Below are 57,671 nucleotides of genomic sequence, written 5' to 3'. Positions count from 1 at the left end.
TTGCCAAAACAACTTTATTCTTTTACAATTATTTTTTGTGGAGGTTTCGTAGGGCGTTTAATTCCTTTTTTGGTCATTTTTTCGATAACTGAAGACTCCATTTTAAGCTGCATTAATTCTGTTCTCCCGTCTACAAATTGTGTTCTTAACTCTCTTACTTCATTATTCAACCTTGCTATTTCATGCACTTTACTTTCTGCATTATGAGAACTGGCAATCATAATAATTGCCAAAAAGGAAAGGAAGAGCAGCATTCTCCAATTCTTCATTGCATCATCTGCAATAAGAAACTTACCTTTTAATATATCATATATTGTCTGTTTCAAACTCTTTCTGCTATTCTCAGTTTTGCACTTCTTGCTCTGTTATTAATCTTAATCTCCTGATCAGAAGGAACTATCAAGCCTCCTACTTTTTTAAATGGTACATATACATTACCGTATATATCTTTTTCGGGCTCACCTTCAAACATTCCATTTCTGATAAACCTTTTTACCAATCTATCTTCTAATGAATGGTATGATATTAAACTAATCCTTCCGTTATTATCCAACAATTCCTGAGTCTGCAATAAAAATTCTTTAAGAACTTCTATTTCCTGATTTACCTCAATCCTAATTGCCTGATATATCTGTGCTAATATTTTATGCTCCTTGTGTTTTGGTAAAAAAGGTTTTAAAACTTCTTTTAATTCAACACTGGTTTTTATTGGTTCACTTCTTCTAGCTCCTACAATGGATCTGGCAAGTTTGGGTGCATTCCTTAACTCTCCAAATTCCAGAAACACCTTTCTTAAACTTAATTCTTCATATTCATTAATAACATTGTAAGCAGATAATCCTTTTGTTTGGTTCATCCTCATATCCAGATCTGATTCAAATCTTGTAGAGAACCCTCTTTCTGCTACATCAAATTGATGAGATGACACACCAAAATCCCCAAGAATGCCATCTACTTTTCTTACCTGATGAAAACGAAGAAAACGTTTAATAAACCTAAAGTTTTCAGGTATCAATGTAAATCTACTGTCATCAATAACATTGAGCAATGCATCTCGATCCTGATCAAAAGCAAACAACCTTCCATCCGGACCTAAACGTTTCATTATTTCTCTAGAATGTCCTCCACCTCCAAAAGTGACATCAACATACACACCATTAGGTTTTATAGAGAGTCCATCTACGGTTTCTTTAAGCAAAACCGGATTATGATATTCCATCTGTTTCATCATCAAATCCCATTACTTCTTCTGCAAGATCAGCAAAATCATCTGCTGCATCATCAATTGCTTTTTCATACTTCTCCTTGTCCCATACCTCAATAATATTTACAGCAGAAGACAATACTAATTCCTTGGTAATACCAGCAAAACTTACTAGATCTTTAGGAATCAAAAGACGACCTGTTGCGTCTATCTCAACTATTTTTACACCAGCAGTAAACCTTCTGATAAAATCATTGTTTTTCTTTTTAAAGCGGTTTAGCTTATTCATTTTCTGCATTAAAAGGTTCCATTCTTCCATTGGATACAACTCTAAACAAGGTTGAAACACAGCTCTTTTTAACACAAATCCATTTTGTAACACAGGCAAAAGTTGCTTCTTAAAAGCAGCAGGTATCATCAAACGCCCTTTAGCATCCGCCTTACACTCATATGTGCCGATAAGATTTACCACTTTTAACTCCCTTCTGGTTTAATTAGTCAAATATATTGAAAAATATACCACTTTTTACCACAATCTACCACATTGTTAATAAGTTGTCAGGAAAAAATAAAATTACAAACATCTTATTTTTAATATTTTGTTCATCAAGATGCCATCTATTCTCTCTTAAAATATTGGTTTTGACCTATTCAGGATTGAAATAAGTCTGCCAAAGAAAAAATCAAGAAAAATCATTCCGTACTATTGATAAAAAATCTTCAAACTAATTATGAAAATGCTATATTTGCTTTTAATTCTTGTAAGAAGTATTAATGAAGCACGAATTAAAAAAAGACGGAAAATTTAGCTATCTTGAATTAGGGGAAGGCACGCCAATTGTTATTTTACACGGACTGATGGGTGGCTTGAGCAACTTTGATGGTGTAAGTACTTATTTTCCTGAAAATGGATACAAAGTACTGATCCCTGAATTACCTTTGTACGCGATGCCTTTAGTAAAAACAAGTGTGGGTACCTTTGCTAAATACCTCAAAGATTTTATAGATCAGTTAGGGTATGAAAAAGTAATTCTACTTGGCAATTCGCTTGGGGGGCATATTGGGTTATTATGCACAAAAATGTTTCCTGAAAAAGTAAAAGCATTAGTCATTACCGGGAGTTCTGGGTTATACGAAAGTGCCATGGGCGAAAGTTATCCTAAACGAGGTGATTATGAATACATTAAAGCTAAAGCAGAAAATGTATTTTATAATCCTGCAATTGCGACTAAAGAGATTGTTGATGAAGTATATGCAACAGTCAATGATCGTAACAAATTGATTAGAACATTAGCAATTGCAAAAAGTGCTATCCGCCATAATATGGCAAAAGATCTACCCAACATGAAAAATCCAACCTGTATCATTTGGGGAAAAGACGACAATGTAACCCCTCCGGAAGTTGCTGATGACTTTAATAGATTATTACCGGATTCTAACCTATATTGGATTGACAAATGTGGTCATGCCGCTATGATGGAACACCCGGAAGAATTTAATAAATTATTACATTCTTGGTTGAAAGAACGCAATTTTTAATACCTACTTCATGAAAATTAGCAGTGCTGAATTCGTAATAAGTAATAGTGATGTAGCAAAATGCCCTAAAGACAGATTACCGGAGTATGCATTTATAGGAAGATCTAATGTAGGCAAATCTTCTTTAATTAATATGCTAACTGAACGCAAGAGCCTTGCTAAAATTTCTGGAAGACCTGGAAAAACTCAACTTATCAATCATTTTATTATTAATAAAAATTGGTTTCTTGTTGATTTACCAGGATATGGATATGCCAGAGTTTCTAAATCTGCAAAAAAAGTTTTTCAAAAATTTATTACGGAGTATTTTTCAAAGCGCGCACAATTAGTTTCTGCATTTGTATTGGTCGATAGCAGACACGAACCGCAAAAAATTGATTTAGAGTTCATGCAATGGCTAGGAGAAAATCAAATTCCTTTTTCAATCATATTCACCAAAGCAGATAAACTCACAAAAACCAAATTACCTCTTAATATAGAACAATATACCAATGAGATGCTCAAATACTGGGAGGAGATGCCTAATTACTTTATCACCTCATCCTCTTCTGGATTAGGCAAAGATCAAGTACTAGATTACATCCGAGAAGTAAACCAACAGCTGGCAAAATCTTAATTCAGTTTCTTCTCCAAGCGTTCTATCAGGTTTTCTGCAGACGTTAACAATCCAAGCTCTTCTTCACTCATTAAAACATTAAATCCATTTTTTCTTTGTTCTAGAATTATTGGGAACTTAAATTTCTTTTCGTTATTTTTTTTGCCATATTGCTGTAGAAATTCATTTTTATATTGGAAAATAAATTCATGATTTGTTTTTTCCTTAAAATCTTTCCAAATTTTCTTTTCTGAAAAATTTCCATGTGTCAAACTACAGAGATCACAAGAATATGTCGAAGGACTTATAATCTTATGAGCCACATCCAAATATTTATTCAAAAAATCAGACTTCGCATTATAAACAAATAATATTCTTCTATTCATAATAAAATCAAATAACAATAATAATAGGATAAGGTATAATACCTGTTCTGATTTAAAATTATTCTTCAAAATTTACTCTTTTTCTTTTATACTTCAAAAATAAAAAAGCCGTTTTGTAATCTCTACAAAACGGCTTCCAAATATATTATAACATTTCTTATGTAAAATTACCTACTAAAATCATTCTTTTTTGTTTCTCCTATGATTTTAAAAAAAATTGATCCAGTTTACGGTAATTTCATTTGAGAACTGACAGTATACTGTTTTTGTTTTTAACATAAACTTTGAGAATCTATTCGATAACAATCTGTTGCACAGAAGCACTGCGTCCAGCTTCATTAACGACATACAAAACATATAACCCAGATTGTAAATCACTTACATTCATCAAAATAGCATCGGATGACTTCACCCCATTATTTGCCTTTACCTGCTGACCTAACATATTAAACAATTGAATATCAACATCCCCCAATACCACATCATTTATCTGTACAGAAAGCACATCTTTTGCCGGGATAGGAAATATTGAAACTCCAAGATTATCAAAATCTGATACTGATAACGTACAGTCACCATCAGTAAATCGGTTCACTAATACGGGATTTGACAAATCAAAACATCCTGATAAACCAGCTACATCTGCTCCAACTGTCAATCCAGTCAATCCATCCTCATAACGAATATACCAAACTGCACAAACTCCGGCTCCAGCTCCTTCCAGGTTAAATGGAGGTGCTGCAGGTAATCCTAAGATCTCTCCTGTTGCATTATCTGTGATCACCCAGCCATTATTGGTACCAACACCAGTTCCTACTACTTCTACATCTATAAAATCATCTGTACCATCTCCTGCACATGTACTTATTTCTGTACCACCACCTACTAATTGAATCGCTGCTCCATCGACTCCTGATCTATCTACCAATACTGGGTTTGATAAATCAAAACATCCTGATAAATCAGCCACATCTGCTCCAACTGTCAATCCAGTCAATCCATCCTCATAACGAATATACCAAACTGCACAAACTCCGGCTCCAGCTCCTTCCAGGTTAAATGGAGGTGCTGCTGGCAATCCTAAGATTTCTCCCGTAGCATTATCGGTGATCACCCAGCCGTTATTAGTACCAACACCTGTTCCTACTACTTCTACATTTATTAGATCATCCGCACCATCACCAGCACATGTACTTATTTCTGTACCACCACCTACTAATTGAATTGCTGCTCCATCAACTCCTGATCTGTCTACTAATACAGGGTTTGACAAATCAAAACATCCTGATAAACCAGCTACATCTGCTCCAACTGTCAATCCAGTCAATCCATCCTCATAACGAATATACCAAACTGCACAAACTCCGGCTCCAGCTCCTTCCAGATTAAATGGAGGTGCTGCAGGCAATCCTAAAATCTCTCCCGTAGCATTATCGGTGATCACCCAGCCGTTATTAGTACCAACACCTGTTCCTACTAATTCTACATTTATTAGATCATCCGCACCATCACCAGCACATGTACTTATTTCTGTACCACCACCTACTAATTGAATTGCTGCTCCATCAACTCCTGATCTGTCTACTAATACAGGGTTTGACAAATCAAAACATCCTGATAAACCAGCTACATCTGCTCCAACTGTCAATCCAGTCAATCCATCCTCATAACGAATATACCAAACTGCACAAACTCCGGCTCCAGCTCCTTCCAGATTAAATGGAGGTGCTGCAGGCAATCCTAAAATCTCTCCCGTAGCATTATCGGTGATCACCCAGCCGTTATTAGTACCAACACCTGTTCCTACTACTTCTACATTTATTAGATCATCCGCACCATCACCAGCACATGTACTTATTTCTGTACCGCCACCAACTAATTGAATTGCTGCTCCATCAACTCCTGATCTGTCTACTAATACAGGGTTTGACAAATCAAAACATCCTGATAAACCAGCTACATCTGCTCCAACTGTTAATCCAGTCAATCCATCTTCATAACGGATATACCAAACTCCACAAATTCCGGCTCCGGCTCCTTCCAGATTAAATGGAGGTGCTGCAGGTAATCCTAAAATCTCTCCTGTTGCATTATCGGTGATCACCCAACCATTATTGGTACCGACACCTGTTCCTACTACTTCTACATCTATTAGATCATCCGCACCATCACCGGCACATGTACTTATTTCTGTACCTCCACCAACTAATTGAATTGCTACAGCATCAACTGTACAAGCATTCCAAAAGTTAACACCATTCTCAGTTCCGTTTCCAGAATAAGTATAAGGACCAGACCCAACGATAAAATCTCCTGTTCCCCACACTCCTTGCTGAACAGCAAGGGATTCTCTGATATTACCTGATCCGCCCCATTGAACAAAATCAATCAAATTAGAGGCAGTTCCAAAACCTCCATTAGTAGGAGTATCAGGAACATATAATGACAATCCATCATCTGCAACACCTACATCTACGTTATAAGAAACCGTAACAGTTTCAGAAGGCATTACAGTAACATTCCCCACAGGGTTTAATGTACTAATCTGTCTATAAGTACCTGGCCTAAGACACAACCAGTAGTCAGACATATCTATAGCCATATCTCCAAAATTGGTAATAGTAACAGTGGCTAGATCATCTTCGGGTGCAACTGATGTTAAACGAGGATTCGCCTGAGCTAAAACAGAATAACCAGTAAATACAAACAACGCGAATAAGCAAACATATTTAACAAATACATCTGCTTGAAGTAATTTTTTTTTCATTTTCTTAGACTATTTTTTGATTATTTAAGCATTATCAAAAATAAACCAATCCAACAAGCTAAAATGTTAGATATCTAACACTTATGAAAAACCAATGAAAGAAAAAATGAAAAAATAAATTTCTACAATCCAACTTAAGCAGTAACATAATCGATTACAAACAAACAACTTAACTGCTTTTCACAGTAAACTACCTCGGGGCAAGCCCACGATTCATTTATTGAAAAAAACATTTTGATTTCGAACTTTTAAATTTTAAAACCATCTTTTTTGAATCAAACTGTTCTCAAATAATCAACAAATAATCAAAATGTGTTGTTTTTGTAGATAACACTTCCATTTCAAGATTAAAAGTTAAGAATTTCAAAAAAAGTACTACTCCTTGATAAGATCAAGTTTTTCCGCAAAATAACCACAAAAATCTTTCATGGTTGCGGCCATTTTTTCATCTTGAGTTGCTCTTTGAAATGTATCACTCATTGACACCAGCGTTTGATGAAAAAACATTTTCATTTCATCTACGGGCATATCTTTAGTCCATAAATCAATTCTAAGACTTTCTTTATTTTTGTAATCCCAAACTGACAACAACATAGCTTTTGTTTCTTCATTTTCTATCCCTCCGTCTTTTGCTGTCCATCTCAATTTTTCAGGAACCTTATTTTCGTCTAATTCAATATCAATTCTAATTTCAGACGTATTTGTATTTGCCATTATCTTACGGGTTTGTATCTTGATGTATTAAAAATTGTCTCGGCATCTGCCAATAATAGTTGTCGCAAAGATACATTGTTATTTTTCATATAAGAAGCTACAATCTTCCAGCCTATATATTGACCAATTCTATCCGGGGATTCTTTATCTATTTCTTCTAGATAAAATTTAGAAAAAGGTCCTGGATATAGAAAACGAGGAGATAAATCTGCATCAGTACTATATAGCAACTGTCGATCTATAAAATATCTCCATATTTCTTCCTCATTAGATTCTGCCCAGTTATATTGATCCTCTGTATAACTCATTTTTATGGAATTCAGTACATTAGGCAAGAATAGATCCTTTAGATACAGTTCTTTCCCATAATAAATCATATTTGCTAAAAAAGTTCTGTTTCTAGGTAGTTCTACTAATTGCTTGGCATACATCGTAGCAACATCTGGTATAATTTGACTTCGTACAAAATTCTTTTTAAGATATGATTGCATACCTTGATAAAAATGATGCTGTTCTCCCAGATACGTGTCTAAGGATATAATGAGCAAATCATCTGACAAAATTACTTTACGCTGGTAATCTACATTAGATGTGACTGTTATCACTCTGGGCACTGTTACTTCTGGAAAATAATATTTGACATGCTGTAGCAGTGATTCCAGTGATTCCTTTTCTTTAGAGAAATTTTCATATTTTTTTTCTACCTCTTCATTAATCTCTATTTGTATGGTATCTTTTATTTTTTGAATCCAAACACTATCTGCTTCTTTTTCAGGAAACAAAAAAGGGTATCTGTTTTTTATGTCTGTTAAGTTTTCTGGAGTGGCATCTGCAAAAATCCGATCAAAACGCTCGATTCCTATTTCCACAGGTATCCCTGCTATTTGCTTCTCAACTTCATTTTCTTCTTTACAAGACCATATAATGCAAAAAACAATGACAATTTTTAAAAACTTCATATTCTTCATCCCAATATTACAATATCTATATAAATAAATTCTCTTACCCTTTAACGACATCTTTTTTTATTAATTTTATAATCGCAAAGTTATCACTCTCTGAATACAAATTGTAAGATTAATGTAGAGAAAACAAATTTATCCCGAATTACAAAACAATAATAAAAAATAAATTATGCAAACGGAAAAAGTAGTGGATCATATTACCACCTGGTTAAAAAACTATGCACAAAAATCCAACATACAAGGTTTTGTTGTTGGAGTTAGTGGAGGAATTGACAGTGCTGTAACCTCTTCTCTATGTGCCAGAACCGGTCTAAATACTTTATGTGTAGAAATGCCTATTCATCAAGCCGAAAGCCAAGTTAACCGAGCGCAAGAACATATTAGTCAACTAAAAAACAACTATACGAATGTATCTGATACTAAAATTAATCTAACTCCAGTTTTTGAAGAATTTAAAAATTCTGTCCCAATAACTGAGTCTGAAACTACTACAAATCTTGCATTGGCAAACACTCGAGCTCGTTTAAGAATGGCATCTTTATACTATTTGGCTGGCATATATGGGTATATTGTTGTGGGAACTGGAAATAAAGTTGAAGATTTTGGTGTAGGCTTTTATACTAAATATGGTGATGGTGGCGTTGATATAAGTCCAATCGCAGATTTATTAAAAAGCGAGGTATATAAATTAGGTGTATATTTAGAAGTACCTAACTCAATACAAATTGCTGCTCCGACGGATGGGTTATTCGGTGACAGCAGAAGTGATGAAGATCAGATTGGGGCTAGTTATGACGAACTAGAATGGGCCATGAAAATGACAGATGAAGGAAAAAACAGTATTGATTTTACTGATCGTGAACAAGAGGTTTTTAAGACATACTCTCGTTTAAACGCCGTAAATCAGCACAAAATGATCCCAATTCCTGTATGCAACATACCCGTTGATCTATTATAACTTACTTTTTATCGATAATTTGATAAAAAGCGTTTTACCATTACTTAGTTCTTAGTAGTTTTGCAATTAAACCGATTATCAGAATTACCCCTAGAAATGTTAACCCTAAATTTAAATTAACATTATCAACCGTAAACAAGAATGACAAACGTACTAATCGCAGATCATCATCCTATTACAAGAAAAGGGATCGCTTCTTTGCTTAGAAACTCCGAAGATTTTGAAATCATTGGAAAAGTAAGTAATGGGAACGAAATGTATGATATTTTGAAATCCAATACTCCTGATATACTTATCATGGAGTTGGACCTGCCTCAGATCAATGGAATTATGGCGTTGCGAACCATTAAAAAAGAATTTGCAGGTATTAAAGTAATTATTTTTAGCTCACACCCCGAAGAGATGTATGCACTTAGCGCCATAAAAGCCGGAGCTTCTGCATATTTATCAAAGACTGTTGCCACAAAAACGCTTAAAAAGGCTATAGAACGTGTTGCCCGCGGTGGTATTTATCTTAATGATAACTTAACTCAACAGTTAGCTAATGGTAATACTAATGAAAATAACATGGTGGTAAAGTATAAAAAACTTTCGTCCAGAGAAATCGAAGTTTTAAATCTTTTATCTTCTGGAAAACGAAACAAAGACATTGCCAGTACATTGTCTATTAATGAAAAAACAGTAAGTACTTATAAAACAAGATTACTTAAAAAACTTAAAGTGGATAATCTTGCAGATTTAATCCATCAATCAAGGTTATTACATATTAATTAAATTACGCGATTTAATTTACGATATAACAATTTTTTTAGAGCCTGATAATCTCTGATATCTTCTAAAATACTTATTTTATTTTCTATATGTTGAGCTTTCACTTCTTGTGAAAGTTCTTCTATTTTTTCATTAATCAAAAACCTACGTAAATTAAGAATGGTATCTGAGACATATTGGGAGATCGAATGCTCTTTTTTCTTCACATGGATTTCCATATCTACCCACCTGTGTAAAGTGTGCTGTTCTTCATTCATCATTATTTCTGTAATTTCATACGCTACCTCTGGAGGAACCTGATTAATAAATTGCTCTATCTTAAAATCATCCTGTTGATTTAATTGATCCATTAAAATTGTATAAACGCTCTTAAAAGTAGCATGTGTAAATTCAATTTCATCTTCCTGAAGATCCAGATAAATTTTCTCAAATACTTTACTTGTATATTGTTCTTGTTCTAAAAAGAGTTCCCCTTCTTCATTTTCCTTAAGGATAAGATCTTCAAACTCTTCTTCCTGATTTCCATACAGTAATAATATTTCTATAATTTTTTTTTCCAAACCATCCTGCTCATTAATTTTTGGTCTTTTTGGAGTTTCTTGCTTTACAACTTCCAGGGTTTTCCTGGTTTGCTTATCCTGTTTCCTTTGTTCTTTTGTATCAACATTACGAATCTGTGCTAATGTATCAAAGAGCACTTCTTCAGAAATATCCATAATACGAGCACATTCTTGTACATAAATCTCTCGTTTTATAACATCAGGAATCTTAGCAATACTAGCAACCATATCTCTTACTAATTCTGCCTTTTTGATCGGATCGCTTTTAGACTCTTCTTGCAATAGTGAAGCTTTAAACCGTATAAAGTCTTGCGCATTTTCTTGTAGGTAAACACTTAATTCTTCCAGGGTATTTTGTTTAGCAAAGCTATCAGGGTCTTCGCCATCAGGAAAGTTACATACTTTTACATTCATTCCTTGCTCCAAAATCAGATCAATCCCCCGGATTGAAGCCCTCATTCCTGCAGCATCTCCATCAAATAAAACCGTAATATTTTTAGTCAATCTATGTATCAATCGGATCTGATCCGAAGTTAGTGCTGTACCAGAAGAGGAAACGACATTGGTGATACCTGTTTGATGAAATTGAATTACATCTGTATATCCTTCTACAAGAAAACAATTGTCTTCTTTTGCAATTGATTGTTTTGCGTGATAGATTCCATATAGCACTTTACTCTTATGATAAATATCACTCTCAGGAGAATTTAGATATTTTGCAGCCTTTTTATTGTTAGAAAGTATCCTGCCACCAAAACCTAAAACGCGACCAGAAAGAGACTGAATAGGAAACATAACCCGCCCCTTGAAACGATCAAACTGTTTTTCTTCTTTTACTATAGTTAACCCTGTCTTTTCAAGGTATTCTAATGAATAAGCTTTCTTAATTGCCTCAGAAGTAAATGCATCCCAAGTGTCTGGAGAATATCCAAGTTCAAATTTTTTAATAGTTTCTATTGTAAAACCCCGTTCTTTAAAATAAGTTAACCCAATGGCTTTTCCTTCTTCGGTTTTATGCAATGTGTTTTGAAAAAAAGTATTTGCAAATTCACTAACCAAATACATACTTTCTCGCTCATCGGCTTGCAGTTTTTGTTCATCAGTTTGCTCTGTTTCTTCAATTTCGATATTATATTTCTTGGCTAGATACTTTATAGCTTCAGGATAAGTAAAATGCTCATGCTCCATTAAAAATGCTATAACATTTCCTCCTTTACCACTCGAAAAATCTTTCCAAATCTGTTTAACGGGCGAAACCATAAAAGAAGGTGTGCGCTCTTCACTAAAAGGGCTTAATCCTTTGAAATTACTTCCAGATTTTTTTAATTGGACAAAATCACCTATTACCTCTTCTAATCTGGCAATTTCGAATACGGCATCTATAGTGGTCTTATGGATCATTTAGCTACAAATCTAATAATTACAACAGCTAACAAAGGTACTATATTTACTCGATAATCGATATTTAAATACTCCGGCGCTTAACTAGAAATCGAAATGTTTTTTTTCCAAATAAACACCTCGCGAGCATGCCCTGAGGTAGTCTAGTATAGTATCTAAAAAAACATAGAGGCTACCTTACAAAGGCAGCCTCTACATAACTGAATTACAAACTAGATAACTGAGTCATTTATTTGGCTATTACAAATTTTCGTGTTATCTCTAATTCTTCTTTATCAGAAGTAAATCTGATAAAATAGGTTCCTGATGACAAATCACTAATATCAATTTGCTTTTTAGTTCCTTGATCAGAAATTTCTTTCACTAATTGACCATACATAGAGAAGATTTTTACGTTATCCAAAGATTTATTCTCTATAGCAACGTTTAAGACACCAATTGCTGGGTTAGGGTATATTTTAAAAGCATCTATATCATTCTCTGCCCGAATACCACTAAGTGCGCGTGTTTCTAATTTAGCGACTCCTTCTACACAGAAATTTGTAGCTTCTGAATCGTCAAAATCTCCTCCAGAAGCGATCTCACCAACAGCACTTGATAAGGTATACGATCCATTACCAAAACTACAACAGATACCATCTCCAATTGAATCTGAAATCGTAAATGTATAGTTTCCTGCAGAAAGTCCACTTATGGTTTCTGTAACGGTAGACCCATCAGGATTAGCAGTAGAATAACTCTCTGATGCCACTACAGTTCCTCCCGAATTTGTCAACTCCCAAGAAGTCTCTTGAGGAAAATTATCAAACGTTATACTTAGTATTATATCTCCGCTAGCGCAACTACCACCTGCATCACCAGCAGTCAGTTTTACATCATCAATAGCCGCATCAGCTCTCCAGGTACCTCCTGTTACTCTATTAAATCTTAATTGTAGTCCTGAACCTATATACGCAGCAAGATCAATAGTAGCAGACTGCCATGAATTACCTTGATTCCCTGTTCTGCTCCAAATGCTTATCCAGGTTACCCCTTCATCATTACTTGCCTCTACATCCAAAGAACCGAAATCACTAGAACCAAACATATGGTATTGGAATGAGAACTGAGCAGAGGTTATATCATTAAGATCAAAGCAGGGAGAGTTAAGAATTGCTTGTTTATCAGGAAACCCGATGCCATCACCTGAAGCTTCTACATAAATATAAGAAGAACCTTGAGCAGCTCTGGACGGTCCCGTATTGTTAGATGGTGTTCCACTGGTATCTACTGTCCAATCTAAATCATTTCCAGATGCTGGTGTCCATGCACCAAGACCACTTTCAAAACCTTCATCATAAGGTGCAATCAATCCATCCAAACACCCTGGACCGGTAGTACTAATTAATGTAGTTACAGTCACCGTATTACTCTCGCCAGATTGATTTCCTGAAGCGTCTTTGGCTATTACAAAAAAGGAATATGTAGTTTCTGCTGTTAATCCAGTGATCGTCGTCGTCGTCGCAGCTACTGTAGAAACAATTGCTCCATCCTGGTATACATCATAGCCCGTAACCGCAATATTATCTGTTGACGCATCCCATGTAAGCGTTGTTTGTCTCGCAGTAGTATTTGATGCTTCTAAGTTTGCAGGAACTGACGGTGCTTCATTATCAATAATTGCTGGCTCTATTTTAAAAGCAACTACATGACTTCTTCTTACGTTTGGTGCTGGTCCTTTCATATACTCACTAATATGCCAAAAGGTTGTATCATCTAATGGATCAATCGTTATCTGACCATAATCTCCATATCGACCATCAGTTCTATTATTTTGTGCATCACCATCTGCCGAAACCTCTTCTGCAGCAGTCATTGTACCAAGCGGATCATTTGCTAATCTACCCGTATACCGCAATGAGGTGAATACAGTATTACTTACTACAGTATATGCCAGCCCAATATTTCCTTGACCATCCATAGCAATACTACCACAAAATGCACTTAGACCATCTGGTTGTGTATACGTTCCTTCTTGATAAATTGTCCAAGGCTGACCATCTGCCGTCTGCCTCAACTCATACCATCTGATTCCTGCAAGACTGTCTGTACCATCTAAATCAACCACAAAATTCAAAACCATAGAGTTATGAGTTGGAAAACGTCTGTAATTTGTCATATACATCATTGTTGCTTGAATCGCATCGATATCTGGTCCATCGCCTGGTTCATCTAAATTCTGAAAAGAACCATTGTCAAAAACACTATCAAACGGTGTAGTTATAATTTCCTGAGGCTGAGAAATTGACGAATTACTTGGAGTGGCCCAATCAACATCTGTAGTCCATACCTTTAGATGATCTGTTGTAATACCATTCCAACTATCATCTTGTAAATAGATAATAGAATGTCCTACACCGACTGGTGGCAAAGTAGTCCCGGTAGCATTAGATCCTCCCGGGCTGTAGAAACCATTAGTTTCTGCTCCAGGTAATGGAAATCCAATCATTTGAGCAGAAGCCTCTCCAGCTAACATCTGATCTCTATTTACGGCAAATACTACATCATTAGAATCCGGAGCATTTTGATCTTTATTAGCTGTAATATAATATCCATCACTCCAAATTGATAATTTTTCATAGTCTGGAAATGTTCCTGTATTAAATCGATAAGTAAACCATCCTGAATTCACGGGATCAGGTCCCTGACTAACTGCAATTAAGAATCCATTAGGGCTATTGCTAAATTCCATAATAATAAACCGGTCTGCAAAATTATCATATACTACTATAGGATCTCCTAAGGTTTCTCCGGGAAACAATGTACCTAATGAAGCTTCTGGTAATAATACATTTCCCGCTCTATCCAGAATCCCAAAACCTGAATTAAAAGCATAAACATAATGATTAGGACCTATGGCACCGGTAGCATCGTTTAGCACAGTACCCACATGTGCATCAAAAGATGCGATAGGTGCTTTTAATTGCATACCTGCTGTACTTTTCTGAATTCCAGAATAAAAAGGATCTTCACCTTTTGGAAAACCTTTACCGGGAACAAAGGTATTAGAACCTCTCTTTTTAGGAGGGGCTTTGTGTTCAAAACTTTTTGCAGAGATAATATTATCCATCGAAGATAATGCTTGAATTTCTCTCATGTACTCAGAGGTAGTAATAGTTGTAGGGCCTTTGGAACCAACTTGCGCAACAAGACCAAGATTGCACAACATAAGGAATACTAAATAATAAGATTGTGTTTTCATATATATAAAATTTGGTTAAATATTTATAATTAAGGCCAATTTTTAACATAAGTAGTTCTATGAGCCTGTATCAAAAATGGGGTAAATACAAACACAAAAAATAATAAAAGCTTATAAGTCTTTTCGTAGAATTCTAGAATTTTAAATGTATGTTATTTGAGAAAAAATAAAAAATAAAAAAATGTCATAAAATACTTACAATCAATAACTTGAGCAAAAACCGCAATCAAATTAAGGAAATACAATAGCGCATTTTCCCTAACAACAATCTGTTTTTTTGTACATTATTTAACAAAATATAATCATGCTATTTATCATTGTACTTTGATAGGATATATTGAATATACTAGTATAATAAACATACAATAGTATATATCACAACAAAGAACCGCATATTCGATACGGTTCTTTGCTTGCAGTCAAACAGCTAACACATAATCATAAAAAAATACAAAAATCGTCAACTAATTCACCCTATTTTCATGCCTTGATGGAGGACTTATCCATTCATAGATTATTACTATAGGTCAAAACGCAACCCTAAAGACACATTATTCTGATCTACTAGTGAATCTTTAAAAATTGTTGATAAATCATACTTTGCATATACTGACATATCACTAAAACCAATATACGCACTCAACCCATAAATTAAATCACTTGTATTGTAATCTCTTTTGATTTTTTCTTTAACTCGTTCCCCATTTTCTTTGTATTTAAGCTTTTGACGTGTACTGATATTCGCACCAACATAACCGCCTAATCCAATTCTAAACTTGTGCCTTGTAGTATATCTAATACTTTCGGATGATTTAATAGCTTTTGAAGCACCTAGTTCCATATGCACTGGAATCACAATATTTTCCATTCTAAATTTTGACTTATCCAATTCTATCCTAAATTCTTCTAAATTTGTTTGATCTTCATTTTCGACAAAATATCTATTATCTGTTGGTTTTAATCCATTAGATTGGTATGAAATTCCATACTTTATTCTTAGGATATTCGAGTTTTTAAAAACTCTGGTTTTCCATGCCCAACCTATTTCAAAAAACCGGCTTCCGATAATTTTATAGTCAGAATCATCAAGTGATTGCCCATCAACAATAACATTATTTAAACCAAAAGCAACCACTGCATTGGAATAGGTTCTTTTATCATATTTGATTTTTTTATTCTTATCATTCTTTATTTTAATATCCAAAAGGATATCATCATTTCCCCCTCCATTCCCTATTCTTAAAGATATTTCATCTTTTTCTCCTGTTAAGTATTCACTTCCATTTCTCTTTAATAATTCTATCTTATTATTGAGAATAGCAATTCTATTTTCTATATTTAAGGCTCGATTTTTTGCTGCCTCTTCTTTTAACCCGTTAGCCTTTTCTATTGTTAATTCCTCTTTTGCTAATTTTTCATTAATGGCTTCTACTTCTTTTTTTAATGCTTCCTTTTCTGATCGAATTATTTCTTTTTTCTCTTGTTCTAATTCTTCTACTTTTTCTACTATATTTTTTTCTTGCGCCATTAAAAATTGGGTACAAAGTCCCATCATCGCTAGTGCGATATATACTATAATTGTTTTCATGTATACTTTAGAATTTAACTGGTATCCCTCTCCATAAAGGAGAGAGAATTTACCAGATTGATTGATGAATATTAATTATCTCGTTCTACTACGGAAGTTTTTAGTTTCTGAAAACCTGTCTTAAGCGCTTCAAAGACACGTTGTTTAAACGTTTCATCAAGCTCTGATTCCACATCCAGAAGCAGTGACAAAGCATCTACCGTATTAGATTTTAAAATTTCTTGCTGTGTAATTTCTTGCTGTGCATTGCGTAACAATTTATCGATCTCCTCATCTGTAACCAGCACATCGCTTTCTTTTAATTCTTTGATTTTATCTATAACACCAGCAAGCTTATTATCTATTATCATTTTATTGACTAAAACAGATGTATCGATAGCTTTTTCATTCATCCCGTTATCGTCTACAGAAGTAGTTTTTGATACAATGGACTCCATTGGTTTAAAATCGTTTATCGAATCAATTATTTCTGGAATCTTCAAATGTGCATCAACTACAATCGCATGTTGTCCTTTTATAACATTTTCTATAACAGGTTCCTCTTTTTTCTTATTTTGAACCAATGGGGTTTGAGTAAGCTCTATTTTTTCTAAAGAATCCAGAGGTTCTTTTTCAACATTAATTTTCTTGGTTGTATCGACAAGATCTACTTGTTCACTTTTGATCACTTCATCTGTACTTGTCATAAAAGTTGTAATCATTAAAAAACCAATTAAACTGGCCGCCACTCCTACAAACCAATATTTTTTATACTTTTTCTTCTTTTCCTTATGATCTAATTCTTGTTCTAGTTTTTCCCAAGATCCCTCTGATGGCTGTATTGCGCGTTGCTCCAACTTCTCTTTTATACTTTCTTCAAATTTTAATGGCGCCATTGCTAATATTATTTTGTTGATTTAACTTTTCCTGCAACATTTTTCTAGCTTTAAAAAGTTGGGATTTTGATGTACTCGTACTCACCCCCAACATAGCTGCTATCTCACTGTGTTTGTATCCTTCTATCGCATATAATACAAATACCATTCTATACCCTTCTGGTAAACTATCAATTAATTCCTGAATTTGTTCTACTTCTAATTCTTCATTTATATTATTCCAGGATTCTTCTTTGTATTTGGAAATATCTTCTGTAAACAATATTAATTTTTGTTTTCTTAGAAAAGATATAGATTCATTAACCATTATTTTACGAATCCACCCTTCAAAGCTTCCTTGAAATTTAAACATATTTAAATTTGTAAAAACTTTTAAAAAGCCACTTAGCATAACTTCTTCTGCATACTGGATATCAGTTATATATCGTCTACAAACACCTAGCATTTTGGGAGCATATTTCTCATACAATTGATGCTGAGCATCTCTGCGCCCTTTTCTTGCTTTATGGATAAGCTGTGTTTCGTTTTTATAAAACTGAATAACTTTCAAAGTAAAATCGTTTATTTTATAAGGTTCTCTATTTACATAGACGCTATAAAAATAAAAAAGGTTGCCTGAGGAATAAAATAATCAATATTCTAATTAGAAATATTACTTGGCGCTAGTACACCATTTACTTCTTACGGTCTATAACATAATTAACCATAAGCTCTAAAGATGATTTATAATCTGAATCCGGATATTCTGAAAGAAGTGACAGTGCATCTTTTTTAAACTGAAGCATTACATTAATAGAATACTCTAACCCCCCACTCACTTTCACAAAACCAATAACCTCTTTAACCCTTTTTTTATCCTTATTATGATTTTTAACGGAATTAATAAGCCATTTTCTTTTTTCTTTAGAACAATGATTTAAGGTGTAAATTAATGGAAGTGTCATTTTTTGTTCCTTGATATCAATTCCTATAGGCTTACCAATTACATCATCTCCATAATCAAAAAGATCATCTTTTATCTGAAATGCCATACCAATAAGTTCGCCAAATTTTCTCATCTTCTCAACTGATTCAGAATCTGGATCTACAGAACAAGCTCCTAAACTACAACAAGCAGCAATCAACGTTGCTGTTTTCTGACGAATAATTTCATAATATACACCTTCAGTTATATCAAGGTTTCTGGCTTTTTCTATCTGCAACAATTCTCCTTCACTCATTTCGCGAACTGCTACAGATATAATTTTCAGGAGGTCAAAATCTCCATAATCAATAGACAATAATAAGCCTTTGGACAGCAAATAATCTCCTACTAATACTGCAATCTTATTTTTCCATAGCGCATTGATTGAGAAAAACCCTCTACGCCTGTTAGAATCATCAACTACATCATCGTGTACTAATGTTGCTGTATGTATGAGTTCTATAACGGAAGCACCTCTATAAGTTCGCTCATTTGTATTACCACCAGAAATCATTTTGGCCACAAGAAAAACAAACATTGGGCGCATTTGCTTGCCTTTTCTATTGACTATATAATGTGTAATTCTATTTAGCAAAGCTACTTTTGAAGACATTGATTGTGAAAACTTCTGTTCAAAAAGTTCCATTTCATCAATTATAGGTAGTTTTATTTGCTCAACTATTTTCAATATGAAGCAGCTAATTTTGTTTTCTTATTGTATGCGAAGATACTACAATCCCGATGGAGCGTCAAACCACGAACTAAATAATTTATATTGACAGCTTTTCAGGACTTATTCGCCAATTGCCCGCAGGCAGCATCAATATCTTTTCCTCTACTTCTACGCACGTTCACCACAAAAGCTTTTGACTCTAACGCTCTGATATAATTATCTATAGACTGATTGGATGCTTGCTGAAACTCTCCATCATCAATCGGATTATATTCTATTAAGTTTATTTTACAAGGAACATAACTACAAAACCTAATCAATGCGTTAATATCTTCTTCTCTGTCATTGATTCCTTTCCATACAATATATTCATAGGTAATCCTGCTTTTTGTCTTGGTATACCAATATTCTAATGCTTCTTTTAGTTCTGAAAGTGGAAAGTTTTTATTAAATGGCATTATAGCTGTGCGCACTTCATCAATAGCCGAATGTAAAGAAACAGCTAGTTTAAACTTCACTTTATCATCTGCCATTTTCTTAATCATCTTCGGGACTCCTGAAGTTGATACTGTAATCCTTTTAGGAGACATACCTAAGCCCTCTTCTGACGTAATTTTATCAATTGCTTTGAGGACATTATTATAATTCATAAGCGGCTCACCCATGCCCATAAAAACAATATTGGACAAGGGTCTATTATGATACAATCTACTTTCGTTATCTATAGCAACGACCTGATCATAAATTTCATCCGGGTTTAGGTTTCGCATTCTTTTTAAACGGGATGTGGCACAAAACCTACAATCCAAACTGCATCCCACCTGAGAAGAAACACAAGCAGTCGTTCTTGTGGGGGTAGGAATCAATACTGATTCTACGACTAATCCATCATGAAGTCTAACGGCATTTTTGATAGTACCATCTGCACTTCGTTGCATTTGATCAACTTTGATATGATTAATTACAAAGTTTTGTTCTAGAACTTCTCTGGTAGTTTTAGAAATATTCGTCATATTTTCAAAGCTATGTGCTCCCTTGCCCCATAACCATTCATATACTTGATTACCTCTAAAAGCTTTATCGCCATTATCTTCGAAAAACTGACGTAATTGTTCTTTTGTTAATGCTCTGATATCTTTTTTTACTGACTTCATTTCTTTGCAAAAGTATACAAAAGATACATCGATATCTAATTGAAAAGCTTAAACCATTATTTATATATACAAAAGAAGACAGTATGCTAAAACCCTTTTACTGTTCGAAAATCTTCTCTATTATTTTTAACAGATGCTTTAATCCGTTTCCACTGATGAGTCCCACCGCTACCTTTATATTTTACCTTAAGTATATCAGGATCATTTTTATCTATCCAGATTTGACAATCCGAGACTTCTCCTGTTCTTATATTTGTATACTTCCCTCCTGTATACTTATTTCCACCTTTGTCGCTCAATCTTTTAAGAATGACCAACCCTTCTACCGGTTGATTTTTATCATCTCCCTCACATTCATAGCATACAGCATCTCTTTCTGATTGGCGTAACATTCTTTCTATAGATCCAAAAACTCTATTCTCTATCATATATAACTGAACAATATTGATAGCTACACCTGTCTTTTTATCATATGCTTTCCATTTTCCCAATATAGGATTTTCCTCAAAGGCTCCTAACAAATCTTCTTTTAATCCAGCATCTTCCGGGTTATCTCCGAGCCATACTTTAAAAAGAGCTTTTTTGAACTCAAAACTATCGTTTACTGAACCTAATCGTTCTTTATTCTTATAAAGAGTAATTTTTTTATCTTTAGAATAGACAATTCTAAAAATTTCATATTTATTAATCTTTTGAGGGAATAGTTTTAAAAAATCCCTGATTTGATTTTCCAGCAAATAACTATTACCGTCAGTGGCACGTTCTAAACCATTTCTGATAACCCCTTTTAATCTATCTCCAGAGATATTAGAAATCGGCTTTATCGTAAATGCCATATCAGTATCCTTATCGGCTACCATTATGCCATCCTCAACACCATCTACCTCAAAATCCAGATACAAAGCAATCGCATAATATCTATCTTTTTCTCCTGCCCCATTAAGCATCAGTTCTGTTTTGTCAAAAACATCGATATCATTAAAGTGTACATCCCCCACCTTTGTTTGTGAGAAACATAAAAAAGTAAGAAAAAAGAAAATAATAAGTATTTTTCCCTTCATAAGTTGGTTTTTAAATTAAAAATAATTCTACTTATACAGTTACACAAAAAAACGAAATAATTTATCAAAAAGTATATTGTAACAACTGGGAAACATCATGTTTTTGATAAAAAATTGTGTCACTAAATCTATATATTTTACGAATTACGGTTAAACCGTAATTTGCAAAAATCCGCAAAGTACTAATTTTTCACTAAATAACTAATCAACTAGTTAATTTTAAGATTATTACAACATATCCTTCAAGAATTTAGTTCAAAAATTATAAATGAAGAATATATTTTTACAAAAAAAAAGAGAACTTCACTTTTACACTTAAAAGTGAAGTTCTACTATAAATATTTAGAAAAGATTATCTCTATTCTACATTCTGTTTTTTTTTATTTTAAACTTAAAAAAACTCATTTTTGTAGATGAAAGAGAAAATCATTTTTTTTATATCAAATAATCAACATAGCATCTCCGTAAGAATAAAATTTATATTTTTCTTTTACTGCCTGATCATATGCTTCTTTAATAAAATCATGGCCTGCAAAAGCAGAAACCATCATCAACAATGTAGATTTAGGTGTATGAAAATTAGTAATCATACTATTAGCTATACTAAAATCATAGGGAGGGAAAATAAATTTATTGGTCCATCCTCTAAACTCATTTAACGTATTATCAGAAGAAACCGAACTTTCTAATGCTCTCATTACTGTAGTTCCTACAGCACAAATTCTCTGCTTATTTTTGATTCCTTGATTGATAACCTTTGTAGCTTGCGCAGTCACATATGCTTCTTCACTATCCATTTTATGTTTGGATAGATCTTCTACTTCTACAGGATTGAATGTTCCTAAACCAACGTGCAGTGTAATTTCGGCAAAATCAACACCTTTTATCTCCAGGCGTTTCATCAAATGTTTAGAAAAGTGTAATCCTGCTGTTGGTGCAGCTACAGCGCCTTCATTTTTGGCATATATTGTCTGATATCTTTCTTCATCTTCTGGTTCAGCTTCTCTTTTAATATACTTAGGCAAAGGTGTCTCTCCCAAATCAGTAAGTTTCTGTCTGAACTCATCATAAGAACCATCATAAAGAAAACGTAACGTACGACCTCTGGAGGTAGTATTATCAATTACTTCTGCCACCAAGCTTTCATCATCACCAAAATATAGTTTGTTCCCAATACGTATTTTACGCGCAGGATCTACAAGAACATCCCATAAACGGGTTTCTGAATTCAATTCTCTTAGTAAAAACACTTCAATTCTAGCTCCTGTTTTTTCTTTATTACCGTATAATCTTGCAGGGAAAACTTTAGTATTATTAAGAACCATTACATCATTAGGTTCAAAATAATCAATAAGATCTTTAAACTGTTTGTGTTCTATTGTTTGATCTTTTCTATTAAGAACCATTAAACGCGCTTCATCTCTATTTTCTGAAGGATATTCGGCTAATAAATCTTGTGGAAGGTCAAAACTAAAATGTGATAACTTCATTAGTATTTGTTTTTTTCAAGATGCAAATATACAATCTGGAAATAGGGGTTGTCAAGTAAATGACCATATATTTTACATTTACGAGATTTTAAAATTTAATTTCTTTAAGTCTGACCAAAAATCAGGATACGATTTTGAAACCACTCCAGCATCTTCTATTTCAATGGATGTTCTTAGTGCAATTGGGGCAAACGCCATAGCCATACGATGATCATTATAAGTGGCTATTGTAACATTTTTCTTAATTTCTTTGACAGCTTCTAAGCTAAGTGTATCGTTAGTTATGTTCACTTTTCCTCCTAATTTTTCAATCTCCACTTTTAAAGCCACTAATCTATCAGTTTCTTTAATTTTTAAGGTATGTAAACCTGTAAGATAACACGCAATTCCCAGTCCAAAACAAGTTACTGCAATAGTTTGTGCAATATCAGGAGCATTAGATAAATCTAGTTCTAATATTTCAAAATGTCTGGGTAATGCAACCTTTTTTAGGGTAATTGTATGATCTCCAAAGGTAGTTTCTACACCTAGTTTTTTATAAATCCCAGCTAATGAAGAGTCTCCCTGATAGCTGTATTTTTTATAACTCCCTAATGTAATTATTCTACCTTCAGACAATGCGACAATACTATAAAAATATGATGCAGAACTCCAATCAGATTCTACAACAACAGATTTTGGAGAGACTACTTTTACCGGCTTGATTTTAATTAAATTATTTTCGAAATTCCCATCTATCCCAACATCCTCAAGCAAACTTAATGTCATATTAATATAAGGAACAGAGGTAATTTTACCTTCTAACAAAATCTCTAATCCATCTGGCAGAGAAGATGCTATCAACATTAATGCAGAGATATATTGACTACTCACATTTGCAGCCAGTGACACTTTATTAGCTGTAGGGTTCTTTCCTGAAATTCTTATTGGGGGATATCCTTCTTCTTTTTCATAACTAATAGTACATCCCAGTTGTTTTAATGCATCTACCAGAATTTTAATCGGGCGTTCCTGCATTCTCTTGCTACCAGTCAAAACGGTAGTTCTGCCATCTTGAACAGCAAAATACGCCGTAAGAAATCGCATCGCAGTTCCGGCATGATGAATATCAACAAGCTCTTCTCGACTCGCCAACGCTTTCTTCATTAATTGAGAGTCATCGCTATTTGACAGGTTCTCTATTGTAATTTCTGGATATAGGGATTGTAATATTAACAGCCTGTTTGTTTCACTTTTAGAACCCGTTATCTGTATCGTAGCATCTATAGTATTAGAGATATGGTCAAGTTTCATTAGCCTTTATTTGTTGTTTTTACTATTAAAATGAATCTATTAACACGTATTCTAGGGAAGGTAAAATTAACAGATATATCTTAATTCTATTTTATTTTCTTTTTCTTAATTCAAAATAATACGCCATTATTGCTCCATAAACAAACCCTCCGACAAGACGCGATAAAAGATATCTAATCCAATGCCCATTCGCTAGCTTTTCTTCTTTGAAGGCAGTAAATATCAAACCTCCGTACTCCATAAAATGTTCTATTAAGCTAAAAAGCAGTATAAAAACTATTCCTAATAACAATACAGAAATCCAATATTTTTTGGACGTAATTATCGATTTAAACATTATTTCAATTTCTCATTATTATGATGACGATCGTGATCTCTTTTTGTTTTCAAATCTAGTTTCTTATCAAAAGCTTCCTGTAAATCAATACCCGTTTGATTTGCGAGGCACAAAACTACGAATAACACATCTGCTAACTCCTCTCCAAGGTCTTTATTTTTATCACTTTCTTTTTCACTTTGTTCACCATAACGGCGGGCAATAATTCTAGCCACCTCTCCTACTTCTTCTGTAAGTTGCGCCATGTTAGTCAACTCATTAAAGTATCTGACTCCGTGTTCTTGTATCCACTTATCTACAGCTCTTTGCGCATTTTTAATATTCATCACTATATTTTTTTAAGAACTACTTGTTCGTTTTCTTTCTGAATTATCTGATTATAGAATTCTTTTATAACAGGGTACTTATCTGCTAAAATAATGGATTCATTTAAAGTTTCTGCAACCGAAACCTGTATTGAATCCCCATTTATTTTTAATCTATACACAAAGCTTCCCATATTGTCAGGTAATTGAACAACTGCTTCTTTTGGAGTCTCTACTATTTGATACCCTTCGGGAATCTTAATATTGACACTTATAGTATTAATATACCCATAACCAAAATCAATAGGATACACACGTTTTTTTAACTTAAAAATATTTTCTTTATACTTTAAAAACAATAATGGAGAGAAAAACATTTCGTTATCAATTACCTCTACCTGGTCTTCTAAAGAAAATTCGAAACGCTCATTAACTGGTTTTCCTATATCTTTAATTCCTTTAACATCATACTGTTCTAGATCGCTTATCTCATATTTTTGTTTTACTCTTTTTTCTTGAGTTTCTAGACTTTCTTCTCCTTGTCTCACTCTAAAACGATGCGCTAAATACCCCATATTATATAAATTAGCTTTTCCTTTTATTAATCCATGGGTATCTATTTGGTATTGTACTCTAGAAATGCTTTCTGAAGGTTTTTTGGGTCTTAGGTTTAGGCTTTGGGATGTCTTATTATCAGAGATTATTCTTGCAGCCCCATGTAGTACCCTATCAGGGAGAATATTTGGCTCACCATATTTATCTGTAGCATCTAGATACATCATATTGCCGTCAGAGAATCTAACTCTGGTAATTACATAATTAAAACCATCTAATGTAGGATATAGTGACGCCACCCTGTCCTTAGTACTTATCAATACGGGATTAGCATCAATCCCAACAGAAGACAACATTGAGGTAAGCATTATATTTATTTCTGCAACATTGCCAACCCCTTCTTTATATGCCTTTTTTACTCCATTTCTTGTATAAACAGAATGTCTACTGTTCCATGTCATTTTCTTCTTTAAGAATTCATAGATTAAAACAGTTTTCTTTACCGGATCACTTATTCCCATAAGTAATTGATTAAGGTCTTCTTTATAATAATTACTTTTCTTTAATTCTTCCCCAAAACCAGCTCTGCTATATATCGTTTTTATAATATCCTCCCAGGTGGTAGCATAGTTCTTAATATTATCTCCAAACTTTGTATATTGTAATTCATAAACAATAGAGGATATATAGTTCTTGGCATTACCAGAATAAGCTTCTATATTAAATGCCGGAACATCAGATGACAGAATTGTATTTACATTTATTTTATAATCAATTATACTTTGTTTTCGCTTAGTTCTTTTGCCTGTCACACCTAGTCCTTGTTTCAACATGTCTGGAGTTTTAGGATCAGGCATATAAACAAAATCACCATTAGAAAATGTTTCTTTAAGATTAATTGGTAAATACCCAGTAGTAAACTTTTTGAAATTAAAATATTCTGGAAATTCAATTTTGACTGCTAACTTTTTGATTGGAATTCTTTCTTGCAAATAGATTCTATCGATATTATACACAAATGGAGAAACAATCTTATATGAATATTCTATAACTGATCCCTCTTTTAGTACTGGCATTGTAAATTGATGTTGATTATAATCCTCTGAAAATTCATTTTTAAAAACACCATCTTTTTTAAGTTTTGTTTTTACAATCTTATTATTTTCTAAATTATAAGTCACACCTTTTAAGCCACTAACAACTTCTTCTGAAACATTATTTTTATATAAATACGTCCTATCAGTACCATGTATAAAACCTTGCTTGTTATACAGTTTTATTCTTCTAAAAACCTCCGTTTCTAACTGAAACCATTTTTCTGATTGATTATATACATAATGAACTCCTTTACTTTCATATAAAACTGCTGCATTAGCAGAACTATCTAAAGGATATGACTTCTCTAGCAATTCTTTTTTAGAAACTTTCCCAAATTTAAACTCTTGCGCATTTATAGTAAGTGACAAAACAAGTAACACACACACTTGTAGTATTTTTAAATTATTACATGTTGACATATTGAATATTTTATACATTACTATACCTTATAACTATGACTATATTTTTTTAAGAACTACTTGTTCATTTTCTTTCTGAATAACTTGATTATAGAATTCTTTTATTGATTGATAATACTGCGCAGGAATTAATGCAGTATTCATCGTTTCATCTATCATAAGTTGTATAATGCCATTTGCTACCTGAGATCTAAAAGAAAATACACCCATATTTTCTGGTAGTTTAAACGCTATTGATTCTGGGCATTCAACCACATGATACCCTTCTGGAATTTTAATATTCACCACATACGTATTAGAAAAACCAAAACCAAAATCAATTGGAAATTCTCTTTTTTCTGTTTTAAAAATATTCTCTTTATCTCTTAAGAACAATAAAGGTGAAAAGAAAATTTCATCTTCGATTACCTCTACTTCATCCTCGGATATAAAAGTGAATCTTTCGTTCACCCCTTTTCCATATTTTTCTATTCCTGTTATGGTATACGCTTCTAATTCACTAAAATTATACTTCTCTTCTAAACGCTTTATTTTACTTTCCTCATCTTTCTCCGCAAATGCAACTCTAAAATTATGAGCTAAATAATCAAGATGATGCATACTAAGCTTTCCTCTCACCACACCCTGATCATCGATATTGCATTGTATACTATATCTGTTTTTAGAAGGTTTTTGCGGTCTAAAATTAACAACCTGAGATGCTCCATTGTTAGCAATTACTCTACCTGTACCACGAATAACCCTATCTGGAAGCGTATTAGGCATCCCATATTTATCCGTAGCATCCAGATACATCATCCTGTTATCAGGTAGTTTCACTCTGGTTACTACATAATTAAATCCATTTAATGTAGCAAATAAGGACGCTAACCTATCACTAGTACTTACTACCACAGGATTCGCATCTATATGTGCATATGTAAGCATAGAAGTAAGCATTAAATTAATCTCTGCAGCATTTCCAGCACCTTCTTTATATGCTTTTCTAACTCCATTTCTAGTATACACAGAACGCTTTCTGTTCCAGTTCATTTTGTTCTTTACAAAATTGTAAATTACTGCTGTTCTTTTTACAGGATCACTCACACCACTTATAAGATTATCTATATCTTCTTTATAGTAATTGATTTTCTTTAATTCATCTCCAAATTTTGGGCTCTTATAAATTGTCTTTGTCACATCTTCCCAGGTAGTCGATCGGTATTTTATCGATTCATTTGGAAATTTAACATATGATAATTCATAACTTATAGATGAAATATAATTTTCTACATTCCCAGAAAATGGTTCTTTCTTGAATGCAGGTACATTTGTAGAAATTATATTGTTTACTTCTATTTTATGATCGATTTCATCCCTGTGAAATGTTGTTTTCGAGACTGATCTAGTGTTTCCTCCAGATCTGGTCTTAGAGGTCAAAAAAATCTTGCCAGAATGAGTGGATTCTTTTAAATCAACAGGCAGATATCCCGAGGTGAATTTTTTAAAACTATAATACTCAGGAGATGCTACTTTTACCTCAATTTTTTTTATGGGAATCTGGTATTGCAAATAAATTCTATCAATATTGCTAATAAATGGCGAAATGATCTTATATTTATACTCGATAACAGATCCTTCTTGTAAAGCTGGCATGGTGAATTTTTTCTGATCATAATTTTCTGAAAGCTCTTCCTCAAAAATACCATCTTTTTTAAGCTTTGTTTCTACAATTTTATTATTAACTATAGTATAAGTAATTCCTTTGAGACCACTTACATTTTCTTCATCACTGTTATTTTTATACAAAAACACCTCATCTGTAGCATAGGCAAAGCCTTCTTTATTGTACAATTTTACTCTTTTATATACTTCTGTGATGAGTTGAAATCCATCTGATTGATTATATTCAATATGTATATTTTTACTTTCATACAAAACAGCTGCATTTGCAGTGCTATCCAGTGGATAGAATTTTTCTTGCAATTCTTCTTTTGATACTTTCCCAAATTTATATTCCTGCGAGTGTATACACTGAAAAACAATGAAGAATATACAAGTTCCTACTATTTTTAGTTTTCCCATGACTAATTAATTTTATTGTTGTTTTAGTACTATTTTGGACTTATCCATCGTTCTAACTCTAGACATAAACTCCCGATACTCCTCATATTGTTCTTTAGGATATGTCCCATCGTTCATCTTCAAGAATCTTTTAAATTTCAATTGAGATTCGCTTAGTTTTTCTAATTCATACGTATAGTTGCCAAAAATCGTTTCTAATTCTTTCTTTTCGGGAACTGAATTCAATGTGTACCCCTCAGGAATATTAATAATATATTCATCTGTATGCACATATCCCCTGGGGACTACCAAGGCTGTTTTTCTATCCTCATATTTTGGCATTCTCCTTTTAACTCTATTAAACATATTAGGAATCACTAACAGTCTGCTCCCGGCTTTTGTCATGTAACTTGTAGCGCTCACTTTAATCTTTTCTGTATAACTTATTTCATTTTTATCATCATTTAATTTTATGGATACTACATCCAGATTATTTACATAATCCCAATACTCTTTATAATATAGTTTTTGATCTTTTACAGGTTTTTGTTTGATAAAATATCTCTTATTATATTGTAACCCTTTTGATACGGACGTAACCTCGGCTTCTATGGACTTATCAGCTTTTAGAGTTATGGTTGCTGTAGTAGTCATTATATTTTCTTCTGGAGCATACTTTTTTGTTCTTTTGATTTCTCCTCCTTCTGGTTTGATCACCAAAACATTCCTGTCATCTGTAAAATTGCCAATAAAATTAAAAGGTGCGGTCTGACTTGTACACTCTAACCAGATATCTTCTTCTCCATTCGGAACGTTTAATATCGCGTGATTGCCTTGCATTGAAGCAAATTCTGAGTCTATATCTATTTTACCTTTACCAGCATAAACAACAGTATAATAAGATTCAATATCCTGACTATCTAGCAATGCTTTGGTATAATTAGTCAATGCTTTACAGTCTCCATATCCCAATCTATCTACATCCTGAGCCTGCATAGGCATCCATCCACCTATCCCTAATTGTACGCTTATATATCTTGTTTTATCCTGTACATACTCATAAATACGTTTTGCCTTTTCTTTATTCGAAGTAGCATCAGCCACTAGAGTTGTTATTTTTTGAACAGTTTCTGCAGATAATTGATCTCTACCAGAAACTAAATTATCATATTGCCACTTACCCATAGATTTCCAATCTACAGCAGAACCTTTTATATCTACCAGAGAGAAATCCTTTAATGCGACCCAGGCATTTGGTACTAGCTTTTTAAGCGCAGGGCTTTTTTGCTCAGGTTCCAGCGCCGGCACTTTAGAAATCACATATGAAACTTCTTGATCACCTCTATCTATTTGTACCGGGTATCCATCAAATTTCTTTTCATTATACCGTAACGGAATCTTATTGGGGTTCACTATTTTATATGAAGAATTTTCTACACTTATATGATAATCAACAACTGGGAACCAAGGTTTCATAAATGCAGAGCTCTTATGTTCAACTTCACTTTCATAAACCAACGTGTAGGGGTATCCAATAGGAGTATGTTCAAAATACAACATGCGATTATCACCAATAAGGGAATAGCCATCATATGTACTTCTATCCATAAAGTCCTTCTTTTTATATTTTTTTATTTCCTTACCAAAGGAATTATATACGATCGCTTCTAATTTTTTAATTTTAGTAGAAGGATCATAATACTCACGAGAATCGGCATATCCATTCCCATACTTATTCAAAACGGTAACGACCCTCTTGTTTTTTACGGTAACAGAATTTACTGAGTTGATCTGTATTTCTACAGCTTCAGATCTTACAATTGCATTTGCATTTTCAGTCAAAACCGAATCAAGTATTACGGCTTGCAGGCTCAAGTCATCTTGTGCAGAAATTCGTATGAACGTACATAGAAAAACTGCAACCAGGAGTAGTTGTATTTTTTTTTGCATATAAGTTTTATTCTGGGGTAGTTATTATTCTTTGTTTTTGGTATCTATAAGTATTGTTACAGGTCCGTCATTAAGCAGTGTTACTTTCATATCGGCTCCAAATACACCCGTTCCTACCTTTTTTCCTAAATCGATTTCTAATTGTTTTATAAAATCTTCATAAACAGGAATGGCTATATCAGGTTTTGCCGCCTTTATATAACTTGGCCTGTTTCCTTTTTTGGTACTCGCCTGTAGCGTGAATTGACTTACAACAATGACATCACCACCTATATCCACAACATTCTTATTCATAACATTGTTTTCATCTCCAAATATTCTAAGACGACTTATTTTGCCCGATAACCATAGGATATCCTCGTTAGAATCTTCATTTTCTATACCAATTAAAATTAATAATCCGTGATCAATTTCAGAAATTTTCTTTTCATTTACAGAAACTGATGCCTCAGAAACTCTTTGAATAACTGCTTTCATTATGTATGAGTGTCACCAAATATGCTTTTGTTACCCTATATTTCGCAAAAAATATAATTAATTTTCGTTTTCGTAGTTATTTTTACGATAATGTTCTTCTTCTCCTTCTAGAATTTGCAAATAACTTTTATATCGTGTCCAGGCAATTTCTTCAGCATCCAATGCGCTCTTAACGGCACATTTGGGTTCATTAATGTGCATGCAGTTATTAAATTTACATTGAGATTTTAACTGAAAAAACTCTGGAAAATAATCTCCGAGCTCTTCTTTATCCATATCTACAATACCAAAACCTTTTATTCCTGGGGTATCAATAATTTTGGCATCAAAACTTAGATCAAACATTTCTGCAAATGTTGTGGTATGTTGACCTTGCTGATGCTGGTCACTAATCTCTGCCGTTCTCAGAGATAATCCCGGTTCTATTGCATTAACCAATGTAGATTTACCAACACCACTATGACCAGAAAACATACTTACATTGCCTTCCATTAGTTCTTTTACTTTATCGATATTCTTACCGGTCTTGGCAGAAATGCCGATACATTCATATCCAATCTTTCGATAAAGTGCTGCCAAATACTTTATTTCTAGTAACTCATCTTCGTTATAAGCATCAATCTTATTAAAAAGAAGCACAGCTTTTATCTCATAAGCTTCTGCTGTTACTAAAAAACGATCAATAAATGCTGTAAAAGTAGTTGGATTATTAAGAGTGATCAATAAAAAACCCACATCAATGTTTGCTGCAATGATGTGAGTTTGTTTAGATAAATTTACGGATTTACGAATAATGTAATTACGCCGTTCCCTAATATTCTCGATGACGCCTGTCTCCTGATCATTCTTAGCTTCTAGTTTAAAATCAACCCTGTCTCCTACAGATACAGGATTGGTACTTTTTATACCTTTGATTCTAAACTTACCTTTAATACGACACTCGTATATCTTACCATTATCTGTTTTTACGGTATACCAACTTCCGGTAGATTTATATACAGTTCCTGTCATAAACACAAAGATGCAAATAAATCGCTTATCCCTAAATAAGTATTACTCATTTTTAAGCTTTGGCAACTTTTTCCTGATGGTTGATTGACTCTTGGTGGATTGCTTTATAGATTCTTAAAATAAATTCTTCACTCAACCCTTTCTCTTCTCCTTCCAGAATCATTTTTCCTAAAATTTCATTCCAGCGTTTAGATTGAAGTATTGCTACATTTTGTTTTGCTTTAGCTTTTCCTATTTCATCAGAAATTTTCATTCTTCTAGATAAAATATCAAGCAATTGATTATCTGCAACATCAATTTTTGCACGCAACTCATTTAGTGTTTTCTGATATGCCTCATCTACTCCTAATTCTTTACGAATTTTCAGATCATTCATAATCTGAATTAGTGTATCGGGTGTAATTTGTTGTTTCGCATCACTCCAGGCATTATCTGGATCATAATGGGTCTCTACAATAAGTCCATCAAAATTAAGATCCAATGCAGTCTGAGAAAGGTCAAAAATCAAATCTCTTCTACCTGCAATATGTGAAGGGTCTAAAATCAATGGTAGATCAGGAAAACGATTTTGTAGATCAATTGGGATCTGCCATTCTGGAATGTTACGGTATTTTGTTTTTTCATAGGTAGAAAATCCTCTATGGATAACTCCCAGATTTTTAACATCACAAGTATAGAAGCGTTCTACTGCTCCCAGCCAAAGGGATAAATCAGGATTGATCGGGTTTTTAATCAAAACAGGATTATCAATTCCTCTACAAGCCTCAGCAATATCCTGAACAATAAACGGTGATACTGTACTTCTTGCTCCGATCCATAATACATCTACGCCGTGTTCTAGTGCTAATTCTACGTGATGAGGGTTTGCCACTTCGGTAGCGATCTTCATTCCTGTCTCTTCTTTAGCACGCTGTAACCATTTTAGACCCAAGGCGCCCACACCTTCAAAATTACCAGGCCTGGTTCTGGGTTTCCAGATTCCGGCACGCATTACGGTGGCATCAGAGTCTTTCAGTTGATGAGCAATCTTTACTACTTGTTCTTCTGTTTCTGCACTGCAAGGACCTCCTATCACTAATGGATGATCCAGATTATATTCGTCTAACCAGTTTCTTAGTTCTTTTTTATTTTCCATTTCTACGTTTTATTTTTTATGGTTATTGGTTTCAATTATTAGTTTATGAAATTCCTTTTAAAATTGTTTTTATGTGATTTGTATCTTCCATTTCTTTATAAATTTTAGAAAAATCACCCTCTTCTATCAATTCCTTGAATTGTATTAAGTTGGCTATATATTCTTCTAAAGTTTCGATCACATTTTCTTTATTATGTTTAAAAATTGGTGTCCACATTGCCGGGGAGCTTTTTGCCAGCCGAACGGTTGAGGCAAATCCACTACCCGCCATATCAAAAATGTCTCGTTCATTTTTTTCTTTTTCTATCACTGTTTTCCCTAACATAAAAGAACTGATATGTGATAAATGAGATACATAAGCAATATGCTTATCATGAGAAGCAGGATCCATATATCGAATTCGCATTCCTAATCTGGTAAAGATTTCCATGGCTCTTTCTTGCAATTTAAAGGCTGTTTTCTCTACTTCACAAATAATATTTGTCTTTCCTCTATACAAATTAGCTATTGCTGCCTGAGGACCAGAAAACTCGGTTCCGGCAATTGGATGTGCAGCCAGATAATTTCTCCTGTTGGGATGATTACTCAAAGAACTACATAATTTTTCTTTGGTAGATCCCACATCAAATACCAGGCATTCATCGTTTATTTTTTCTAATATCTCCGGCAAAATCTTTACGGTAGCATCCACGGGTATTGCTGTGATGATAACATCTGCCTTGTCTACATCATCAATTGTTGATTTTTCATCAATTATTCCTAATGACAATGCCTTCTCCAGGTTATCTTCACTGTTATCGATCCCATAAATTTCTGCTTCATTAAATGCGGCTTTGATATCTATTGCAAATGATCCTCCTATCAACCCTACCCCAATTACAAATACTTTCATGCTATTTTGACCCGTTATGGTTTTTAATTTACTTTATTATTATTTGCGAATTGTACACCTCTATTTTTTAACCTTCTCAGTGCTTCTTTTATATTTTCTTGTGTAACACAAAGTGAAAAACGAATATACCCTTCTCCATTGCTACCGAATATATTCCCTGGAGTAATAAAAACACTATCTTGATAGAGAATATCATCAATAAATTCCATTGCATCTATTCCTTCAGGTAGTTTTGCCCAGACAAACATTCCTATTGCATTTTTATCAAAAGTACATCCTAAAAGAGAAGCTAATTCCCAAATTAATCCTCTTCTGCTCTTGTAAATAGCATTCATATCTGCATACCAATTATCAGCTATGGTAAGTGCTGCTATTGCTCCTTTTTGTATCCCCTGAAACATGCCGCTATCCATATTACTTTTTACCTTCAGAATAGCTTCTATCTTGTCCTTACTCCCACTCACCATTCCTACTCTCCATCCTGCCATATTAAACGTTTTACTTAGAGAATTCAACTCTAAAGCTACTTCTTTTGCACCCTCTACTGATAAAATACTTGTAGGTGTATCGTTTAGTATAAAACTATATGGGTTATCATTAATCAATATAATATCATGAGTCTTTGCAAAAGCGATCAATTTTTTAAAAAGATTGGTATCTCCTGGTGCGCCAGTAGGCATATGTGGATAATTTATCCACATGAGTTTCACCTTGCTCAAATCATTTTTAGATAAATTTTCTAAATCTGGTTCCCAATTACTATCACGAGTCAAATCATAGTATACAGGATTTGCACCTACCAATCTGCTCACGGAGGTATATGTGGGATATCCCGGATTAGGTATTAATACTTCATCACCTTCATTGAGATATGCTAATGAAATATGCATAATTCCTTCTTTAGAACCCATCAAAGGAAGGATTTCATTTTCAGGATTCAATGACACCTTATACTTAGAGGCATAAAAATCAACCATAGACTGTCTGAGTTCAGGAATCCCCTGATAACTCTGATATTTGTGAGCTCCAGTTACCATTACACCTTCCTGAATTGCCTTCACTACTTCTTTGGGCGGATCCAGATCAGGGCTTCCAATAGCCATATTTAGAATTGGTTTTCCAGAAGCTGCTAATGCCCTTACTTCTCGTAACTTCCTGGAAAAGTAATACTCTTCTACAGTTTCTAATCGTTTTGCGGTCTGAACACTCATCCGTTTTGATTTTTATATTCTCCTAAAACTTTAAGCTCAAGAGCCATTATTTTTAATATCGAAATTGCCTTTTGATAATCGTTATAGCTATTAAAAGTTACGTCTACAAAGAAAGAATATTTCCATGGCATTTCTATAATTGGCAGGGATTGAATCTTTGTTAAATTTAACCTGCAATCACTCATTACGTTTAATACTGTCGCCAGACTTCCTCGTTTATGATCTGTAAGAAATTTCAAGGATGCTTTATTTATATCTTTTTCGTCTACGCCAGAGTCTTCTCTTGTATTAAGAATAAAAAAACGGGTACTATTAGATTTAATAGTCTGAATTTCTTTTGCCAGTATATTCAAATTATAAATCTTTGCCGCTGTTTCCCCAGCTACGGCTGCTACTCCTTGTAGCCCTTGTTTTTCTATCCTCTTGGCTACATCTGCCGTATCAGCATCTTCTACCAATTTGATATGTGGCAATCCTCTAAAGAATTCTTTACACTGCAATAATGCCATAGGATGAGAATACACTTCTTTTATATCAGAAAGTTCTTGCCCATGCAATGCCATCAGACAATGATGGATCGGCAAGAAATATTCTCCGCTAATTGTTAAATTATGCTCATCTATATAAGCATAATTAGGAATGATTGATCCCGCAATAGAGTTTTCTATAGCCATTACAGCATCTGTACTTTTTGCTTTTTCTAAGCTATGTACCAAATCCTGAAAAGACATGCATTCATCTATATCAATCTCATCACCAAAGTATGCTTGCGCAACTCCATGGTGATATGATCCTTTTATTCCTTGTATGGCAACTTTCTTTCTCAAACGTTTTAAATTTTGATTTCAAAAAAAAAATCCCGATTTTTCATCGGGATTCAAGTTTTATAAATTTGTTAACTTATTTACATAACGATCCCATTCTTTCTTTTAAAATAAAAGAAGAAAAAATAAAATCGATTCCAAGTAAATAAATTGCTCATTATTGTTTCATTAATTACGGTGCTAAAGTAGCTAAAACTATTACTATTCAAAATAATTTTTATTTTTTTTCAACAATTCAGAAGCATTATCATCAAATATTAAAATTTTAATTCATATTACTGAAATATTTTAAACGAATATCCTTGTATAATATGAATCTTCTACTTTTAAAACCACTAACAAACGTTCGTGAATCCTACATTATCAGCTATTTACAGAAATAATTGATTTTTCTAAGGAAGTTTATCTTATTAAATAGCTTTTGAGATCTTGTATTCATAAAAAACAAAAATGATTTTTCGTTTTAAATCACCTTTAACTCCTTACCTACTTTAGTAAAAGCTTCCACTGCTTTTTTCAGGTGATCACGTGTATGTCCTGCAGAAAGCTGTACTCTTATCCTCGCTTTTCCCTGAGGTACTACAGGATAGAAAAAACCTATTACATAAATACCTTCGTCTAATAATTTTGAGGCAAACTCCTGTGCCAGAGTTGCTTCATACAACATAACCGGAACAATGGGATGATCCCCAGAAACAATATCAAATCCTGCAGCGGTCATTTCTTTTCTGAAATATCTGGTATTCTCCTCTAATGTATCTCTCAACACTGTAGATGAACTTAACAGATCCAACACCTTAATGGATGCTCCAACGATAGATGGTGCCACTGTATTAGAAAATAGATAAGGTCTGGAGCGTTGTCGTAACATCGCTACAATTTCTTTTCTTGCTGCAGTAAACCCTCCAGAAGCTCCGCCCAGGGCTTTACCATAGGTTCCGGTAATAATATCTATTCGCCCCATTACATCTCTATATTCGTGAGTGCCTCTACCTGTTTTACCCAGAAAACCAGTAGAATGACATTCATCTATCATAACCAATGCTTCATACTTATCTGCTAAATCACAAATTTTATCTAATTGTGCAATGGTACCATCCATAGAAAAAGAGCCATCTGTCACTATTAGTTTTCTTCGCGCATCTTTTGCCGATTCCAGTTGTTTTTCTAAATCGACCATATTATTATGCTCGTATCTAAAACGTTTTGCTTTGCACAAACGAATTCCATCAATAATAGAGGCATGATTTAAGGAATCCGAAATGATCGCATCCTCAGCAGTAAGAATCGGTTCAAACACACCACCATTGGCATCAAACGCTGCAGCATACAGAATACAATCTTCCATACCCAAAAAATCAGCTGTTTTTCTTTCTAATTCTTTATGAATATCTTGAGTCCCACAGATAAAACGTACAGATGACAATCCATATCCATGTGAATCAATAGCATCTTTACCTGCTTTTATTACCTCTGGGTGTGAAGAAAGTCCTAAATAGTTATTTGCACAAAAATTTAGTACTTGCTTTGTATTAGTCGTATCAATTTCTGCTCCCTGAGGTGTGGTTATGATCCTTTCGGACTTATACAATCCCGCAGATTTAATCTCATTAAGTTCTTTTTCTATATCTGCTTTTATATTTGAAAACATAGTATTTTTTTAATTAGTAGTTTTATTATTTGTCTTGTTAGCGATGCGATTTAGACTTTTTTTAATGAACTCATCTTAAGTACTGCTTTGGCCTACAAAATTTACATTTTGCACGCTAATTTCGTTGGTTTTTTTTAATCGTATGGCTATGCTAAAAAAAACTATTTCATTATAGTACAAAAGCCAAACTTTTCGGTTGAAAACCACTATGCAGGATGAGTTCAATTCCTATGCAATAAAGTCTCTAGATGTTTAGAATTTAATTCATATTGTTCCTTCAGCTTATGTATCATAATTATGGTGATATCTTCTAATGTATATTCTGATTTCCATCCCCAATCTTTTGCTGCTCTAGAATCGTCAATCGATTTTGGCCATCTGGCTGCTATATCCTGCCTAAAATCCGGCTTATAATTTACGCTAAAATCAGGATACAATTTACGAATTTCGGCAACTACTTCTGATGGAGAAAAGCTGATTCCTGACACATTATAAGATGTTCTTACAGTAATATTCTCTATGGGAGTATCCATTAATTCTATGGTAGCTCTGATAACATCCTCCATAAAAATCATGGGAAGCGTGGTATCTTCATTCAAGAAGCAACTAAATTCTTCTTCTAATACCGCTTTATGATAAATATCTACCGCATAATCCGTGGTTCCTCCTCCCGGAAGGGATTGATACCCTATAACTCCCGGATATCTTATGGATCTAACATCCAGTCCATATTTTATGAAATAATAATATGCCCAGTTTTCTCCAGCAGCCTTACTTATACCATAAACAGTCGCTGGATTAAGATATGCATCATTTGGGGTATTCTCTAAAGGCGCATCTTCTCCATAAACTGCTATAGAACTAGGAAAAAATACTTTATCTATACTATTTTTTCTAGACACTTCCAATACATTAAATAAAGTCTTCATATTTATCTCCCAGGTAGATAGTGGGTTTTCTTCTCCCTTAGCAGATAAAATTGCGGCTAAATGGTAAATTTGGGTAATGCTATACTGTACAACTACTTCTTGAATTCTACATATATCAGTAGCATCGATCTCCTCAAATATTCCTTCAGAATTTTCTTGCATTATAAGATCAGATGCAATTACATTTTTACCTCCAAATTTATTCCTTAAAGTTTTGGTGAGCACAGATCCTAATTGTCCGTTTGCACCAATTATTAAAACTTTTGTCTCCATAATTCAATCTTAAAATTTTAACACTTAAAAGCATTATTTACTTACTAATCTATAAATTGCCAATTTTAAATCCGAATTTTTACAATAATTAAGTAATAATCACTTTAATATATACTCATTTAAGATATATTTACTTTTTTTAATATAAAAATGTTTATTTTGAAGTAATTTTTTTGACACTTATTCATGGAACAATTAGATCAAACCGATATCACTATCCTCAGAATTCTACAAAAAGATTCTAAGAAAACTGCTAAAGAGATTGCACAGATTCTCAATATAACTCCTTCTCCTGTGTATGAACGAGTTAGAAGATTAGAGAAACAAGGTTTTATTAAAAAGTATGTAGCAATTTTAGACAAAAAACTAATCAACAGATCTATAACTACTATATGTCAGGTCTCTATGCGGTATCACAATGAAGCTTTTATTGAAAAATTTGAAAAACAAATTCAAAACCTGGAAGAAGTGCAGGAATGTTACCATATGGCAGGACAAGTAGATTTTATTTTAAAAATTCATACCAAAAGCTTAGAAGAGTATCACGATTTTATAAAAACCAAACTTTCTAAAATTGAAAACATAGGCATATTGAACAGTACTTTTGTACTAAAAGAAATCAAACATTCTTCAGAGTTTTATATTTAGCAAATACTCTTTTAACCATATTGCTGTTTTTTTCATTTTTCTGTTTAACGTATTCTCTTCCATTTTAATAATTCCAAATTTTGGAACATATCCTTCTGCCCACTCAAAATTATCAACCAATGTCCAAATAAGAATTCCTTTAAGATGGATTCCTTTATGCAATACTTTTTTAACTCCTTTGATAACGTCTTTGTAGTAAGCTATTCTTTCCTGATCATCCTCCTCCTGTGATAGTGCTATTCCGCACTCAGACAGCCACAAGGGCTTTTTGGGGTCATACCTGGCAAATCGTTCTACAAAATACTGAGTTCCGTGTGGGTAGGTTTCCCAACCCATAATCGAAACAGGAACCTCTCTTTTTTTTGGACTCACTAACATCGCTCCCAAATAAGGTATATACCAAGCTCCTTTTACCACCTCTCTGGCATATGTTTGTATCCCCCAAAAGTCAAAATCAGTTTTCAACGCTTCCATATCTCCTTCTTGTACAAACTTTTTGATTCTTTTTGATAAAGGCAGCTCTTTTTCAGGATATCCTAAACCCAGGTAGGGTTCTATACAAACTCTATTCATCAGCGCATCAATTCTATCCGCTGCTTTTTTATCAGAAAAATTGTTAGTAAAAGGTTCTATTTTAGTACAACTAACAGCTGTACCCACATTGAGGTTTTCTTTTTCTTTCAGAACCTTAAACCCCATGGCTTGTGCCAACAGCATATGATGAATACTAGCGCTAAAATTTCTAATTCCTCTTTTTCCAGGCGCATGAATTCCTAAAAAATAACCAGCTCCGATACAAACAATTGCTTCATTTATAAGTATCCAGTTTTTTACTTTATCAGCAAAATGATCTCGAAGAATCGCGACATAGTTTTCATAATCAAGAAGTATTTCTCGGTTTTTCCAACCTCCTTTGTCCTGTAATCGCTGAGGAAGATCCCAGTGATAGGTTGTTATCCATGGTTCAATCCCTGCTTTAAGGCAATAGTCAATCACATTATTATAAAATGCTATTCCTCTTTGATTTATCTTTCCTGAACCATCAGGGAGAATCCTAGACCAGGAAATGGAGAAACGAAAAATTTTTAATCCAATATCAACTGCCAAGTCAATATCTTCTTTATATCTATGATAAAAATCTGTAGCTATTTGATTATTAGATCGATCTTTGATCCTTCTGGATTTCTGTGTAAATGTATCCCAAATAGACATTCCTTTTCCATCTGCCAGATACGCTCCTTCAGTTTGAGCTGCTGCTATGGTAACACCCCAGGTAAAATTCTCAAAATCATCCATTACCACTCTTACACTCTAAAACAACAATAAATTCTAGTGTTTAAACATTCCTCTTTTCAAGAAAGGGAACAAAAGTAAAAAAACGACTCGCTGTAATAAGCAATGAATTTTGTACAGAAAAACAGCAATATTCTTTTTAAGATATTTATATAACATACTATAAATGTTTACTTTATAAATATACTGAATCAATAAACTATTGTCTTTAAGTTAATGTTACCATACTATTATGATTCTTTTTGCATTTTTTCCTCGTATCCGAGGCAATAATTATGGATTTATGTACTTTTGGATCTAAGTAGATTTATAATATTAGTATATGTCAATTTCAGTTTCAAATATTTCTAAGGTTTATCAGGATCAAAAAGCATTACATAATGTTTCTTTTGAAATAAAACAAGGAGAGATCGTTGGGTTTTTAGGACCTAATGGTGCTGGAAAATCTACCATGATGAAAATATTGACTACCTATTTAGAACCGACTGATGGGAGCGCTTCTGTTCATAATTCTGATATAAAAACTCAATCAACGGCTGTTCAAAAAAGTGTAGGCTATCTTCCTGAACATAATCCTCTTTATCTGGAAATGTATGTAAGAGAATATCTCTCATTCAATGCACAGATATACAAAATTTCAAAAAAAAGAATAGAAGATGTCATTGAATTAACGGGTATTAATTCTCACGCGAATAAAAAAATCAGTCAGTTATCAAAAGGATACCGACAACGAGTAGGTCTGGCTTGTGCTTTGCTACATGATCCTGCCGTATTAATTCTTGATGAGCCTACTACTGGATTAGATCCTAACCAATTGGTAGAAATACGAGAACTTATCAAATCTGTCGGCAAAGAAAAGACTGTTTTTCTCTCTACACATATTATGCAAGAAGTAGAAGCCATGTGCGATCGGGTTATCATTATTAATAAGGGCGAAATTGTAGCAGATAAAAATTTAAACGAAATAATCGATCAAACGGATCAGGTTATTGAAGTGGAGTTTGATTACCGGGTAGAAGAAGCTTTTTTACTAAAACTTCCTGATATAAAAGAGGTAAAAAACATTCATGGTTTCACGTACTTACTTACGTTTAAAACTCTTACAGATATGCGCCCCGCAGTTTTTGATTTTGCCCATGATAATGAGTTGAAAACATTACAACTTTCCAGAAAGAATAAAGATTTAGAAAGTTTATTTAGAGAATTGACTAACTAATTTAAAGCTAAAAAGCATTTTCAAAATCATTCAGAACTTCTTTTAATTTTTCAACTGATATCGGTTTAACAATATAATCACTAACTCCTTCGTACGACTTAGCTCTTAATACATCTTCTGGGTCAACAGATGAGGAAACAACATAAATAATTACGTTTCTATTGCAAGGAATGTTGATTTTAATAAATTCTTCCAGAAACTGCCACCCATCCAATACAGGCATATTTAGATCCAATAAAATTACATCTGGCAGCTCTTTTTCTTCTGAAATAATTGCTTTTAGATTATGAAGTGCTTCCTGTCCGTTTTTAAAAATCATGATTCTATCACAAAAATCGATCAATTTCATGACTTTTTTTATCCCAAAAACGAAAATAGGATCATCATCTATAACATAAGCGATATCAATTCTTTTCATACTTCATATGAATTTTAAACATTGTTCCTTGATTTACAACACTTTGAGTCTCTATCTTACCTCCTATGGCTTCTACCTGATTTTTAGTAATAAACAATCCAATGCCTCTGGAATTCTTAATATTAGGGTGAAACGTTTTATACATCCCAAACAATTTAGACTGATGTTTTACAAGGTCAATTCCTAAACCATTATCCTCTATACACAGTATAACATAATTACTATTCTTTGTTGCACTAAGAGTTATAAAGCTATTTCTTTCTTCTGATCTATATTTAATCCCGTTGGTAATAAAATTAAGTATGATACTATCTAAATAAGCAGGGATAGCTAAAACGTTAACCTCCTCATCTACTCTATTATTAATGATGACTTCTGATTCCAACGTAATTGCAGATACACTTCTTGTAACCTCATCAATAACTTGTCTTAAGTTCATTGAAACCAAATTTTTATCGAGCGAAGTATTAATTAATACAACTTCGTTTAGGTGTGAAATGGTATCTGAAAGGTTCTGGGATGCTGTTTTAAACAATTGTATCATTTCGTCATCTTCAATTTCTGGATTTTCCTGGATATATAAATCTAATAACATTTCGAAATTTCCAGAATGAGATTTCAGGTTATGCGAAACAATATGTGCAAAGTTTTTCAGTCTCTTATTTTGATCTTCAGTAACTTTTAATAAGGATTTCAGTTCTTTTTCTTTCTTAATGTTGGTTATATCAGAAACGTGAATTATCAGACCACCTATTTTATTTTCTTCATAAAACCAAGGCCGTAATTCCCAGGATAGCCATTGTACATTTCCATCTTTTCCTTTAATACGTTCTTCATAATTCTCAATATGTTCTCCTTTCAAACATTTTTGACAATTGGATCTCCATTTTTTACTTATTCCCGCAAGGATTTCATAGTGCGATTTCCCTACAACTTCTGTATCGTTAATACCGCAAACCTCAAACCATTTCTGCGATGCCGCTTCATATCTCATGTCATTATCAAACATTGCAATGGCACTAGGGGTTTGTTCTATAAAAAGTTTATTTCTTTCGAAATCTTTTTTATTCTTAGTTATTTCCTGATGTGATCCAACCATCCATAGTGGTTTTCCTTCGTGATCCCAACTTACTACTTTACCCTTATCTAATACCCAAACCCATTCTCCATTTTTATGTTTCATGCGCGCTTCACAATCATAGACAGCTATTTCTCCTGAAAAATGTTTTTGTAATAGCTTGTTAGATTTCTCAAGATCATCAGGGTGCGAATATTTCATCCAGGTTTCAATAGAAATTGGTTCTAGCTCTGAAAGCGAGTATCCAATAATCTCTGCCCATCGCTCATTAAAGATTGCTTCTCCAGTTTGTATATTCCACTGCCAGGTGCCTAAATCTGTGCCACTAATAATATGTTCAAAATAGTTGATCTGTTTGTGAAGCTCTTTTTCTGCGATCTTAATTTTTGTAATATCCATATGAGCTCCCAGCATTTTTCTTGGTGTACCCAGCTCATCACGCAATATAATTCCTCGACATCGAATCCAGACAGTATGACCTAACTTATGATGATACCTAACGATTTGATCATACGGATATGAAGGGTTTTCAGAATGTTTAGCAAAATTAGCATACACCTGTTTTAAATCTTCTTTAAATATAATATCCTGCCAAGCTGAAGCCTTATGTGGCATCTTATCCGGATCATAACCTAGTGTAGTCCAAAACTTAGGATTCATCCATTCATTCTCCGGGTTATCCAAATCCCAAAACCAAAGACCATCAAAAGATGCTTCTTGCAAGAATTCAAAAATTGAGCTATCTTGTTTGATAAGGTCATATAATTCTTCCTTCAAATAGTGATCACTATCATCCAAAATCAGATTAACATCTACATTTTTTTTAAGCTTCATTACTTCAACCGTTAATTTATACAAAGAGAGAATAGCACAAGTAGGAATTTACTTCAATGTAAGGATAATCCGCCAAACAGCAATACTAAAAAACCTCAATAATCCTATGGCATTAATACGATTTATAACTAAAAATTTCGCATATTCATCGTTTCTTTTTCCTTTCTACTTCGTTTAAAAAATAAACCGTAGCTATAGCTATGCTTGATTTTTTTGCCTTGCATTAAGAAAAAATAATTCAATGAATTTATACGAATTTTTTAATCACAAATCGTATAATTCGAAGTATATTTTTAAAGACATTCTATTATTGAAATATTAATCTCCCAATAAAGAATTCCTCGACTTCGACAATAGGTGGTCTATTTACAGCAATTATATCTCCGGTACTTCGTATAGATCCTTTTATTGATTCTTGCGGATTGACAATAATTTTATTGGTTCCCCTGTGAAATATAGTAACATTCTGCACTTCTAATTCTGCTCCTTCGAATCTTCCTATCCCAGAAGCAAAAGTAACATTTAATGAGGCTGTACTTCCTCTTATAAAAAACGAAGCGATATTATTTGAAACTACTGAAATATGCTCATTGCGTATTTCTAAATTAAAAGTACCTGTTGTTGTGCCCGTATTTTCATTAAAATCTTCTGACAACAATTTTAATGAAGGATATGTCAATATTCCATCAGAAGAAATATCAAATTGACTGGCACTTCGTATTTCTGTAATATCAGGAGCAGTGATAAAAATCTTTGTTTGATTAAAACTCCTAACAAAATTACAATCATTGGTATTATTCAATATCAATTGATCTCCTTCTACAGTGGCTGATATTTCTTCTAACAAATTATCGCCGGTTTCTAATAAAACTGTAGTATTATCACCTTCCTTGATAATTAATTCTATATTAGGGTTGACCAAAATTCTTTTAAAATCAGTAACCTGAAGAGGGACTCTTATAATAGTACCGGTTCTCTGAAAACAATCTGGTGCATTCTCTGCATCACAACCAAAGATCAAAAACAAACTTACGATATACACAAACCTTTTCATCATAATCTATATCCAATTGAAAACTCTACGGCTTCAGCTTTTGCTGCATGTGATCTTACTGTAATAGAGCCAAAAATATTTTTACTAAAGTAATATTGCGTACCCATACGATTATACATCTGTCCTTCAAAATCAAAAGGGTAATAAACGTAATACCCCAATTGTGTTAGTATGGATATTTTATTGATTCTTAATTCATGCCCTAAAAATATCCCTGCTCGTTTTGAATCTTCATCCCCGGTTATACCATCATCAAACCTTCCCGTAGCTCTGAAATCTATAAATCTTTTGAGGGCCTCAGAAAAGAACAACTCTGTACCTAATTGCACTGAACTTTTTTTGTTAATGCGTTTATCTGCAAATGCAGCTATAGTATAAAAGGGTAATTGTCCAGAGCCTACCACATCACTTTCATTAATTCCTCCTCTAACAGCAAATCCAAAACCAATTGGTTCTCCACCGCTAACTTCTCCTTTTTCTTTTCTCACATATTCAGGCAATTCTGTCTCTAAACGATAATTAACACCTATATTAAAAACAAAAGTATTCGTACTCTTATTGGGTGCTTTAAAATTAGCATTAGAATAATGAATAATCCCTAATCCGGTTTGAAGACCTAATCCACCAATTAAGTTCTCTTTTTTATAATTCAGATATACCATAGTAGCGCTCAATAAATGAGAGCCATATGCTATATTCCTAAAATTATCATCTTCATCATAAGGATTAGTAGCATACGAAATCCCTTGCCCTAATCTTAGCATTAAGGAACGTTTTAAGAAATAGAAGTTATAGTGAGCAAATATCCCTAGATTTTCCCCTAAAAATTCGTTATCCAAATCTTGATATATAAAAGACACTCCATAATCAGGGGAATTATATAACCGCTGCCATTCTTTGTCTCCAAAAGTTTTTCGGTTTATGGATAGAAGTACTCCAGACGGATGCCCTGTAATTAAATGTGATATATCAGGATTGTGTTTTAAAACAGTTCCATAAAAATTATTAACATCAAAACTATAATACTTTTTATGTTCCTGAGCATATAAAATAGAACCAAAAAGTATGAGTACGAAACATATTCGTTTTATCATTCGGCAAATTTAGCAAATTGGATTAAATAACAAATTTGATCTAAATAAAACTAGAATAAATTCGAAAAAAGCTTTTTTCAGAATGAACTCATCTTGAGTAGTGGTTTTCAGCCGAAAAGTTTGGCTTTTATACCTATTTAGTTTTTTTTAGCATAATCATAACTACGGTTAAAAAAAAACAACAAAATCAGCGTGCAAAATGTAAATTTTGCAGGTCAAAGCAATACTCAAGATGAGTTCAATATAAAAAAGCTAGAAAATTGCTGAGGCAATTTTTTTAATATTATCTGATTTCCCCATAGAATAATAGTGTAATACAGGAACTCCGTAATCCATTAATTCCTTGGATTGCTGAATTGAAAATTCAATTCCAACTTGTCGCACCTCTTTATTATTTTTACAGTTTTCTACTGCTTGCACCAAGTCATCAGGCATATCTAATTTAAATACCTGAGGCAATAATTGCAGGTGTCTTTTTACGGCAACAGGTTTGATCCCCGGTATAATCGGAACTTCAATTCCTGCGGCTCTTGCTTTCTCCACAAAAGCAAAATACCTTTTATTATCAAAAAACATCTGAGTTACTACGTAATCAGCTCCGGAGTCTACTTTAGCTTTTAATCTTCTGATATCAGAATCCATAGAAGGAGCTTCCATATGTTTTTCTGGATATGCTGCTACTCCCACACAGAAATTAGATTTATTATCGGTTTCAATCACTTCATGAAGAAACTGACCTTTATTCATATTGGATATTTGCTTTACTAATTCACTGGCATAACAATGCCCTCCTTGTGTAGGAATGAAATATTTTTCTTCTTTCATCGCATCTCCTCGTAATGCCATGACATTATCAATTCCTAAATAGTGACAATCCACCAATAAATACTCTGTTTCTTCTTTGGTAAAACCACCGCATAACACGTGAGGGATTGTATCTACACTATACTTATGCGTGATCGATGCACAAATACCCAAAGTACCTGGGCGCATGCGCGTTAGTTTTTTATCCAGTAATCCGTCCCGATCAATATAGATAAATTCTTCCCGAGATGTAGTTACATCAATAAAAGGAGGCTTAAACTCCATCAACGGGTCTATATTATCATATAATTCTTGTATACTTCTTCCTTTTTGTGGTGGTATCAATTCAAATGAAAATAATGTTTTACCCTTAGCATTTTTTATGTGATCTGTAACTTTCATCTACTCTCTATTTGTTATATTTTTGTTGATTTTCGTTATTTAGTTTTTCAGTAATTTATCAATTCAATCTTATACAATAAGTTATCAATATTTTGCATAAAAAAATTTAGAATAGAATCACCATTTCGCTTTATACTCTTTTATTTGGATAGATTTGCCTGCTAGCACACATATTTATCTTTTCATAAAGAATATACCCTTTATTACATTATTGCAATCGACTATATATTAAATTGATCTGACCTGTATGATAAATATCATGCTGAATAGATCCCAATACCATATAACTATTTTTATAATCTTTACCATCTACCAATTCATTCATCCAGGAATCAGGCTTTGTCATTAACAATTCTATTAACAAATTTTGTGTTCTGGTCAATTCCTTAAGAATTTCTTCTTTATCAACCTCGGTAGCAATAAAAACCTTTTTTCTCCAATCGTTTTCTGAATTCATTTCTATACTAAACAATTCGTTCCCTTTGATTTTTTCAATTACAAATATTCTCCAATCGATCATATGATATACTAATTCTGTAATAGAATGAGAATCATCATCCATTTTTTGATCCCAAAATAAAACAGGAATTGTTTTTAAAGATTTTAAGATAGGTGGTCCATACCAAGGGAACCCTTCAAAAACTTCTTCTAATTGCGTTATGCTATCCTCGATATCCATATTATAAGTCTATTGATCAAGTATGTTAGGGTTCAGCCATTTTTTAGCATACTCAAAACCTACATTCTTTCTGTTTGCAAAATCTTTTACCTGATCTTCTTTTATTTTTCCCAATCCAAAATACCGCGCCTCAGAGTTTCCAAAATAATAACCAGAAACAGATGCTGCCGGCCACATAGCAAGACTTTCTGTAAGCTCTACTCCTATCTTTTCTTTTACTCGAAGTAATTCCCATATCGCTATTTTTTCCAGATGATCCGGACACGCTGGATATCCTGGAGCTGGACGAATTCCCTTATACGACTCTTTGATTAATTCTTGATTCGTCAATTCTTCTCCAGCTGCATATCCCCAATCATCCATCCGTACTTTTTTATGCAAATACTCTGCAAAAGCCTCTGCCAAACGATCCGCCAGCGCTTTGATCATAATTGAATTATAATCATCCAAATCTTTTTCAAATGCTTCAGCCAGTTCTTTGGTTCCGAATCCTGTAGTTACACAAAAACACCCTATATAATCTTGTATACCTGATTCTTTTGGCGCTATAAAATCCGATAATGCAAAATTAGGTTTACCTGCATGTTTTTTAAGCTGCTGGCGTAGTGTCCTAAAGGTAATTATAGTGTCCTCTGAAGTAACTTCAATATCGTCATCACTAATAGTATTAGCCTCAAACAATCCATAAATTGCCTTAGCTCCTAATAATTTTTCATCTAATACTTTCTGCAACAATTTCTGAGCGTCATTAAATAAAGAGGTAGCTTGCTCTCCTACAATATCATCGGTTAAAATAGCTGGATATTTACCGTGTAAATCCCAGGATCTAAAAAATGGAGTCCAATCGATAAATGACTCAAGTTTTCTTAGCTCCTGATCTTCAATAACCTCAATCCCTAATCTATTAGGTTTTGTTACCTGGGAAGAAGTCCAATCAATCGTATATTTATTCTTGCGGGCTTCTTTAATACTCAAGTATTCTTTCTTTTTTGTTCTTTTAAGAAAACCTACCCTGAATTTTTCATAATCTTCTTTAAGATCGCCCACATATTTTTGATTACTTCTTTTATTTAATAAGTCTCCAACAACTGTAACGGCTCTTGATGCATCATTAACATGCACCACTGCATTCTGATATTGCGGATCGATCTTTACGGCTGTATGTGCTTTGGATGTGGTGGCGCCTCCAATTAACAATGGAACTTTAAAATTTCTACGTTCCATTTCCTTTGCCAAAAACACCATTTCGTCCAATGAAGGTGTGATCAAACCACTCAATCCAATAATATCTACTTGTTCATCGATGGCGGTCTGAATAATTTTTTCTGGAGGTACCATTACGCCCATATCAACAATCTCATAGTTATTACATCCCAGCACCACAGAAACAATATTTTTTCCAATATCATGTACATCTCCCTTTACTGTAGCCATGAGTACTTTTCCTGCCCCCTTCATCCCCAAAGGGGGAGTTTTTTTTAATTCTTCTAAAATTTTATCTAAAACAACATCTAATTCATGTATTACTTCCTCATTAGTAAAGCGTATCACCTTATATCCTTCACTTTCTAACCATTGAGTTCGTTCTTTATCACTTGACTTGTTCTCTGGCAATTGATGAATAGCCCCATCAACTTCTACAATCAAGTTTTCTTTTAAACAAATAAAATCAGCAATATAAGTGCCAATGATATGTTGTCTTTCAAATTCATATCCATTTAATTTTTTTCCACTTAACGCCTTCCATAGGTAAGATTCTGCATCAGTAGGTTGGTTGCGCATTTTTTTTGCATACTCTTTCAGTAATCCATACAATGTCGGATCAGCAGTTTTCCAGTATTGCTCTCCCTTTGGGGGTTGGGGGGCATTCTTTTTCTTCTCTTCTTCGATATAAGGAAGTAAATGTGCAACTGCTTTTTTCATGACTCTTGCAGATTTTACTACTTGAGGTAAAAACATTTTGCCGGATCCGAATAAATCCCCAACTACATTCATCCCCGTCATTAGGTTTCCTTCTATGACTTCAATGGGTTTTTCTGCCTGCTGTCGAGCTTCTTCTACATCTTCTACAATATATTGATCAATACCTTTAACCAAAGCCCTGGTGATTCTATCTTGTAAAGATTCTTCTCTCCAGGAAAGATCAGCAGTTTTCTCTTTACTAGTTCCCACAACCGTTTCTGCAAAATCTAATAAGCGCTCTGTAGCATCATCTCTGCGATCCAAAATCACATCTTCAACATGTACTAGCAAATCTTTGGGAATATCATCATAAATCTCTAACATCGCCGGGTTTACAATTCCCATATTCATTCCTGCTTTTATAGCGTGATATAAAAATACCGAATGCATTGCCTCCCTAACCGGGTTATTCCCTCTGAACGAAAAAGAAACATTACTCACGCCTCCACTTACACTGCAATGTGGGAGATTTTCTCTTACCCAACGGGTTGCTTCTATAAAATCAATTGCATTTTTTCGATGTTCTTCCATCCCGGTAGCAACCGGAAATATATTGAGGTCAAAGATGATATCTTCTGGAGGAAAATTAATTTGGTCTACCAGAATATCATAGGATCTTTTTGAAATCTCTATACGGCGTTCATAATTATCTGCTTGACCGACTTCATCAAAAGCCATGATAATAACTGCCGCTCCATATTTCTTTATCTTTTTTGCATGTGCAATAAATTCTTCTTCACCTTCTTTAAGACTAATGGAGTTCACAACACATTTTCCCTGAACCACCTGCAAACCTGCTTCGATAATATCCCACTTGGAGCTATCTATCATAATAGGCACTCTGGCAATATCAGGTTCTGCCATAATAAGATTAAGAAATCTCACCATCGCTTCTTTACCATCAATCAGACCATCATCCATATTAATATCGATAACCTGTGCTCCTCCTTCTACCTGATGCCTGGCAACATCCAGTGCTTCGTCAAACCTTTCTTCTTTAACTAAACGTAAAAACTTACGTGATCCTGCTACATTGGTTCGTTCTCCAACATTAATAAAGTTGGTTTCGGCAGAAACAATCATAGGTTCCAGACCCGAAAGTTTTAGGTATTTCCTGGTTGATTGCTGAGCGCTTTCTATTGATAGATTGCTTGAACTATTCTCCATCATATTTTATAAATTCTTATAATCATTAACAGACCCATTTAATCTTTTTTTACATTTTAAAATTTGGTCTAAAAGATTCTGACGTACTTTTAAATTAAAATAATCCTGATCTAAAACCAGATATAACTGAATTTTTAATTTGTAAAAAGAATCTTGTGAAACGGGCAAAAACATAATCATATCCTCAGAAGTTCTTCTTCCACATCTTTCTACAATGTCTAATGGAATTGAAACCGCACTTCTTCTTATCTGACTTATTAATCCGTGCAATTTATCCTTATGAAATTCTTTAGCTATTTCATAAAAATTATTGACCAATATTCCAGATTCTTTCCAAACCTCTAATGCTACATATTCCATAACCTTTACCTAAAAACTTTCAACTGCTAACGTACGAGGTTTATAATCCGCCGCTAGCTCAGCAATAGCTTTTATATGTTCTGGTGTGGTTCCACAACATCCTCCTATAATATTTACCAGACTTTTATCCATATATTCTTTAATCTGGGTTGCCATTTGTTCGGGAGACTCATCATACTCACCAAATGCATTAGGTAATCCTGCATTAGGATGTGCCGAAACACAAAAATTTGCTTTCTGAGCCAAAACTTCTAAATGTGGAGTTAATTGATTTGCTCCCAATGCACAATTAAACCCAATAGAAAGCATAGGAATATGTGAAACCGATATTAAAAATGCTTCTGCAGTCTGACCAGATAATGTACGACCGCTGGCATCTGTAATTGTTCCGCTAACCATGACAGGAATTTCAATACTTCTTTCATCCTTAACCTCTTCTATGGCAAAGAGTGCTGCTTTAGCATTTAAAGTATCAAAAATAGTTTCTACCAATAATATATCAGAACCTCCATCAATCAATGCTTCAACCTGTTGTTTATATGCAATTCTTAATTCATCAAAAGTTACTGCTCTAAATCCTGGATCGTTTACATCTGGAGACATGCTCGCAGTTCTATTAGTGGGACCTATTGATCCTGCAACAAAACGAGGTTTATTTGGTTCTTTTGCAGTAAATTCATCAGCAACTTCTTTTGCAATCTTAGCCGACTGAAAATTCAATTCATATACCAGCTCTTCCATTTCATAATCTGCCATAGCAATCGTCGTCCCTGAAAACGTATTGGTTTCTACAATATCCGCTCCAGCCTCAAAATACAATCGATGCACTTCTTTAATAGCTTCGGGTTGAGTAATACTTAGAAGATCATTATTCCCCTGAACAGAAACTGACCAATCCTTAAAACGCTCTCCTCTAAAATCTTCTTCTGTAAATTTATGACGTTGTAGCATGGTACCCATGGCTCCATCTAGTACAAGAATCCTTTCTTCTAATATTTTTCTTATGTCTTTCATATAAAGATCAATTATGGACATAGATCCAATCAATACTGGACGTTACATCTATTTTGGTTTCTTATTAGTAATAAAACACTTCAATAAACTGAGTGTCATAGTTAATTCTGAAACAATACTTTTTTTTCCTTCTAAACAAGGAACAATATCAAGAAAAGTAAATGGAGATATAGCAAAAGCTATGAATCATTGTTATCTATTCCGCACAATACGAATAGAATGTAGCACCTTCTTTAACAGATAAAGGGTTGCTAAGGTATCATAGGGTCTATTCCCTCCTCCTTTCTTGATAACATTTTAATAAATATAGGAACTAAACGGTATTATCCGTTTTTCTAGGTACAAATTAAAGACATCCTCTTTTGTTTTGCAAGAAAAACTAAAAAAACCTTCAGAGATTTAAAAATCCCTGAAGGTTATCAATATTTATATTAGTAGCAGACCAGCTATCTCGTCCAGCTTGATCCTCCAAAACTTCCGGAAGAATACGTTCTGGTTATTTTATTTGAGCTACTTACTTTTAAGCCTAACACTCCAGAATTACCGGCATAACCCTTAGGCACATCTGCCCAACTAAGCCAAATTGCATTCCCTGTACGTGTTCCTACTGCTACATTAGACCAGGAAGGACGACCAGAGGTAAAATGCCGCTCTCCAAACCAAACTACGGTATTCCCTAATTGTCTCATATAATAGTAGCCTCCATCATTACCATACCACCTGGCAGTAAGATCATTTATATTATTTCTGGTTCCAAACCCTGCTGGTCTCGTTGGAGGTAAACTTGACGGTTTTGTCATTTTTGTCCAAACAGATCCTCCAAAATTACTTCCTGTAATTTTCGTAATTTTTGTACCCGTAGAATTCACAGATAATTTTAATGATCCGTATCCTTTTATCTTTCCTTTTGGCACATCATAGAATTGTCCGTTTATGATATTGCCATCAAGCTTTCCTTTGAATACATTCGCCCAGGTACCAGAAGGGTGTTCTCCAAACCAATATATATTAGTACCTATATGTCTGACATAATAGTGACCTCCATCATTTGCTTTATAATATCCGGACATATTCTCGATAGTTCCGCATATTTTTTTATACATTTTTTTAATACCCTGTTTGTCCCAATATGAAAGCCCATTTCTTTGCACAGAATAACTACTCCCATCTTTTTTTGTAATTGTCGGAAGACCATTCTTAGAAAATGCTGTAGGTCCATACATCATAATACTCCCGAAATCCAAATAAGGAGAGTACTCATCCCCATCTTCTCCACGCTGTACATATGTCTGAAAATTATGCGACTTTCCAGACTGAATATTTCCCCATTTAATAGTGACATAATCGTCCCGATCTTTTCTACTTTGTTCGTGCCATAGCCCTATTGCGTGCCCTATTTCATGAATAGTATTACCTGTAGAACAGCCTCCTGCCAAATTAATATTTTGTTTTCCTCCTGTTCTTCCAACCTGAGAAGAACAGCCAGTGCCTACTTTAAAATTTATATAAGCCACTTGATTTGTTCTCTTTATAAATTTGAAATTGCTATATTTTTCCCAATGTGCAATAGCATCGTATACACGCTGCTTATTAGGCAAACTACTCTCTATTGAATAATAAACAGTACAATTAGGCCAATATCTGCTTGTTCTCCCGGTGCTTTTCTCAAAGCTTTTCAGATCTTCCTCTGTAATAATAATATCTCCTTCATATACATAGAGGTTATTTACTTTTTCTGCTTTCAAATTTTGATTATCGTAAGTAATATCAACAATTTCTCCTGTTTTATCAGGAAAGGCAATTTCTTGTATATGTTTTTCCTGAGACAGCGTTTCGAGTATTTCACTTTCTTCCTGAATAGTCTCAAAATCTTGCTCGCAACTTGTAAATAATACAATATTGCATATAAAGTAAAGCGGAATCCAAAATTTAAATCTAAATATGTTATTTTTCATTTTTTTAAGTTTTAAGTTTTTCTATCAATTAGCTATTAATAAGAATTTATGACGAGCTCATAAAAATTCTTATTCTCTTTGATCCTCCGGAAATCAAAACTTTTCAAAAGTACATGGATCGCACAACATCTTAGCCAAGCATACAACCCATAATTCAAGGGTTGAACCAACCTTAATAAAAGAGTGAAATCCCCTAAAAAAAATGTTTACCTTTAGTATAAAATAGACACTGAAACTATTTTCAGGTCATTTACATTTGATAATAGTTAGGTATGTTCTATATTTTTAGAACCAGAAGCAATAGAAAATATACTGTAAATCACAAAACAGAATAGAACAGTTCAACAGAGTTTAGGAGAAATACTGCCATATAATTTTCGCAGATTACAGAAAGCGGTGTACCACACATAAGCAATTCTGTACTGCTTACAATAGGTCTAGTTGATATTAACACAATTCAATTCCCAAATGAAATTACATACTAAAATCATTTCTTTTTAATTCAGCTTACGGTGATTTAATACTAGACATTGAGGCTATCAAAAACAATTCTAATTGGGAATATCAAAATATAGAGATTCGAAGAAACTAGCTCAAAGCAATTCTAAGAAGCATTTGCTAGAAAAAAATATTTTGATTTTGAGGTGAGCCTCAGAGCATTTAAATCTCGAGTATCGACTAAAAAAAGAAGAGTATACTTACATAGCTAGAATGTATTAGAATTCTACCTTATGAAGGTCCATCATAATTCTCAAACTTTTTGATAAGCAACAGGAAAAGAATTTGACCAATAAGTAATCTTAAAATAATAATTGATATTATGATTCTGGCGCTAACTCAATCTCCAGACCATCCAACTCGGGAGTTATCGGTATCTGACATCCTAATCTACTATTGTCTTCTACATAAAAAGCTTCGGCAAGCATTAAATCTTCATCCTGACTCATTTCTACCAACTGATGATCTGATAATATATAACACTGACAAGAAGCACACATTGCCATACCACCACAGGTACCTTCTACAGGTAATTCGTATGCTTTACAAACTTCCATTAAATTCATAGCCATGTCAGTTGGCGCCTGTATTTCGTGAACAACACCTTCTCTATCTTTTATTTTTATAGTAATATCAGACATAATATGTTTACTTTTTTGTGTGCAAATATAGTCAAAGACAGAGGTAATTCTATTATTTTTTATTCATATTTAATGACTTAAAAACGGTAAACTGTTCCAATTCATTTCCATACTATAATATACATTTACTTTCGCATCCATTCGTGAAAGAAATAAGTTTTTTTACTTTTTTTATCATTGAAATGGTTTAACCTTTTTTTCAATTCGTTATAAAAATGTTCTTTTTGACTCAATTCACAGTCAAGATGAGTTCATTTACATTTTACCCTGACCCTACATTGATTTGTCATTTTTTTTAGAAAACATAGACAATCAAAATTTCATTATCTCTAAAATTTTACTATTAATTAACATATTTTATTAAATAATTAACCTTTTTATTAGTAATTACACTAAAATCACATCGACTAATTATATTATTAATATTGACTAACTAAACTTAATTGACAATGAAAAAATGTATTTTTCAAATTTTCTTGTTCATTGCTGGAGTCTCAGTCTATGGACAGTCCACAGCGACTTATGATATTGTTTTTACCAGTAATTGGGAGGCCCATGGCCCACTACCGGGTTCCAGTGCTCATTTTACTGAATTAGTGGGTGCTACACACAACAGTAATATTACCTTTTTTGAACTTGGTGGGATTGCAACGCCTGGAGTCGAAGAGGTAGCAGAAACGGGGGCTGACAGAACTTTTTCTAATGAAGTAAACAGAGCAATAAGCGCTGGAAATGCAAGCCAATACATCAAAGGCCCCAACCTTTTTTTTAATGGCTCACTTAGAACAATAACGATTAAGGATGTATCTGTAGATACAAACCATCCACTCATTTCCTTAATATCGATGATTGCCCCTAGTCCAGATTGGATAGCGGCTGTAAACAGTATATCATTATTAGGTACTAATAATGAGTGGATTCAGAACCTTACTATGGATATTTTTCCATATGATGCTGGAACAGAAGAAGGAACAGGCTATTCTTTAAATAACCCTCCTACGAATCCCAAAGAACCTATATCCAGTATACGAGGAATGTATACTTTTAATAATCAGAAAATAGGCACTATAGTTTTTACACGTACTGATACTCCCGAACCAGTAGATGGAGGAACTATTACAGGTGGACCTTTTACCTTCACAGTAGGCGACGGAATTGCTGATAATGTATCTGGTGTTACACTGGATGGAAATATCGGTGAAAACTCACAATGGGTGGTTACAGATGATCAGGGAAATATACTAG

At 33.6% G+C, this 57,671-nt stretch carries 50 protein-coding genes and 1 riboswitch (1 of these 51 running past the window's edge); of the genes, 7 read left to right on the top strand and 43 right to left on the bottom strand.

Annotation, left to right across the window (positions count from 1 at the left end; all coding sequences use genetic code 11):
- The 4 genes in view from F0000_RS14775 to mraZ are tightly spaced (at most 7 nt apart) and all read right to left on the bottom strand, a layout consistent with a single transcriptional unit that may run on beyond the window.
- Window positions 1-7, bottom strand: the 5' portion of a protein-coding gene (locus tag F0000_RS14775; RefSeq protein ID WP_188112131.1) for a penicillin-binding protein. The gene continues 1,988 nt to the left of window position 1, outside the view; 7 of the gene's 1,995 nt are visible here — the first part of the coding sequence; the start codon lies at window positions 5-7; its stop codon lies off the left edge, out of view.
- 7 nt (window positions 8-14) lie between these two features.
- A complete protein-coding gene (locus F0000_RS14770; protein WP_149625496.1) occupies window positions 15-326 on the bottom strand; it encodes an FtsL-like putative cell division protein in 312 nt (103 codons plus the stop codon).
- On the bottom strand, window positions 323-1,219 hold the full coding sequence (gene rsmH, locus F0000_RS14765) for a 16S rRNA (cytosine(1402)-N(4))-methyltransferase RsmH (RefSeq protein ID WP_149625495.1): 897 nt from the start codon (window positions 1,217-1,219) through the stop codon (window positions 323-325). Before rsmH ends, F0000_RS14770 begins: the two co-directional genes overlap by 4 nt.
- Entirely contained in the window at window positions 1,206-1,676 is a 471-nt protein-coding gene (mraZ, locus tag F0000_RS14760) for a division/cell wall cluster transcriptional repressor MraZ (protein ID WP_149625494.1), read from the bottom strand. Before mraZ ends, rsmH begins: the two co-directional genes overlap by 14 nt.
- 302 nt (window positions 1,677-1,978) lie before the next feature.
- Here mraZ and F0000_RS14755 point away from each other — a divergent pair, with 302 nt between their 5' ends.
- A complete protein-coding gene (locus F0000_RS14755) occupies window positions 1,979-2,743 on the top strand; it encodes an alpha/beta fold hydrolase (RefSeq protein WP_149625493.1) in 765 nt (254 codons plus the stop codon).
- A gap of 10 nt (window positions 2,744-2,753) precedes the next feature.
- Window positions 2,754-3,359 carry a ribosome biogenesis GTP-binding protein YihA/YsxC gene (yihA, locus tag F0000_RS14750; RefSeq protein ID WP_149625492.1) on the top strand — a complete coding sequence of 202 codons (606 nt, stop codon included), beginning with the start codon at window positions 2,754-2,756 and terminating at the stop codon, window positions 3,357-3,359.
- On the opposite strand, the gene F0000_RS14745 is transcribed toward yihA, so the two are convergent.
- The 4 genes from F0000_RS14745 to gldB form a co-directional block, all read right to left on the bottom strand.
- Window positions 3,356-3,793 (bottom strand): GTPase, encoded by a 438-nt coding sequence (locus tag F0000_RS14745; protein ID WP_223148906.1) that lies wholly within the window; start codon window positions 3,791-3,793, stop codon window positions 3,356-3,358. The genes yihA and F0000_RS14745 overlap by 4 nt on opposite strands.
- A gap of 223 nt (window positions 3,794-4,016) precedes the next feature.
- Window positions 4,017-6,491, bottom strand: coding sequence for a T9SS type A sorting domain-containing protein (locus F0000_RS14740; protein WP_149625491.1), 2,475 nt, complete (start codon window positions 6,489-6,491; stop codon window positions 4,017-4,019).
- A gap of 375 nt (window positions 6,492-6,866) precedes the next feature.
- Window positions 6,867-7,205 (bottom strand): gliding motility protein GldC, encoded by a 339-nt coding sequence (gldC, locus tag F0000_RS14735; protein ID WP_149625490.1) that lies wholly within the window; start codon window positions 7,203-7,205, stop codon window positions 6,867-6,869.
- A complete protein-coding gene (gene gldB, locus F0000_RS14730; RefSeq protein ID WP_149625489.1) occupies window positions 7,205-8,164 on the bottom strand; it encodes a gliding motility lipoprotein GldB in 960 nt (319 codons plus the stop codon). Before gldB ends, gldC begins: the two co-directional genes overlap by 1 nt.
- Before the next feature lie 175 nt (window positions 8,165-8,339).
- Here gldB and nadE point away from each other — a divergent pair, with 175 nt between their 5' ends.
- Together nadE and F0000_RS14720 are read left to right on the top strand one after the other, a co-directional pair.
- The gene (gene nadE / locus F0000_RS14725) at window positions 8,340-9,128 is read left to right on the top strand and encodes an NAD(+) synthase (RefSeq protein ID WP_149625488.1); all 789 of its coding nucleotides are present in this window, start codon (window positions 8,340-8,342) and stop codon (window positions 9,126-9,128) included.
- Between the two features lie 141 nt (window positions 9,129-9,269).
- On the top strand, window positions 9,270-9,902 hold the full coding sequence (locus F0000_RS14720) for a response regulator transcription factor (RefSeq protein WP_149625487.1): 633 nt from the start codon (window positions 9,270-9,272) through the stop codon (window positions 9,900-9,902).
- Here F0000_RS14720 and dnaG read toward each other — a convergent pair.
- The 23 genes from dnaG to F0000_RS14605 all read right to left on the bottom strand — a co-directional run bounded on the left by dnaG (window position 9,899) and on the right by F0000_RS14605 (window position 39,309).
- Window positions 9,899-11,860 carry a DNA primase gene (dnaG, locus tag F0000_RS14715; protein ID WP_149625486.1) on the bottom strand — a complete coding sequence of 654 codons (1,962 nt, stop codon included), beginning with the start codon at window positions 11,858-11,860 and terminating at the stop codon, window positions 9,899-9,901. The genes F0000_RS14720 and dnaG overlap by 4 nt on opposite strands.
- A 229-nt stretch (window positions 11,861-12,089) precedes the next feature.
- The gene (locus F0000_RS14710; protein ID WP_223148905.1) at window positions 12,090-15,101 is read right to left on the bottom strand and encodes a T9SS type A sorting domain-containing protein; all 3,012 of its coding nucleotides are present in this window, start codon (window positions 15,099-15,101) and stop codon (window positions 12,090-12,092) included.
- Between the two features lie 520 nt (window positions 15,102-15,621).
- Window positions 15,622-16,689, bottom strand: a complete 1,068-nt coding sequence (locus F0000_RS14705; protein WP_149625485.1) for a hypothetical protein — start codon at window positions 16,687-16,689, stop codon at window positions 15,622-15,624.
- A gap of 71 nt (window positions 16,690-16,760) precedes the next feature.
- A complete protein-coding gene (locus F0000_RS14700; protein ID WP_149625484.1) occupies window positions 16,761-17,564 on the bottom strand; it encodes a hypothetical protein in 804 nt (267 codons plus the stop codon).
- Window positions 17,545-18,114: an RNA polymerase sigma factor gene (locus F0000_RS14695; RefSeq protein WP_149625483.1), complete on the bottom strand. Its 570-nt coding sequence runs from the start codon at window positions 18,112-18,114 to the stop codon at window positions 17,545-17,547. Before F0000_RS14695 ends, F0000_RS14700 begins: the two co-directional genes overlap by 20 nt.
- Window positions 18,115-18,238: 124 nt before the next feature.
- On the bottom strand, window positions 18,239-19,216 hold the full coding sequence (locus F0000_RS14690) for a polyprenyl synthetase family protein (protein ID WP_149625482.1): 978 nt from the start codon (window positions 19,214-19,216) through the stop codon (window positions 18,239-18,241).
- Window positions 19,217-19,314: 98 nt separating this feature from the next.
- Complete coding sequence (gene rlmN / locus F0000_RS14685; RefSeq protein WP_149625481.1) at window positions 19,315-20,355, bottom strand: 23S rRNA (adenine(2503)-C(2))-methyltransferase RlmN; 1,041 nt, start codon at window positions 20,353-20,355, stop codon at window positions 19,315-19,317.
- Window positions 20,356-20,441: 86 nt separating this feature from the next.
- Window positions 20,442-21,416, bottom strand: coding sequence for a chalcone isomerase family protein (locus F0000_RS14680; RefSeq protein ID WP_149625480.1), 975 nt, complete (start codon window positions 21,414-21,416; stop codon window positions 20,442-20,444).
- Window positions 21,417-21,856: 440 nt separating this feature from the next.
- Entirely contained in the window at window positions 21,857-22,906 is a 1,050-nt protein-coding gene (gene queA / locus F0000_RS14675; protein WP_149625479.1) for a tRNA preQ1(34) S-adenosylmethionine ribosyltransferase-isomerase QueA, read from the bottom strand.
- A gap of 78 nt (window positions 22,907-22,984) precedes the next feature.
- Window positions 22,985-24,199 carry a 3-phosphoshikimate 1-carboxyvinyltransferase gene (locus F0000_RS14670; protein WP_149625478.1) on the bottom strand — a complete coding sequence of 405 codons (1,215 nt, stop codon included), beginning with the start codon at window positions 24,197-24,199 and terminating at the stop codon, window positions 22,985-22,987.
- Window positions 24,200-24,290: 91 nt separating this feature from the next.
- Window positions 24,291-24,536 carry a hypothetical protein gene (locus F0000_RS14665; protein ID WP_149625477.1) on the bottom strand — a complete coding sequence of 82 codons (246 nt, stop codon included), beginning with the start codon at window positions 24,534-24,536 and terminating at the stop codon, window positions 24,291-24,293.
- Window positions 24,536-24,862 (bottom strand): nucleotide pyrophosphohydrolase, encoded by a 327-nt coding sequence (locus F0000_RS14660; RefSeq protein WP_149625508.1) that lies wholly within the window; start codon window positions 24,860-24,862, stop codon window positions 24,536-24,538. The genes F0000_RS14665 and F0000_RS14660 overlap by 1 nt, the downstream gene beginning before the upstream one ends.
- A gap of 2 nt (window positions 24,863-24,864) precedes the next feature.
- On the bottom strand, window positions 24,865-26,913 hold the full coding sequence (locus F0000_RS14655) for a transglutaminase (protein ID WP_149625476.1): 2,049 nt from the start codon (window positions 26,911-26,913) through the stop codon (window positions 24,865-24,867).
- A 39-nt stretch (window positions 26,914-26,952) separates the two neighbouring features.
- Window positions 26,953-28,977, bottom strand: coding sequence for a transglutaminase domain-containing protein (locus F0000_RS14650; protein WP_149625475.1), 2,025 nt, complete (start codon window positions 28,975-28,977; stop codon window positions 26,953-26,955).
- A 12-nt stretch (window positions 28,978-28,989) separates the two neighbouring features.
- A complete protein-coding gene (locus tag F0000_RS14645; protein ID WP_149625474.1) occupies window positions 28,990-30,906 on the bottom strand; it encodes a DUF3857 domain-containing protein in 1,917 nt (638 codons plus the stop codon).
- A 24-nt stretch (window positions 30,907-30,930) separates the two neighbouring features.
- Window positions 30,931-31,383: a D-aminoacyl-tRNA deacylase gene (gene dtd / locus F0000_RS14640; RefSeq protein WP_149625473.1), complete on the bottom strand. Its 453-nt coding sequence runs from the start codon at window positions 31,381-31,383 to the stop codon at window positions 30,931-30,933.
- 57 nt (window positions 31,384-31,440) lie between these two features.
- Window positions 31,441-32,394 carry a ribosome small subunit-dependent GTPase A gene (gene rsgA, locus F0000_RS14635; protein ID WP_149625472.1) on the bottom strand — a complete coding sequence of 318 codons (954 nt, stop codon included), beginning with the start codon at window positions 32,392-32,394 and terminating at the stop codon, window positions 31,441-31,443.
- Window positions 32,395-32,446: 52 nt separating this feature from the next.
- Window positions 32,447-33,529, bottom strand: coding sequence for a bifunctional 3-deoxy-7-phosphoheptulonate synthase/chorismate mutase type II (locus F0000_RS14630; RefSeq protein WP_149625471.1), 1,083 nt, complete (start codon window positions 33,527-33,529; stop codon window positions 32,447-32,449).
- Between the two features lie 43 nt (window positions 33,530-33,572).
- On the bottom strand, window positions 33,573-34,421 hold the full coding sequence (locus F0000_RS14625; RefSeq protein ID WP_149625470.1) for a prephenate dehydrogenase: 849 nt from the start codon (window positions 34,419-34,421) through the stop codon (window positions 33,573-33,575).
- A gap of 23 nt (window positions 34,422-34,444) precedes the next feature.
- Entirely contained in the window at window positions 34,445-35,632 is a 1,188-nt protein-coding gene (locus F0000_RS14620) for a pyridoxal phosphate-dependent aminotransferase (protein WP_149625469.1), read from the bottom strand.
- Window positions 35,629-36,459 carry a prephenate dehydratase gene (locus tag F0000_RS14615; RefSeq protein ID WP_149625468.1) on the bottom strand — a complete coding sequence of 277 codons (831 nt, stop codon included), beginning with the start codon at window positions 36,457-36,459 and terminating at the stop codon, window positions 35,629-35,631. The genes F0000_RS14620 and F0000_RS14615 overlap by 4 nt, the downstream gene beginning before the upstream one ends.
- Window positions 36,460-36,919: 460 nt before the next feature.
- On the bottom strand, window positions 36,920-38,107 hold the full coding sequence (gene kbl / locus F0000_RS14610; protein ID WP_149625467.1) for a glycine C-acetyltransferase: 1,188 nt from the start codon (window positions 38,105-38,107) through the stop codon (window positions 36,920-36,922).
- 221 nt (window positions 38,108-38,328) lie between these two features.
- Complete coding sequence (locus tag F0000_RS14605; protein ID WP_149625466.1) at window positions 38,329-39,309, bottom strand: NAD-dependent epimerase/dehydratase family protein; 981 nt, start codon at window positions 39,307-39,309, stop codon at window positions 38,329-38,331.
- 186 nt (window positions 39,310-39,495) lie between these two features.
- Between F0000_RS14605 and F0000_RS14600 the strand changes: the two genes are divergently transcribed.
- Complete coding sequence (locus F0000_RS14600) at window positions 39,496-39,957, top strand: Lrp/AsnC family transcriptional regulator (RefSeq protein ID WP_149625465.1); 462 nt, start codon at window positions 39,496-39,498, stop codon at window positions 39,955-39,957.
- On the opposite strand, the gene F0000_RS14595 is transcribed toward F0000_RS14600, so the two are convergent.
- Window positions 39,940-41,253 carry a glycoside hydrolase family 1 protein gene (locus F0000_RS14595; RefSeq protein ID WP_149625464.1) on the bottom strand — a complete coding sequence of 438 codons (1,314 nt, stop codon included), beginning with the start codon at window positions 41,251-41,253 and terminating at the stop codon, window positions 39,940-39,942. The genes F0000_RS14600 and F0000_RS14595 overlap by 18 nt on opposite strands.
- Before the next feature lie 319 nt (window positions 41,254-41,572).
- Here F0000_RS14595 and gldA point away from each other — a divergent pair, with 319 nt between their 5' ends.
- On the top strand, window positions 41,573-42,466 hold the full coding sequence (gene gldA, locus F0000_RS14590) for a gliding motility-associated ABC transporter ATP-binding subunit GldA (protein WP_149625463.1): 894 nt from the start codon (window positions 41,573-41,575) through the stop codon (window positions 42,464-42,466).
- Window positions 42,467-42,473: 7 nt separating this feature from the next.
- Here gldA and F0000_RS14585 read toward each other — a convergent pair whose 3' ends face one another.
- The 11 genes from F0000_RS14585 to F0000_RS14535 all read right to left on the bottom strand — a co-directional run bounded on the left by F0000_RS14585 (window position 42,474) and on the right by F0000_RS14535 (window position 56,426).
- Window positions 42,474-42,884, bottom strand: coding sequence for a response regulator (locus F0000_RS14585; RefSeq protein ID WP_149625462.1), 411 nt, complete (start codon window positions 42,882-42,884; stop codon window positions 42,474-42,476).
- Window positions 42,871-44,796 carry a PAS domain-containing protein gene (locus F0000_RS14580; protein ID WP_149625461.1) on the bottom strand — a complete coding sequence of 642 codons (1,926 nt, stop codon included), beginning with the start codon at window positions 44,794-44,796 and terminating at the stop codon, window positions 42,871-42,873. The genes F0000_RS14585 and F0000_RS14580 overlap by 14 nt, the downstream gene beginning before the upstream one ends.
- A gap of 307 nt (window positions 44,797-45,103) precedes the next feature.
- Complete coding sequence (locus F0000_RS14575; RefSeq protein ID WP_255452757.1) at window positions 45,104-45,853, bottom strand: head GIN domain-containing protein; 750 nt, start codon at window positions 45,851-45,853, stop codon at window positions 45,104-45,106.
- Window positions 45,850-46,944, bottom strand: coding sequence for an acyloxyacyl hydrolase (locus F0000_RS14570; protein ID WP_149625460.1), 1,095 nt, complete (start codon window positions 46,942-46,944; stop codon window positions 45,850-45,852). Before F0000_RS14570 ends, F0000_RS14575 begins: the two co-directional genes overlap by 4 nt.
- Window positions 46,945-47,196: 252 nt before the next feature.
- Window positions 47,197-48,150, bottom strand: coding sequence for a methylenetetrahydrofolate reductase [NAD(P)H] (metF, locus tag F0000_RS14565; RefSeq protein ID WP_149625459.1), 954 nt, complete (start codon window positions 48,148-48,150; stop codon window positions 47,197-47,199).
- Window positions 48,151-48,358: 208 nt separating this feature from the next.
- Window positions 48,359-48,829, bottom strand: a complete 471-nt coding sequence (locus tag F0000_RS14560) for a DinB family protein (protein WP_149625458.1) — start codon at window positions 48,827-48,829, stop codon at window positions 48,359-48,361.
- Window positions 48,830-48,838: 9 nt separating this feature from the next.
- Window positions 48,839-51,958, bottom strand: a complete 3,120-nt coding sequence (locus F0000_RS14555) for a vitamin B12 dependent-methionine synthase activation domain-containing protein (RefSeq protein WP_255452758.1) — start codon at window positions 51,956-51,958, stop codon at window positions 48,839-48,841.
- 6 nt (window positions 51,959-51,964) lie between these two features.
- Window positions 51,965-52,318, bottom strand: a complete 354-nt coding sequence (locus tag F0000_RS14550) for a four helix bundle protein (protein WP_149625456.1) — start codon at window positions 52,316-52,318, stop codon at window positions 51,965-51,967.
- Window positions 52,319-52,327: 9 nt separating this feature from the next.
- Complete coding sequence (locus tag F0000_RS14545; protein WP_149625455.1) at window positions 52,328-53,332, bottom strand: homocysteine S-methyltransferase family protein; 1,005 nt, start codon at window positions 53,330-53,332, stop codon at window positions 52,328-52,330.
- A 189-nt stretch (window positions 53,333-53,521) separates the two neighbouring features.
- Window positions 53,522-53,628: riboswitch (SAM riboswitch) on the bottom strand.
- A gap of 150 nt (window positions 53,629-53,778) precedes the next feature.
- A complete protein-coding gene (locus F0000_RS14540; protein WP_149625454.1) occupies window positions 53,779-55,287 on the bottom strand; it encodes a M12 family metallopeptidase in 1,509 nt (502 codons plus the stop codon).
- An 818-nt stretch (window positions 55,288-56,105) separates the two neighbouring features.
- Window positions 56,106-56,426, bottom strand: a complete 321-nt coding sequence (locus F0000_RS14535) for a 2Fe-2S iron-sulfur cluster-binding protein (RefSeq protein WP_149625453.1) — start codon at window positions 56,424-56,426, stop codon at window positions 56,106-56,108.
- Between the two features lie 449 nt (window positions 56,427-56,875).
- Here F0000_RS14535 and F0000_RS14530 point away from each other — a divergent pair.
- Window positions 56,876-57,671, top strand: a 796-nt coding sequence (locus tag F0000_RS14530) for a spondin domain-containing protein (protein WP_149625452.1), incomplete at its 3' end; no start/stop codon positions are given.

Origin of the sequence: Aquimarina sp. RZ0, from assembly GCF_008370685.1 — a bacterium.
In the GTDB taxonomy this organism is placed as follows: domain Bacteria; phylum Bacteroidota; class Bacteroidia; order Flavobacteriales; family Flavobacteriaceae; genus Aquimarina.
The sequence above is the reverse complement of the archived record's forward strand: the minus strand, read 5'-3'. Positions and strand labels throughout refer to the sequence as shown.

Coding starts and splice junctions, on each gene's coding strand:
- queA (WP_149625479.1), bottom strand. CDS start 22,906: ATGAAGTTATCACATTTTAGTTTTGACCTTCCACAAGATTTATTAGCC.
- rsgA (WP_149625472.1), bottom strand. CDS start 32,394: ATGACAGGAACTGTATATAAATCTACCGGAAGTTGGTATACCGTAAAA.
- F0000_RS14630 (WP_149625471.1), bottom strand. CDS start 33,529: ATGGAAAATAAAAAAGAACTAAGAAACTGGTTAGACGAATATAATCTG.
- F0000_RS14620 (WP_149625469.1), bottom strand. CDS start 35,632: ATGAGTGTTCAGACCGCAAAACGATTAGAAACTGTAGAAGAGTATTAC.
- F0000_RS14560 (WP_149625458.1), bottom strand. CDS start 48,829: ATGGATATCGAGGATAGCATAACGCAATTAGAAGAAGTTTTTGAAGGG.
- rlmN (WP_149625481.1), bottom strand. CDS start 20,355: ATGAAGTCAGTAAAAAAAGATATCAGAGCATTAACAAAAGAACAATTA.
- F0000_RS14575 (WP_255452757.1), bottom strand. CDS start 45,853: ATGATGAAAAGGTTTGTGTATATCGTAAGTTTGTTTTTGATCTTTGGT.
- gldA (WP_149625463.1), top strand. CDS start 41,573: ATGTCAATTTCAGTTTCAAATATTTCTAAGGTTTATCAGGATCAAAAA.
- F0000_RS14645 (WP_149625474.1), bottom strand. CDS start 30,906: ATGCAAAAAAAAATACAACTACTCCTGGTTGCAGTTTTTCTATGTACG.
- metF (WP_149625459.1), bottom strand. CDS start 48,150: ATGAAAGTTACAGATCACATAAAAAATGCTAAGGGTAAAACATTATTT.
- F0000_RS14680 (WP_149625480.1), bottom strand. CDS start 21,416: ATGAAGGGAAAAATACTTATTATTTTCTTTTTTCTTACTTTTTTATGT.
- F0000_RS14670 (WP_149625478.1), bottom strand. CDS start 24,199: ATGAAACTTGACCATATCTCTAATACTATAGATGCTACGATACAGATA.
- F0000_RS14705 (WP_149625485.1), bottom strand. CDS start 16,689: ATGAAAACAATTATAGTATATATCGCACTAGCGATGATGGGACTTTGT.
- F0000_RS14625 (WP_149625470.1), bottom strand. CDS start 34,421: ATGAAAGTATTTGTAATTGGGGTAGGGTTGATAGGAGGATCATTTGCA.
- dnaG (WP_149625486.1), bottom strand. CDS start 11,860: ATGATCCATAAGACCACTATAGATGCCGTATTCGAAATTGCCAGATTA.
- F0000_RS14535 (WP_149625453.1), bottom strand. CDS start 56,426: ATGTCTGATATTACTATAAAAATAAAAGATAGAGAAGGTGTTGTTCAC.
- F0000_RS14710 (WP_223148905.1), bottom strand. CDS start 15,101: ATGAAAACACAATCTTATTATTTAGTATTCCTTATGTTGTGCAATCTT.
- F0000_RS14755 (WP_149625493.1), top strand. CDS start 1,979: ATGAAGCACGAATTAAAAAAAGACGGAAAATTTAGCTATCTTGAATTA.
- kbl (WP_149625467.1), bottom strand. CDS start 38,107: ATGTTTTCAAATATAAAAGCAGATATAGAAAAAGAACTTAATGAGATT.
- yihA (WP_149625492.1), top strand. CDS start 2,754: ATGAAAATTAGCAGTGCTGAATTCGTAATAAGTAATAGTGATGTAGCA.
- F0000_RS14600 (WP_149625465.1), top strand. CDS start 39,496: ATGGAACAATTAGATCAAACCGATATCACTATCCTCAGAATTCTACAA.
- F0000_RS14655 (WP_149625476.1), bottom strand. CDS start 26,913: ATGTCAACATGTAATAATTTAAAAATACTACAAGTGTGTGTGTTACTT.
- F0000_RS14700 (WP_149625484.1), bottom strand. CDS start 17,564: ATGGCGCCATTAAAATTTGAAGAAAGTATAAAAGAGAAGTTGGAGCAA.
- F0000_RS14650 (WP_149625475.1), bottom strand. CDS start 28,977: ATGGGAAAACTAAAAATAGTAGGAACTTGTATATTCTTCATTGTTTTT.
- F0000_RS14570 (WP_149625460.1), bottom strand. CDS start 46,944: ATGATAAAACGAATATGTTTCGTACTCATACTTTTTGGTTCTATTTTA.
- F0000_RS14580 (WP_149625461.1), bottom strand. CDS start 44,796: ATGAAGCTTAAAAAAAATGTAGATGTTAATCTGATTTTGGATGATAGT.
- F0000_RS14540 (WP_149625454.1), bottom strand. CDS start 55,287: ATGAAAAATAACATATTTAGATTTAAATTTTGGATTCCGCTTTACTTT.
- F0000_RS14555 (WP_255452758.1), bottom strand. CDS start 51,958: ATGGAGAATAGTTCAAGCAATCTATCAATAGAAAGCGCTCAGCAATCA.
- F0000_RS14595 (WP_149625464.1), bottom strand. CDS start 41,253: ATGGATGATTTTGAGAATTTTACCTGGGGTGTTACCATAGCAGCAGCT.
- gldC (WP_149625490.1), bottom strand. CDS start 7,205: ATGGCAAATACAAATACGTCTGAAATTAGAATTGATATTGAATTAGAC.
- dtd (WP_149625473.1), bottom strand. CDS start 31,383: ATGAAAGCAGTTATTCAAAGAGTTTCTGAGGCATCAGTTTCTGTAAAT.
- F0000_RS14550 (WP_149625456.1), bottom strand. CDS start 52,318: ATGGAATATGTAGCATTAGAGGTTTGGAAAGAATCTGGAATATTGGTC.
- rsmH (WP_149625495.1), bottom strand. CDS start 1,219: ATGGAATATCATAATCCGGTTTTGCTTAAAGAAACCGTAGATGGACTC.
- nadE (WP_149625488.1), top strand. CDS start 8,340: ATGCAAACGGAAAAAGTAGTGGATCATATTACCACCTGGTTAAAAAAC.
- F0000_RS14720 (WP_149625487.1), top strand. CDS start 9,270: ATGACAAACGTACTAATCGCAGATCATCATCCTATTACAAGAAAAGGG.
- F0000_RS14740 (WP_149625491.1), bottom strand. CDS start 6,491: ATGAAAAAAAAATTACTTCAAGCAGATGTATTTGTTAAATATGTTTGC.
- F0000_RS14585 (WP_149625462.1), bottom strand. CDS start 42,884: ATGAAAAGAATTGATATCGCTTATGTTATAGATGATGATCCTATTTTC.
- F0000_RS14605 (WP_149625466.1), bottom strand. CDS start 39,309: ATGGAGACAAAAGTTTTAATAATTGGTGCAAACGGACAATTAGGATCT.
- F0000_RS14545 (WP_149625455.1), bottom strand. CDS start 53,332: ATGAAAGACATAAGAAAAATATTAGAAGAAAGGATTCTTGTACTAGAT.
- F0000_RS14665 (WP_149625477.1), bottom strand. CDS start 24,536: ATGTTTAAATCGATAATTACGTCCAAAAAATATTGGATTTCTGTATTG.
- gldB (WP_149625489.1), bottom strand. CDS start 8,164: ATGAAGTTTTTAAAAATTGTCATTGTTTTTTGCATTATATGGTCTTGT.
- F0000_RS14660 (WP_149625508.1), bottom strand. CDS start 24,862: ATGAATATTAAAAATGCGCAAAGAGCTGTAGATAAGTGGATACAAGAA.